At 65.8% G+C, this 53,847-nt stretch carries 61 protein-coding genes (1 of these 61 cut by a window edge); 37 read left to right on the top strand and 24 right to left on the bottom strand.

Translation table 11 applies throughout. The features are described from left to right. Window positions 1-141 precede the first annotated feature (141 nt). Window positions 142-933 carry a DUF1134 domain-containing protein gene (locus tag ACO056_RS18230; protein WP_421849618.1) on the top strand — a complete coding sequence of 264 codons (792 nt, stop codon included), beginning with the start codon at window positions 142-144 and terminating at the stop codon, window positions 931-933. Between the two features lie 61 nt (window positions 934-994). Further along, window positions 995-2,167, top strand: a complete 1,173-nt coding sequence (locus ACO056_RS18225) for an aromatic amino acid transaminase (RefSeq protein ID WP_421849615.1) — start codon at window positions 995-997, stop codon at window positions 2,165-2,167. Between the two features lie 12 nt (window positions 2,168-2,179). Here ACO056_RS18225 and ACO056_RS18220 read toward each other — a convergent pair whose 3' ends face one another. The 6 genes from ACO056_RS18220 to ACO056_RS18195 form a co-directional block, all read right to left on the bottom strand. Continuing rightward, complete coding sequence (locus ACO056_RS18220) at window positions 2,180-2,803, bottom strand: riboflavin synthase (protein ID WP_421849612.1); 624 nt, start codon at window positions 2,801-2,803, stop codon at window positions 2,180-2,182. Between the two features lie 16 nt (window positions 2,804-2,819). Further along, window positions 2,820-3,794 (bottom strand): bifunctional diaminohydroxyphosphoribosylaminopyrimidine deaminase/5-amino-6-(5-phosphoribosylamino)uracil reductase RibD, encoded by a 975-nt coding sequence (gene ribD / locus ACO056_RS18215; RefSeq protein WP_421855587.1) that lies wholly within the window; start codon window positions 3,792-3,794, stop codon window positions 2,820-2,822. After that, on the bottom strand, window positions 3,791-4,273 hold the full coding sequence (locus ACO056_RS18210; protein ID WP_421849609.1) for a hypothetical protein: 483 nt from the start codon (window positions 4,271-4,273) through the stop codon (window positions 3,791-3,793). The genes ribD and ACO056_RS18210 overlap by 4 nt, the downstream gene beginning before the upstream one ends. Before the next feature lie 97 nt (window positions 4,274-4,370). Continuing rightward, a complete protein-coding gene (locus ACO056_RS18205) occupies window positions 4,371-5,129 on the bottom strand; it encodes a M48 family metallopeptidase (protein ID WP_421849606.1) in 759 nt (252 codons plus the stop codon). Next, window positions 5,126-5,593 (bottom strand): YcgN family cysteine cluster protein, encoded by a 468-nt coding sequence (locus tag ACO056_RS18200; RefSeq protein WP_421849602.1) that lies wholly within the window; start codon window positions 5,591-5,593, stop codon window positions 5,126-5,128. Before ACO056_RS18200 ends, ACO056_RS18205 begins: the two co-directional genes overlap by 4 nt. A gap of 7 nt (window positions 5,594-5,600) precedes the next feature. After that, a complete protein-coding gene (locus ACO056_RS18195) occupies window positions 5,601-6,179 on the bottom strand; it encodes an SCO family protein (protein ID WP_421849599.1) in 579 nt (192 codons plus the stop codon). A 132-nt stretch (window positions 6,180-6,311) separates the two neighbouring features. Here ACO056_RS18195 and ACO056_RS18190 point away from each other — a divergent pair, with 132 nt between their 5' ends. The 5 genes from ACO056_RS18190 (at window position 6,312) to ssb (ending at window position 10,447) form a co-directional block, all read left to right on the top strand. Continuing rightward, window positions 6,312-6,944 (top strand): ankyrin repeat domain-containing protein, encoded by a 633-nt coding sequence (locus tag ACO056_RS18190; RefSeq protein WP_421849596.1) that lies wholly within the window; start codon window positions 6,312-6,314, stop codon window positions 6,942-6,944. 11 nt (window positions 6,945-6,955) lie between these two features. Next, window positions 6,956-7,636: a COQ9 family protein gene (locus ACO056_RS18185; RefSeq protein ID WP_421849594.1), complete on the top strand. Its 681-nt coding sequence runs from the start codon at window positions 6,956-6,958 to the stop codon at window positions 7,634-7,636. A 71-nt stretch (window positions 7,637-7,707) separates the two neighbouring features. Then, window positions 7,708-7,962, top strand: a complete 255-nt coding sequence (locus tag ACO056_RS18180) for a FeoA family protein (protein WP_421849591.1) — start codon at window positions 7,708-7,710, stop codon at window positions 7,960-7,962. Further along, the gene (gene feoB, locus ACO056_RS18175; protein WP_421849588.1) at window positions 7,959-9,815 is read left to right on the top strand and encodes a ferrous iron transporter B; all 1,857 of its coding nucleotides are present in this window, start codon (window positions 7,959-7,961) and stop codon (window positions 9,813-9,815) included. The genes ACO056_RS18180 and feoB overlap by 4 nt, the downstream gene beginning before the upstream one ends. A gap of 89 nt (window positions 9,816-9,904) precedes the next feature. Continuing rightward, window positions 9,905-10,447 carry a single-stranded DNA-binding protein gene (gene ssb / locus ACO056_RS18170; protein WP_421849585.1) on the top strand — a complete coding sequence of 181 codons (543 nt, stop codon included), beginning with the start codon at window positions 9,905-9,907 and terminating at the stop codon, window positions 10,445-10,447. 127 nt (window positions 10,448-10,574) lie between these two features. On the opposite strand, the gene ACO056_RS18165 is transcribed toward ssb, so the two are convergent. Both ACO056_RS18165 and ACO056_RS18160 read right to left on the bottom strand, forming a co-directional pair. After that, entirely contained in the window at window positions 10,575-11,321 is a 747-nt protein-coding gene (locus ACO056_RS18165; RefSeq protein ID WP_421849582.1) for a 7-carboxy-7-deazaguanine synthase QueE, read from the bottom strand. Then, window positions 11,318-14,164, bottom strand: a complete 2,847-nt coding sequence (locus ACO056_RS18160) for a valine--tRNA ligase (RefSeq protein WP_421849579.1) — start codon at window positions 14,162-14,164, stop codon at window positions 11,318-11,320. The genes ACO056_RS18165 and ACO056_RS18160 overlap by 4 nt, the downstream gene beginning before the upstream one ends. A gap of 98 nt (window positions 14,165-14,262) precedes the next feature. Here ACO056_RS18160 and ACO056_RS18155 point away from each other — a divergent pair, with 98 nt between their 5' ends. The 4 genes from ACO056_RS18155 (at window position 14,263) to ACO056_RS18140 (ending at window position 17,779) form a co-directional block, all read left to right on the top strand. Beyond that, window positions 14,263-15,378 (top strand): MlaE family ABC transporter permease, encoded by a 1,116-nt coding sequence (locus ACO056_RS18155; protein ID WP_421849576.1) that lies wholly within the window; start codon window positions 14,263-14,265, stop codon window positions 15,376-15,378. A gap of 14 nt (window positions 15,379-15,392) precedes the next feature. Beyond that, the gene (locus tag ACO056_RS18150) at window positions 15,393-16,247 is read left to right on the top strand and encodes an ABC transporter ATP-binding protein (RefSeq protein WP_421855584.1); all 855 of its coding nucleotides are present in this window, start codon (window positions 15,393-15,395) and stop codon (window positions 16,245-16,247) included. A 9-nt stretch (window positions 16,248-16,256) separates the two neighbouring features. After that, window positions 16,257-17,195: an MlaD family protein gene (locus ACO056_RS18145; RefSeq protein WP_421849573.1), complete on the top strand. Its 939-nt coding sequence runs from the start codon at window positions 16,257-16,259 to the stop codon at window positions 17,193-17,195. 62 nt (window positions 17,196-17,257) lie between these two features. Continuing rightward, a complete protein-coding gene (locus ACO056_RS18140) occupies window positions 17,258-17,779 on the top strand; it encodes an ABC-type transport auxiliary lipoprotein family protein (RefSeq protein ID WP_421849571.1) in 522 nt (173 codons plus the stop codon). On the opposite strand, the gene ACO056_RS18135 is transcribed toward ACO056_RS18140, so the two are convergent. The 6 genes from ACO056_RS18135 to ACO056_RS18110 all read right to left on the bottom strand — a co-directional run bounded on the left by ACO056_RS18135 (window position 17,776) and on the right by ACO056_RS18110 (window position 21,888). After that, on the bottom strand, window positions 17,776-18,471 hold the full coding sequence (locus ACO056_RS18135) for an ATP12 family chaperone protein (protein WP_421849568.1): 696 nt from the start codon (window positions 18,469-18,471) through the stop codon (window positions 17,776-17,778). The two genes, ACO056_RS18140 and ACO056_RS18135, sit on opposite strands and share 4 nt — an antisense overlap. Next, window positions 18,468-18,692: a hypothetical protein gene (locus ACO056_RS18130; protein ID WP_421849565.1), complete on the bottom strand. Its 225-nt coding sequence runs from the start codon at window positions 18,690-18,692 to the stop codon at window positions 18,468-18,470. Before ACO056_RS18130 ends, ACO056_RS18135 begins: the two co-directional genes overlap by 4 nt. Before the next feature lie 121 nt (window positions 18,693-18,813). Further along, a complete protein-coding gene (locus ACO056_RS18125; RefSeq protein WP_421849562.1) occupies window positions 18,814-19,476 on the bottom strand; it encodes an HAD-IA family hydrolase in 663 nt (220 codons plus the stop codon). Beyond that, window positions 19,473-20,087 (bottom strand): FMN-binding negative transcriptional regulator, encoded by a 615-nt coding sequence (locus tag ACO056_RS18120; protein ID WP_421849559.1) that lies wholly within the window; start codon window positions 20,085-20,087, stop codon window positions 19,473-19,475. Before ACO056_RS18120 ends, ACO056_RS18125 begins: the two co-directional genes overlap by 4 nt. Further along, on the bottom strand, window positions 20,087-21,460 hold the full coding sequence (locus ACO056_RS18115) for an RluA family pseudouridine synthase (protein ID WP_421849556.1): 1,374 nt from the start codon (window positions 21,458-21,460) through the stop codon (window positions 20,087-20,089). Before ACO056_RS18115 ends, ACO056_RS18120 begins: the two co-directional genes overlap by 1 nt. Next, window positions 21,457-21,888, bottom strand: coding sequence for a CrcB family protein (locus ACO056_RS18110; RefSeq protein ID WP_421849553.1), 432 nt, complete (start codon window positions 21,886-21,888; stop codon window positions 21,457-21,459). Before ACO056_RS18110 ends, ACO056_RS18115 begins: the two co-directional genes overlap by 4 nt. 185 nt (window positions 21,889-22,073) lie before the next feature. Here ACO056_RS18110 and rpsU point away from each other — a divergent pair, with 185 nt between their 5' ends. From rpsU to ACO056_RS18065, 9 genes are all read left to right on the top strand, one after another. Further along, entirely contained in the window at window positions 22,074-22,280 is a 207-nt protein-coding gene (rpsU, locus tag ACO056_RS18105; RefSeq protein ID WP_054121618.1) for a 30S ribosomal protein S21, read from the top strand. Window positions 22,281-22,449: 169 nt separating this feature from the next. Next, window positions 22,450-23,013, top strand: a complete 564-nt coding sequence (locus ACO056_RS18100) for an FKBP-type peptidyl-prolyl cis-trans isomerase (protein ID WP_421849551.1) — start codon at window positions 22,450-22,452, stop codon at window positions 23,011-23,013. Between the two features lie 63 nt (window positions 23,014-23,076). Then, window positions 23,077-23,379: an Asp-tRNA(Asn)/Glu-tRNA(Gln) amidotransferase subunit GatC gene (gene gatC, locus ACO056_RS18095; RefSeq protein ID WP_421849549.1), complete on the top strand. Its 303-nt coding sequence runs from the start codon at window positions 23,077-23,079 to the stop codon at window positions 23,377-23,379. Beyond that, the gene (gene gatA / locus ACO056_RS18090) at window positions 23,379-24,863 is read left to right on the top strand and encodes an Asp-tRNA(Asn)/Glu-tRNA(Gln) amidotransferase subunit GatA (protein ID WP_421849546.1); all 1,485 of its coding nucleotides are present in this window, start codon (window positions 23,379-23,381) and stop codon (window positions 24,861-24,863) included. The genes gatC and gatA overlap by 1 nt, the downstream gene beginning before the upstream one ends. 44 nt (window positions 24,864-24,907) lie before the next feature. After that, the gene (locus ACO056_RS18085) at window positions 24,908-25,213 is read left to right on the top strand and encodes an AbrB/MazE/SpoVT family DNA-binding domain-containing protein (RefSeq protein WP_421849543.1); all 306 of its coding nucleotides are present in this window, start codon (window positions 24,908-24,910) and stop codon (window positions 25,211-25,213) included. Further along, entirely contained in the window at window positions 25,210-25,617 is a 408-nt protein-coding gene (locus ACO056_RS18080) for a type II toxin-antitoxin system VapC family toxin (protein WP_421855581.1), read from the top strand. The genes ACO056_RS18085 and ACO056_RS18080 overlap by 4 nt, the downstream gene beginning before the upstream one ends. Before the next feature lie 7 nt (window positions 25,618-25,624). After that, window positions 25,625-27,124, top strand: coding sequence for an Asp-tRNA(Asn)/Glu-tRNA(Gln) amidotransferase subunit GatB (gatB, locus tag ACO056_RS18075; RefSeq protein ID WP_421849540.1), 1,500 nt, complete (start codon window positions 25,625-25,627; stop codon window positions 27,122-27,124). A 139-nt stretch (window positions 27,125-27,263) separates the two neighbouring features. Beyond that, a complete protein-coding gene (locus ACO056_RS18070; protein WP_421849537.1) occupies window positions 27,264-27,890 on the top strand; it encodes a hypothetical protein in 627 nt (208 codons plus the stop codon). Then, window positions 27,887-28,804, top strand: coding sequence for a hypothetical protein (locus ACO056_RS18065; protein ID WP_421849534.1), 918 nt, complete (start codon window positions 27,887-27,889; stop codon window positions 28,802-28,804). Before ACO056_RS18070 ends, ACO056_RS18065 begins: the two co-directional genes overlap by 4 nt. Before the next feature lie 36 nt (window positions 28,805-28,840). Here the strand turns inward: ACO056_RS18065 and ACO056_RS18060 are convergent, their stop codons facing one another. Continuing rightward, window positions 28,841-31,696 (bottom strand): M16 family metallopeptidase, encoded by a 2,856-nt coding sequence (locus ACO056_RS18060; protein WP_421849531.1) that lies wholly within the window; start codon window positions 31,694-31,696, stop codon window positions 28,841-28,843. A 494-nt stretch (window positions 31,697-32,190) separates the two neighbouring features. Here ACO056_RS18060 and clpB point away from each other — a divergent pair, with 494 nt between their 5' ends. Further along, the gene (gene clpB / locus ACO056_RS18055; RefSeq protein ID WP_421849528.1) at window positions 32,191-34,770 is read left to right on the top strand and encodes an ATP-dependent chaperone ClpB; all 2,580 of its coding nucleotides are present in this window, start codon (window positions 32,191-32,193) and stop codon (window positions 34,768-34,770) included. Between the two features lie 123 nt (window positions 34,771-34,893). Here the strand turns inward: clpB and ACO056_RS18050 are convergent, their stop codons facing one another. The 6 genes from ACO056_RS18050 to ACO056_RS18025 form a co-directional block, all read right to left on the bottom strand. Beyond that, entirely contained in the window at window positions 34,894-35,709 is an 816-nt protein-coding gene (locus ACO056_RS18050; protein WP_421849525.1) for a rhodanese-related sulfurtransferase, read from the bottom strand. A 63-nt stretch (window positions 35,710-35,772) separates the two neighbouring features. Then, a complete protein-coding gene (locus tag ACO056_RS18045) occupies window positions 35,773-36,312 on the bottom strand; it encodes a lipocalin-like domain-containing protein (RefSeq protein WP_421849521.1) in 540 nt (179 codons plus the stop codon). 180 nt (window positions 36,313-36,492) lie between these two features. Further along, complete coding sequence (locus ACO056_RS18040) at window positions 36,493-37,569, bottom strand: phosphotransferase family protein (RefSeq protein WP_421849518.1); 1,077 nt, start codon at window positions 37,567-37,569, stop codon at window positions 36,493-36,495. Between the two features lie 176 nt (window positions 37,570-37,745). Continuing rightward, window positions 37,746-38,837, bottom strand: coding sequence for a Zn-dependent alcohol dehydrogenase (locus tag ACO056_RS18035; protein ID WP_421849515.1), 1,092 nt, complete (start codon window positions 38,835-38,837; stop codon window positions 37,746-37,748). A 140-nt stretch (window positions 38,838-38,977) separates the two neighbouring features. Beyond that, entirely contained in the window at window positions 38,978-40,267 is a 1,290-nt protein-coding gene (locus ACO056_RS18030) for an acyl-CoA dehydrogenase family protein (RefSeq protein WP_421849512.1), read from the bottom strand. 94 nt (window positions 40,268-40,361) lie between these two features. Next, the gene (locus tag ACO056_RS18025; RefSeq protein ID WP_421849508.1) at window positions 40,362-41,213 is read right to left on the bottom strand and encodes an SDR family NAD(P)-dependent oxidoreductase; all 852 of its coding nucleotides are present in this window, start codon (window positions 41,211-41,213) and stop codon (window positions 40,362-40,364) included. A gap of 186 nt (window positions 41,214-41,399) precedes the next feature. Between ACO056_RS18025 and ACO056_RS18020 the strand changes: the two genes are divergently transcribed. The 5 genes from ACO056_RS18020 to ACO056_RS18000 all read left to right on the top strand — a co-directional run bounded on the left by ACO056_RS18020 (window position 41,400) and on the right by ACO056_RS18000 (window position 46,014). Then, entirely contained in the window at window positions 41,400-42,560 is a 1,161-nt protein-coding gene (locus tag ACO056_RS18020; protein WP_421849505.1) for an acyl-CoA dehydrogenase family protein, read from the top strand. A 139-nt stretch (window positions 42,561-42,699) separates the two neighbouring features. Beyond that, complete coding sequence (locus ACO056_RS18015; protein ID WP_421849501.1) at window positions 42,700-43,839, top strand: acyl-CoA dehydrogenase family protein; 1,140 nt, start codon at window positions 42,700-42,702, stop codon at window positions 43,837-43,839. Between the two features lie 11 nt (window positions 43,840-43,850). Continuing rightward, the gene (locus tag ACO056_RS18010) at window positions 43,851-44,651 is read left to right on the top strand and encodes an SDR family oxidoreductase (protein ID WP_421849498.1); all 801 of its coding nucleotides are present in this window, start codon (window positions 43,851-43,853) and stop codon (window positions 44,649-44,651) included. Window positions 44,652-44,656: 5 nt separating this feature from the next. Then, window positions 44,657-45,550: an SMP-30/gluconolactonase/LRE family protein gene (locus ACO056_RS18005; RefSeq protein ID WP_421849495.1), complete on the top strand. Its 894-nt coding sequence runs from the start codon at window positions 44,657-44,659 to the stop codon at window positions 45,548-45,550. Next, window positions 45,547-46,014 carry an SRPBCC domain-containing protein gene (locus ACO056_RS18000; RefSeq protein ID WP_421849492.1) on the top strand — a complete coding sequence of 156 codons (468 nt, stop codon included), beginning with the start codon at window positions 45,547-45,549 and terminating at the stop codon, window positions 46,012-46,014. Before ACO056_RS18005 ends, ACO056_RS18000 begins: the two co-directional genes overlap by 4 nt. Window positions 46,015-46,019: 5 nt before the next feature. Here ACO056_RS18000 and gmk read toward each other — a convergent pair whose 3' ends face one another. The 3 genes from gmk to ACO056_RS17985 are packed head-to-tail and all read right to left on the bottom strand — an operon-like array spanning window position 46,020 to window position 47,573. Further along, the gene (gene gmk, locus ACO056_RS17995; RefSeq protein ID WP_421849490.1) at window positions 46,020-46,673 is read right to left on the bottom strand and encodes a guanylate kinase; all 654 of its coding nucleotides are present in this window, start codon (window positions 46,671-46,673) and stop codon (window positions 46,020-46,022) included. A gap of 31 nt (window positions 46,674-46,704) precedes the next feature. Further along, window positions 46,705-47,082 (bottom strand): hypothetical protein, encoded by a 378-nt coding sequence (locus ACO056_RS17990; RefSeq protein WP_421849488.1) that lies wholly within the window; start codon window positions 47,080-47,082, stop codon window positions 46,705-46,707. Next, a complete protein-coding gene (locus ACO056_RS17985) occupies window positions 47,079-47,573 on the bottom strand; it encodes an SspB family protein (RefSeq protein WP_421849485.1) in 495 nt (164 codons plus the stop codon). The genes ACO056_RS17990 and ACO056_RS17985 overlap by 4 nt, the downstream gene beginning before the upstream one ends. A 93-nt stretch (window positions 47,574-47,666) precedes the next feature. Here ACO056_RS17985 and hisB point away from each other — a divergent pair, with 93 nt between their 5' ends. The 11 genes from hisB to ACO056_RS17930 form a co-directional block, all read left to right on the top strand. Continuing rightward, window positions 47,667-48,260 carry an imidazoleglycerol-phosphate dehydratase HisB gene (gene hisB / locus ACO056_RS17980; protein ID WP_421849482.1) on the top strand — a complete coding sequence of 198 codons (594 nt, stop codon included), beginning with the start codon at window positions 47,667-47,669 and terminating at the stop codon, window positions 48,258-48,260. A gap of 35 nt (window positions 48,261-48,295) precedes the next feature. Further along, on the top strand, window positions 48,296-48,916 hold the full coding sequence (hisH, locus tag ACO056_RS17975) for an imidazole glycerol phosphate synthase subunit HisH (protein ID WP_421849480.1): 621 nt from the start codon (window positions 48,296-48,298) through the stop codon (window positions 48,914-48,916). Beyond that, a complete protein-coding gene (gene hisA, locus ACO056_RS17970; RefSeq protein WP_421849477.1) occupies window positions 48,913-49,638 on the top strand; it encodes a 1-(5-phosphoribosyl)-5-[(5-phosphoribosylamino)methylideneamino]imidazole-4-carboxamide isomerase in 726 nt (241 codons plus the stop codon). Before hisH ends, hisA begins: the two co-directional genes overlap by 4 nt. A gap of 145 nt (window positions 49,639-49,783) precedes the next feature. After that, entirely contained in the window at window positions 49,784-50,545 is a 762-nt protein-coding gene (gene hisF / locus ACO056_RS17965; RefSeq protein ID WP_421849474.1) for an imidazole glycerol phosphate synthase subunit HisF, read from the top strand. Between the two features lie 148 nt (window positions 50,546-50,693). Continuing rightward, window positions 50,694-50,867: a PEP-CTERM sorting domain-containing protein gene (locus ACO056_RS17960; RefSeq protein ID WP_421849471.1), complete on the top strand. Its 174-nt coding sequence runs from the start codon at window positions 50,694-50,696 to the stop codon at window positions 50,865-50,867. 94 nt (window positions 50,868-50,961) lie between these two features. Next, the gene (locus ACO056_RS17955; RefSeq protein WP_421849468.1) at window positions 50,962-51,321 is read left to right on the top strand and encodes a phosphoribosyl-ATP diphosphatase; all 360 of its coding nucleotides are present in this window, start codon (window positions 50,962-50,964) and stop codon (window positions 51,319-51,321) included. A 3-nt stretch (window positions 51,322-51,324) separates the two neighbouring features. Beyond that, on the top strand, window positions 51,325-51,708 hold the full coding sequence (locus tag ACO056_RS17950; RefSeq protein WP_421849465.1) for a histidine triad nucleotide-binding protein: 384 nt from the start codon (window positions 51,325-51,327) through the stop codon (window positions 51,706-51,708). A 78-nt stretch (window positions 51,709-51,786) separates the two neighbouring features. Continuing rightward, on the top strand, window positions 51,787-52,254 hold the full coding sequence (locus tag ACO056_RS17945; protein ID WP_421849458.1) for a YbgC/FadM family acyl-CoA thioesterase: 468 nt from the start codon (window positions 51,787-51,789) through the stop codon (window positions 52,252-52,254). Next, the gene (gene tolQ / locus ACO056_RS17940; RefSeq protein ID WP_421849455.1) at window positions 52,251-52,976 is read left to right on the top strand and encodes a protein TolQ; all 726 of its coding nucleotides are present in this window, start codon (window positions 52,251-52,253) and stop codon (window positions 52,974-52,976) included. The genes ACO056_RS17945 and tolQ overlap by 4 nt, the downstream gene beginning before the upstream one ends. 4 nt (window positions 52,977-52,980) lie before the next feature. Continuing rightward, window positions 52,981-53,439, top strand: a complete 459-nt coding sequence (locus ACO056_RS17935; protein ID WP_421849452.1) for an ExbD/TolR family protein — start codon at window positions 52,981-52,983, stop codon at window positions 53,437-53,439. An 11-nt stretch (window positions 53,440-53,450) separates the two neighbouring features. Continuing rightward, on the top strand, window positions 53,451-53,847 hold the start of the coding sequence (locus ACO056_RS17930; RefSeq protein WP_421849449.1) for a hypothetical protein. It continues 503 nt past the right edge of the window; only the first 397 of its 900 coding nucleotides appear in the window; its start codon is at window positions 53,451-53,453; the stop codon falls past the right edge of the window.

Here is a 53,847-nt window from a genome sequence, read left to right as displayed (position 1 = left end):
GCCGCGGCAGATTCGCCTCGACGCGAAATCGACTCGGCTCATCGCCGGTTCATTGTGCCGGGCGAAGAGATGAGGGCCTGATAGAGTGACAAGGGTTCCGGCCGAAGAACCGGTAATGGGCCGCAAGATGGGAATTGCACAATGAAGCTGTGCCAAAGCGTCGTGATCGGGCTTGCCGCGTTCGGACTGGTGCTGGGCACCGGCGCGCAGGCGCAGGTCCAGCAGATCGACCCCAATACCGCAATCGACGCGGACCTGCAGGCCAGGCCCGGCGCGCCCGCGACTACGCCGCCACCGCCGCCGCCGCCGAGCACAGCGGCGGCACCCGCTGCGACGACGAGCACCGGCGATCCCTCGTTCTCCTCGCCCGCTGCTGCCAGCGCATCAGCTGCACCGGGCATGGCCTCGATCCCGCCTGCTGGCCCCGCACGGGGCACCGCGGCCGATGGCACGACCTACCGCGAGGATGACCTCATCGGCGCAGCCGAGGGCGTGTTCGGCAGGGGCGCCAAGGGCCTTGCCATGATGATCCAGGATATCCTCAAGAAGCAGGGCCAGCCCAATGCCTATATCACCGGGCGCGAGGCGGGCGGTGCGGTGGTCGTTGGGCTGCGTTATGGTTCGGGCACGCTCCACCACAAGATCGAGGGCGAGCGGCCGGTCTACTGGACGGGGCCTTCGCTGGGATTCGACCTTGGCGCCAATGCGGCGAACACGTTCGTGCTCGTCTATAACCTCCACGATAGCGAGGACCTGTTCAAGCGCTTCGGTGCGGGCGAAGGTCAGGCCTATTTCGTGGGCGGCTTCAACGTGAGCTATCTGCGGCGCGGCGATATCGTGGTGATCCCGGTGCGCTTCGGCGCAGGTCTGCGGCTTGGGGTCAATGCGGGTTACATGAAGTTCAGCCGCAGCCAGAAGTGGATGCCGTTCTGAGCTGGTAAAGCATGCCCGCAGCCCCTTGTGCCCGGCGCGGTTTGGGGGCAAAGGCGCGCCCATGCTCGAGACCCTGAACGCCCAGCCCGCCGATGCGCTGCTTGCGCTGATCAAGCTCCACAATGCCGATCCGCGGCCGACCAAGATCGACCTCGGTGTGGGCGTCTATCGCACTGGTGAGGGCGATACGCCGGTGTTTGGCGCAATCAAGGCGGCCGAGCGCATTCTGCTCGAAACGCAGGATTCCAAGGCCTATCTGGGGCCCGAAGGCGACATGGGCTTCGTCCATGCGCTGATCCCCTATGTGTTCGGCACCGATTTCGATCGCAGCCGGGTGGAGGGCATGCAGGCCCCCGGCGGCACCGGCGCGGTGCGCCTTGCGGTGGAAGTGGCTGCGCGCGCGGGCGCCAGGCGCATCCTCATGGGCACGCCTTCGTGGCCCAACCATGCGCAGATCGTCGCGTCCGTGGGCCTTGAGCTCAAGACCTTCAAGCACATGACCGCCGACGGTACCGCCGACCTTGAAGCGCTGCGCGCCGCGCTGGCCGATGCTGCGCCCGGCGATGTCGTGCTGCTCCACGGCTGCTGCCACAACCCCACCGGCGTGGACTACACGCCGGCGCAGTGGGACGAGATCGCGCCGATGGTGGCGGCTTCGGGCGTGCTGCCGCTGATCGACCTTGCCTATCAGGGGCTGGGCGACGGGATGGAAGCTGATGCCTATGGCCTGCGCAAGGTGCTTGCGGCAGTTCCGGAAGCGCTGGTAGCCTATAGCTGCGACAAGAACTTCGGGCTCTACCGTGACCGCGTCGGCGCGTTCTATGCGGTGACGAGCGACGCTGCGGCGCTGGCCAATGCCATGGGCAACGGCGCGACGATCGCACGCGCGAGCTGGTCGATGCCGCCCGATCACGGCGCGGCGGCGGTGCGGCTGATCCTGGGCGACAAGACGCTCACCGCGCAGTGGATCGACGAGCTGACTGCGATGCGCGCGCGCATGGCTGAAGTGCGCGAGCGGCTCGCCGCCGCGCAAGCCATCGGGCCGATCAGCATGGCCCCGCTCGGGCTCCAGAAAGGCCTGTTTTCGATGCTGCCGCTTTCGGGTGAGCAGATCATGGCGCTGCGCGAAAAGCACGGCGTCTACATGGCGGGATCGGGCCGGGTGAACATTGCCGGTCTGACCACCGGCAATATCGAGAGCTTCATTGCTGCTCTGAAAGATGTGGCCGCCTGAACCGGCAGGCGTTCAGCCTGCCGACGCCAGGCTCTGCATCCGCTTGAGATAGCGGGCCAGCACATCGATCTCGAGGTTCACCTCACGGCTCGGAGTGAGTGCACCCAGCGTCGTCACTTCGGCGGTGTGCGGGATGATGTTGAGCATGAAGTGGCAGGCGCCGTCGGGCTGGTCTGCCAGATCGTTCACGGTAAGCGAAACACCGTCAACCGTAATCGAACCCTTTGCGGCGATGTAGGGCGCAAGTTCGGCCGGTGCCGAAACGACAACGTGCCACGAGCCGCCGGTGCGATCCACCGAGACAACATGGCCGACGGCATCGACGTGGCCTGTCACGATATGGCCGCCAAGTTCGTCACCCAGCTTGAGCGCGGGTTCGAGATTGAGCGCGGCATGTTCGTGCCACTGCGCGGGAGCGGTGCGGCGGATCGTTTCGCCCGAGACATCGACTGCGAACCAGCCGTCCCCCGCGGTGCCGCCGCGATCCACCACTGTCAGGCACACGCCAGAACAGGCGATCGAGGCACCGATGGCGATCTTCGCCGGGTCCATCGCGCAGGCTATCGTCACGCGCGTATCGCCCTTGGTGGCGATGGCATGGATGCGGCCGACTTCGGTGACGATGCCTGTGAACATGGGTTTGCGGTCTCCTTCAGCGGATGCGGTCGTAGACGTCGAGCGTGTCGCTGCCAAGCCGCCGCTGGTCGCTGAGCTGCCAGCGGCCATGCGCTTCGGCGAGCGAGCTGAGGCCGATATCACCCAGGCCGGGCTGCCCGGCGCCGATCAGGATGGGCGCGCGGTAAAGCAGCAGGCGGTCGACCCGGTCAGCGGCAAGAAACGCCGCGCCTGCGCCTGCGCCGCCTTCGATCAGGAGGTATTGCGCATCGTCGAAACGCCCTTTGGCGGGATCAGCGATGGCCTGCCATCCGGCAGGCGCGGTGCCGCGTGTCAGCACCCAGCGTGCGGGGCTGCGGGCTGCGAGGCCGGGAAGGCGCACGTCGAGCCGAGGGGAATCGGCGCGCAAGGTTGCACCGCCGACGAGGATGGCATCAGAGCGGGCGCGCTGGACGTGGCCATGTGCCCGCGCTGCGGGGCCGGTGATCCACTGGCTGGTCCCATCGGCCATGGCGATGCAGCCATCGAGCGAAGTGGCGAGCTTGAGCGTGGTGTGCGGACGGCCAAGGCGCGCGCGGGTGAGATAGCCTTCAAGCGAGCGGGTGGCTGCGGGGGAAGGCAGCAGCGTGGTTTCGATTCCCGCCGCGCGCAGCAGCGCAATTCCGGCGCCTGCGGTGCGCGAATCGGGATCCTCGCAGCCGATTACCACGCGGCCGAGGCCAGCTTCACGCAAGCTGTGTGCGCAGGCCGGTCCGCGCGGGCTTTCGTGGGCGCAGGGTTCAAGCGTGACATAGGCAGTGGCACCGCGCGCTCCTGCGCCTGCCTGCGCCAGCGCTTCGGCCTCGGCATGGGGACGACCGCCTGCGCGGGTCCAGCCGCGCCCGATCACGCGGCCATCTTTGACGATCAGCGCGCCAACGGCGGGATTGGGACGGCTTAGTGGGCGCCCGCGCGCCGCAAGTGCAGCGGCGGCATCCAGCCAATCGGCATCGGAGATCGCCACCGGGTTCAGGGTGCCTTGGGGGCGCCGGGCGCGGCGTTGGCCGTGGGCTTCACCACCAGACGATCGAGCAGCGCCTTGTCGCGCGCCGCTGCGGCACGGGCTTCGGCTTCACGTTCGGCCTTGCCTTGCCGGTCCATCGCTTCGGTATCGAGCCCGGTGGCGGCACCGACCGCCTTGTACATCTTGCGCACCTCTTCGGCGCGGGCCTGTTCTTCCGCCGCTTCGGCACGGGCCTTTTTCGTCGCTTCGATATTGCCGGCGATGATTTCGGCATCGCTCCGGTCGGCACGCCAGCTTTCGAAATAGATCACTTCGGGCGGGCGAGGCAGTCCGCGCCCTCCCTGCTGCCACATGACCGAAAAGATGCCGCCCGTGACCAGTATCGCCAGCGCCAGCGAGCGCAGGCGGTACTCGCTTGGTGCGCCGAGGATCTTCCAGAGATCCTTGATCGCGCGAACCGGGGAGACGTTGCGGAAAAACTCTTTCATGGCGACCTAGATAGAACGTGGTGTGCCCGCGCGCCAGTGTTGGCGGGAGGATCGGGACGAAAGGGCCGCGCCTCCTCTCAGCCTTCGCGGCGACGAACTAGCCGAAGGCGTGGTACAAACCGCGGCCTTCAGCCTTGAGCCAGCGGTTCGCCCGCTCGATCGGTGCTTCGTAAAGCTCGGCAAGATGGGCATGGAAAGCCGGGCTGTGATCGAAGTGCGTCATGTGCGCCACTTCGTGCGCGACGACCGAACGTCGCACGAAATCCGGGCCCATGATGAGGCGCCAGTTGATGCGGATGACGCCGCGGCTGCTGCAGCTGCCCCAGCGCCTGAGCGCGCGCGAGAGGGCCAGTTTCGGCACCGGCTGGCCGGCGCGGGCGCAATAGTGCGCAAGATCTTCCCCTGCAAGGCGCATCGCCTCGCCCTCCAGCCAGCGGCGCAGACGGCTTTCGATGCCGTCCTGCGGGCCGCCGATGACGATCTCGCCGGGTTGGAGCGCGGGACGGCGGGCTGCGCCTTCGCGCCACTCGATGCGCAAGGCCTCGCCGCGATAGCGTAGCGTGGAGCCCGGCTCGATCCGCACCGGGGCGGGGATGCGCGCAAGCTGCGCCGCAAGCCAGTCACGGCGCTGTTCGGCAAAGCGCAAGGCATCAGCGGTGCGGCCCCATTCGGGCATCGAGATGCGTGCCTCGCTGCCATCGGGCGCGAGCCGCAAGGTGATCCGGCGCGCAGTGCGCAGGCGGCGGACGACGACGGGGAGTTCTCGGTCGCCAACGCACAGCACGCGGGGCGCAGGGGTGGGGGCTACCGCACCGGGCTTGCGCACCCGGGCAAGCATGCGCGGCAGCGAGATCATCGCCGCCTCCCGGCTGCGAAATCCTCCGGCACGATGTGCTCTTCGAGCGGACCCGCCAGCACTTCGCTGATCGCCTTGCCGATCACCGAATGGCCGGCGCGGCGTACTTCCTCGCGGTCTCCGCATTCGAGGTAATGCCAGGCGGGCAGGGGCTTGCCGTCGGCGCGGAGGCGATAGGCGCACGTCGCAGGCAGCCAGGGCACTTCGTGCACCAGCCGGGGGGTCAGGCGCAGGCAATCGGGCACCATGGCCTTGCGGTGGCGATAATCGGAGCAGCGCCCGGTCGAGAGATCGAGCAGGCGGCAGGCGACGTTGGTGTGGTGGACTTCGCCGGTGTCCTCATCTTCCAGCTTGTGGAGGCAGCACTTGCCGCAGCCATCACACAGCGCTTCCCATTCGTCACGGGTCAGCGCCTCGATCGGCTTTTCCCAGAAGCGGCCGGAGGAAGGCGGCGAGCCGGGCATCAGGGCTTCAATGGACCCATTTGGCAAGTTCGTCCGCCACCGCATTCGCATCCTTGTCAACCGGCAGCAGCGCGATGGGCTGGCCTTGCGGGCCCATCAGATAGGCGGCGCGGCTATGATCCATCAAGTAGTCGTTGGGGCCGGTGCCCTGACCCTTCTTGTAGTAGACCGCATAGGACTTGGCGATCTGGGCGATCTGGGCATCGCTGCCGGTGAGGCCGATAAGTTCCTTGCCGAAATGCGCGGCGAACTGGCCGACGGCTGCGGGCGTGTCGCGCGCCGGGTCGATCGTGACGAATAGCGGGACGACCTTCGCTGCAAGCTCAGGATGCGCCTTGGCGAAGCGGTGATAGCCCTGCATCAGGACCTGCAGATCGAGCGGGCAGACATCGGGGCAGAACGAATAGCCGAAATAGAGCGTCGTGTAGCGGCCCTTGAAATCCGCCGCGTGCACGGTCTTGCCGGTCTTGTCGACCAGCGTGAAATCGCCGCCAATGGCTGCCCCTTCGAGCGGCGGCGGTTCGCTGGAGGCGCTGCCGCAGGCGGACAGCACAAGCAGTGCGGTGGCGGCAAGGGCAGCACGCATGCGGATACGAATAGGTCTAATGGGGTCCATGGCGCGGCGGTTCATGCTCTGCTAACCATCGCCTTGCAAGGGGCGAGTCTGTCATCAGACGGGCAGAATGCGCGCTTTATCGAGAAGGACAAGGCAGACGTGATGAGGGACAGGACCGTGATCGCACGCGCGTTTCGCGCAGGTGCCGCCGCAGCCGCGCTGCTGGGCGCGCTGAGCGCCGTGGTGCCGGCGCACGCGCAGTTTTCCGAAAGCTACAAGTTCCTTGAAGCCGTGCGCAAGAAGGACGGCCAGAAAGTGACCGACGCGCTCAACCTGCCCGGTTCGCAGATCGTCAACACGCGCGATGTCAGCACCGGCGAGAGCGGGCTCCACATCGTGACAGCGCGGCGCGACCTGACGTGGATGCAGTTCCTCGTCGCACATGGTGCCAACGTGAACGCGCGCGATGCCAAGGGCACGACGCCGCTGGTGCTCGCTTCCAACCTCGGCTTCATCGAAGGCGTCGATTACCTGATCAGCGCGGGCGCCAAGGTGGACGAGCCCAACAACACCGGCGAAACCCCGCTGATCACCGCGGTGCATCGGCGCGATCTTGCCATGGTGCGCGCGTTTCTGAAGGCGGGCGCCAATCCCGATCGTCCGGACAATTCTGGCCGCTCTGCGCGCGATTACGCTTTGCTAGATGGCAAGGACAGCCCCGTCGCCAGCGAGATCGCCAATTCGGCCAAGGGCGGCACCGCGGGTCAGAAGAAGACCTACGGCCCCTCGTTCTGATCGGACCGCACATGATCGGCACTGCCACCGCTCACCTTACGCTCGAGGACCTGCGCCTGACGCTCGCCCCGCATATCGCCGAAGCGGCCGCCTTCGATGGCTGGACCGAGGCGGCGTTGAACGAGGCTGCGGAGATCGCCGGAATCGACCCCGGCGCGGCGCGCTTCGCCTTCCAGGGCGAGGGCGGGCAATCGGCCGCGATGGCGATGATCACCGCTTGGGCGGGCAGCATCGACCGCGCGATGGCCGAATCGCTCCCGGCTGACCATCTCGCGAAAATGAAAGTGCGCGAGCGGATCACCGCGCTCGTCACGTTCCGGCTCGACCAGATCGCCGGGCGCGAGGAAGCGCTTCGGGCCGCGCTCATCGAGATGGCCAAGCCGTGGAACGTGGCGGCTGCAACCAGGCTCGCCTGGCGCAGCGCCGATGCGATGTGGCGCCTCGCAGGCGATACCGCGACGGATTACAACCACTATACCAAGCGCGCGATCCTCGGCTCGATCTATGCCGCGACGCTCGCGGTCATGGCCGAGGACAAGAGCGAGGACCGCGAGGAAACGCGCGCCTTCCTCGCTCGCCGGATCGATGGGATCATGCGCTTCGAGAAGGCCAAGGCCCGCTTCACCAAGCCGAAGGACGAAACGTTCAGCGTGACCAGGCTGCTCGGCCGGTTGCGCTATCCGGCGCGGTGAGCTGCAACAGTTATTGCGAATGACTTGCAATTGACTTGCAAAGACTCAGGCGCTGTGGCAGCGCTCATTGGGTGACCCTCGACGAACTCCCTCTTGGCATGCCTGCACGGATCATCTCCGCTGATTGGGACGCGCTCGTGCCCGAGGAGGCGCAGCGGCTCAAGGCGCTGGGGATCGAGGAAGGCGCCGAAGTGCGGCTCGCCTATCGCGGCGTGTTTCTGGGGCGTGATCCCATTGCCATCGAGATCGGCCGGATGACGGTGGCGCTGCGGCGCGTCCATGCCCGGGCGATGCAAGTTGTGCCTGTACCGGTAGCCGCCGCATGACCCGGCAGACCATGGTCGCAGCGCTCGTCGGCAATCCCAATGCGGGCAAGAGCGCGCTTTTCAACGCCCTGACCGGCGCGCGGCAGAAGATCGCCAATTATCCGGGCGTGACGGTGGAGCGCAAATCGGGCCGCATGCTGCTGCCGAGCGGCGAGCCGGTCGAACTGGTCGACCTGCCCGGTTCCTACAGCCTCAATCCGTCGAGCCCCGACGAGGAAGTCACGCGCGACGTGATCCTGGGCCGCATGGCCGGGCAGACGCAGCCCGACGTGCTGGTGATCGTGCTCGATGCCTCGAACCTCGAACAGCATCTGGTGTTTGCGCAGGAGATCATCGAGCTTGGACGGCCGGTGGTCATCGCGCTCAACATGGTGGACCTTGCCGAACGCGACGGGCTGGTGATCGATCCCACCGCGCTGTCCTCGGCGCTTGGCGTGCCGGTCTTCCCGACCGTGGCAGTGCGGCGGCGCGGGCTGGCCGAACTGACGGCGGCAGTGGCTGCGCTGCGCGACCGGGCGCTCGACGACGAACCGGCGCACCGCCCGCACGTGACGGCGCCCGAACGGCGCATGCTGGCGCGCCAGATCGCGCGCGGGGCGATCCTTTCCGAAACCGCGCAGCACCGCATCCATGCGCAGCTTGACCGGGTGCTGCTGCACCCGTGGCTGGGCCCGCCGGTGCTGCTGGTTCTGCTCTTCGTGGTGTTCCAGGCGGTGTTCAGCTGGGCCGAGCCGGTCAAGAACGTGCTCGACGCCGGCTTCACCGCACTCGGGGACGGCGCGCGCGGCGCGCTGCCCGCCTCGCTCCTGCGCGATTTCCTGACCGACGGGGTGATTGCAGGGGTCGGTTCGGTCGTGGTGTTCCTGCCGCAGATCCTCATCCTGTTCTTCTTCATCCTGACGATGGAGGCAACAGGCTACATGGCGCGCGCCGCCTTCCTGATGGACCGGGCGATGGCAGGCGTGGGCCTTTCGGGCCGCAGTTTCATCCCGCTGCTCTCCAGCTTTGCCTGCGCGGTACCCGGCATCATGGCGACGCGCAGCATCACCGATCCCAAGGACCGGCTGACCACGATCCTGATCGCGCCGCTGATGACCTGCTCGGCGCGGCTGCCGGTTTATACGGTGATCATCGCTGCCTTCATTCCCAACAAGCAGGTGCTCCCGGGCGTCGGCCAGCAAGGCCTTGTGCTGTTCGGGCTCTATGTCTTGGGCGTGCTCGGCGCGATGGGCGCGGCGCTGTTGCTGCGGCGGACGGTGACCAAGGGCGCGGCTTCGGGCTTCATCATGGAAATGCCCAAGTACCAGTTGCCGACAGTGAAGGATCTCGCGCTCGGGCTGTGGCAGCGCGCCTACGTGTTCCTGCGCCGCGCGGGGACGATGATCTTCGGCGTGACGGTGGTGCTGTGGCTGCTGCTCAATTTCCCGCGCGCCGAGAACCCGCAGGATCAGGTCAATGCCTCGGTCGCCGGCCATATCGCCAATGGCCTTGCCGTGGTGATCGAGCCGATCGGCTTCAACCGCGATATCGCGCTGGCGCTGATCCCGGCGATGGCCGCGCGCGAAGTGGCCGTCAGCGCGCTCGCCACGACATATGCCGTGGGCCAGAGCGACGACGCCGCGCAAGGGCAGGCGCTGGGGGATCAGCTCAAGTCGCACTGGAGCCTTGCCACCGCGCTCGCCTTCCTCGCGTGGTTCGTGTTCGCGCCGCAATGCATGTCGACCATTGCAGTGACCCGGCGCGAAACCAATGGCTGGGCGTGGCCAGCCTTCATGCTCGCCTACCTGTTCGCCCTTGCCTATGCGGCAGCGGGGATCACCTACTGGATAGCGGTGGTTTTCGGGCTGGGCTGACGTTGTGGAAAAATGGGCAGCTCACAGACTCGCTCTGATCGGCGGCAGGGGCTAGGCCTTGGCCTCACACGGTACAGGATCGCGAATCAATGGCAGGCAGCGTCAACAAGGTCATTCTGATCGGCAATCTCGGGCAGGACCCCGAGGTGAAGAGCTTCCAGAACGGCGGGCGCATCGCCAACTTGCGCATCGCCACCAGCGAACAGTGGAAGGACAAGGCCACCGGTGAGCGCAAGGAGCGCACCGAGTGGCATAGCGTCGTGCTCCAATCGGATGGGCTGGTCGGCGTGGCCGAGCGCTTTCTGAAGAAGGGCAGCAAGGTCTACATCGAAGGCCAGCTGCGCACCCGCAAGTGGCAGGATCAATCGGGCAATGACCGCTACACGACCGAGATTTCGGTCGGCGTCGGCGGTTCGCTGACCATGCTTGACGGTCCGCAGGGCGGTGCAGGCGGTGGCGGCATGGGCGGCGGCGGCGGCCAGCGTTCGGGCGGCGGCTGGAACGAAGGCGGCTCCTCCAGCGGCGGTGGCCGTGCTGGTGGTGCCTCGTCCGGTGGCGGCTGGAATCAGGGTGGCGGCGGTTCGCCCGCGGGCAGCTTCGGCGACGATCTCGACGACGATATTCCGTTCTGAGCCGCGGCTCAGAAGGATTGCAGCCCAATTCCCAAACCGCTCATGCTGAGCTTGTCGAAGCATCACAGCGCTAACGTTGCGCCAGCACCCTTCGACAGGCTCAGGGTGAGCGGGGGAGGGAGGAAAATCAGGTCCCGCGCGTATCCCCGTAAAGGTGGATGTGCAGCCGGTCGGTAAAGCGCCAGCCATGCGTGAGCGCGCCGCCGGCGAGCCACTTCGAACGTTCGCGCAGCACTTCGCTTGAGGTGCCTTCGGGCATCACGAAGAGCCGCTCGGCCGGGATGCGGTAGATTGCCTGCAATTCGGCGACTTCGTTCAGATCATCCTCGCTCGCAATGACGAACTTGAACCAGGCCTTCGGACTCGCTGCCCACTCGCGCATGAGGTCTGGTACGATGGCGAGGGCCTCGGCATTGCCGGAATGCGAGAGCTTCGGGCTGACGTTGAACTGATCGACCAGCTGGGTAATCGCGTGCGGCGGCGGGACGCTGCCGTTGGTCTCGATCTCGACCTCGAGCGTGGGGATCGCCTCCTTGAGCATGGGAATGAGCCGCCCGAGCGCCGGGGCCTGCAGCAGCGGCTCGCCACCGGTAATCACCAGCCGCGTCGGCCGTAGCGCGAGAATGCGCATGGCGACTTCGCGCACTTCGAGCGTGATCTGGTTTTCGCTGCGCTCGAACGTCAGGTCATCCCGGTGCGGGCGAATGTCGCCGGTGAAGCGCCAGGTATACGCCGTGTCGCACCAGCGGCAGGCAAGATTGCAGCGAGAAAGCCGCACGAACACGCAAGGCCGCCCTGCGGAGGGGCCTTCGCCTTGCAGCGAGGGGAAGATTTCCGGTTCCCCGGGCGTGGTGGTGGCGAGCGTCAGGCTCATCCGAGGCGCGCCAGTGCAGCGGCGAGGCGGGTGGCCTCGGCGCTGTGGTGGGCGTGATCGGCACGGGCCTTCTCGACCGCTTCGGGCTTGGCCTTTTCGGCGAAGGCGGGGTTGGACAGGCGGCCTTCGAGCGACCTGGCTTCCTTCTGCGCGGCGGCGAGCGCCTTTTCGAGGCGGGCCTTTTCGGCGGCGATGTCGATCACGCCTTCGAGCGGCACGATAAGGCTCGCATCCCCTGCGCCGATCTGCATGGCAGCGCCCGCCGGGGCCGGGGCGAAGTGGATCGCGCTGAGCCGGGCAAGGCGCTCGATTGAGGCCGGGTTGTTCGCGATCACCGCGCGAGTCGCTGCACTCGGTTCAGGCAGATAGGCTTCAAGCCGCGCGCCGGGGGCAATGCCTAGCTCGTTCTTGGCACCGCGCAAGTTGGAGACCAGCGCGATCAGCCACTCAACCTCGGCCTTCGCCGCCGGATCGACGCCCGCTTGCTGGGCGGGCCACTCCGCCACGATCAGCTCCGCCGAGCGTTCCCCCAGCGCATGCCACAGTTCTTCCGTCACAAACGGCATGAACGGGTGAAGCATCACCAGAATCTGATCGAGCACCCAGCCGGCCACGGCGCGGGTCTCGTCGTCGAAGCTGCCCTTGATCAGTTCGATGTACCAGTCGCAGAACTGGTCCCACACGAAGTGGTAGATCGCATTGGCGGCGGCATCGAAGCGTAGGTCGGCCATGGCCTGATCGAGCGCGGCCACAGTCTCGACCACCTCGCCGATGATCCAGCGGTTGACTGCGCTGGTGGCGGCAGGTGCGGCAACGGTGGTGCTGCCGGTGATCCCGTTCGCCATGCAGAAGCGCGCAGCGTTCCACAGCTTGGTTGCGAAGTTGCGGTAGCCCTCGACCCGGCGCTCATCCATCTTCACGTCGCGGCCCTGGCTTTCCATGGCGCACATGAAGAAGCGCAGCGCATCGGCGCCGTACTTGTCGATCAGCAGCAGCGGATCGACCACATTGCCCTTGGACTTGGACATCTTCTGCCCGTCCGCCGCGCGCACCAGTCCATGCAGATAGAGCCGCTTCCACGGCACCTCTTTCATGAAGTGAATGCCCTGCATCGCCATGCGCGCATCCCAGAAGAACAGGATATCGAAGCCGGAAATGAGCAGGTCGTTGGGGTAGTGCTTGGCGAGCAGGGAACGATGCTTGCCCCCCACACCCGTCTGCCCTGAGCTTGTCGAAGGGTTGTCCTTGCTTTCTGCGGTTTGCGCGAGGCCCGAAGAAAAGGACGGTGCTTCGACAAGCTCAGCATGGACGGGGTTGGGGGAATCGTCCTCCGGCCAGCCGAGCGTGGCGAAAGGCCAAAGCGCGGAGGAGAACCACGTGTCGAGGACGTCCTCATCGCGGGAAAGCGTGACTCCCGCGCCTGCCTTGGACTGCGCTTCTTCCTCGCTCTCGGCGACGTAGCACTGGCCATCCGAGCCATACCAAGCCGGAATCCGATGCCCCCACCACAGCTGGCGGCTCACGCACCAGGGCTGGATGTTCTCCATCCAGTTGAAGAAGGTCTTCTCCCAGGTCTTCGGCACGATCTCGATGGCGCCCGAACGCACCGCTTCCATCGGCGCCACGGCGAGCTTTTCGGCATCGACATACCACTGGTCGGTCAGCCACGGCTCAATCACAACGCCGCCGCGGTCGCCGTAAGGCGTCTGGATCGTGCGGGGCTCGGCGTCGTGCTCGGTCTCAAGGCCTTCCTTGTCCCGCGTCACATGCGGCACAAGGCGGCCGGCTTCCTTCATCCGCTGCACGATCAGCGCGCGCGCATCGAAGCGGTCCATGCCGAGGAACTCGTCCGGCACCAGCCCGTCCGCCGTTTGCACCACGCGCGCTTCGGCATCGAACATGTTGAGCATGTCGCCCGCCTTGATCCCGGCGCGGCGGCCCACTTCGAAGTCGTTGAAATCGTGCCCCGGCGTGATCTTCACCGCGCCCGAACCGAGTTCCGGATCGGCATGTTCGTCGGCCACAATCTGCAAACGCCGCCCGGTCAGCGGCTGCACCACGAACTTCCCGATCACCGCCGTGTAGCGCGGATCATCGGCGTTCACCGCCACCAGCATATCGGCCAGCATCGTCTCGGGCCGCGTCGTCGCGACTTCGATATAGTCCAGCCCGTCCGCGCGCACCGCGCCATCGGCCAGCGGATACCGGAAGCGCCAGAACGAACCCTTGATCTCACGCGTCTCGACCTCGAGGTCCGAGATCGCGGTCTTGAGCTTGGGGTCCCAGTTCACCAGCCGCTTGTCGCGGTAGATCAGGCCCTGATTGTAGAGATCGACGAAGACCTTCACGACCGCCTTGGTGAAGTGCGGGTCCATCGTGAACTGCTCGCGGCTCCAGTCCATCGAGCAGCCGAGCCGGCGCAGCTGGCCCGTGATCGTGCCGCCGCTTTCCGCCTTCCACTCCCACACCTTCTCCACGAACTGTTCGCGCGTGTAGTTGGTGCGCTTGTCCTGCCGCGCTTCCATCTGGCGTTCGACCACCATCTGCGTGGCGATCCCGGCATGGTCGGTGCCGACCACCCACAGTGCGTCCTTGCCGCGCAGGCGTTCGTAGCGGATCACCACGTCCTGCAGCGTGTTGTCGAGAGCGTGGCCGATGTGGAGGCTGCCGGTCACGTTGGGCGGCGGGTTCACAATGGTGAAGGGCGCGGCATCGGGGCGTTCGGGGCGGAACAGGCCGTTCGCCTCCCAGTGGGCATACCACTTGGCCTCGAGCCCGGCAGGCTCGAACGTCTTGGCGAGGGTTCCGGCCTCGCTCGCTTCGGAAATGGTCGTATCGGTCATGATGCGCGGCCTTGCCATCGCTGGGACGGCGCTGCAAGTATTCGCGCTGGCGCGCCGCGCTTGCGGCTGGGGCCGATTTCCCGCATGTAGCCATTACCATGCGGGCATCAGCCGATTTTTCGACCGAGCAGGTCGCCGAAGGGGCGGCTACGCTGGTGTTTTCCGGCCCGATGACCGTTTCCTCGCTCGGCGTAATCGATCAGCGTCTGCGCGCTCTCGAGGGCCCGTTTGCGGCCATCGATCTCAGCCATGCAACGCGGATCGATACCGTGGGCGCCTGGACGGCGTGGAGCCTGTCGCAGCGCCTCGATGCGCCGATCACCGGCGCCTCGCCCGAGGCGGAGCGGCTGATCTCGGCGATCAGCGCGGTGGACGACAACACGTCTCCGGTCGAAGCGCACCGCCTGCCGCTCCTGCTGCGCGTGCCCGATCATGTCGGCCAGGTCATGACCGGGCTTGGGCACGGCATGCTGCTGGTGCTCGGCTTCCTTGGCCAGATCGTGCTGGCTAGCGGTGTGCTGCTGCGCCATCCGAGCCGGTTTCGCATGCGCGCATTGGTGCACCAGATGGAGCTGATGGGGGTCAATGCGCTTGCCATCATCGGCCTCATGAGCTTCCTTGTCGGCATCGTGATCGCGCAGCAGGGCGCTGTGCAGCTCAGGCAGTTCGGCGCCGAGATCTACACGGTGAACCTCGTCGGCCGGCTCTCCTTGCGTGAGCTTGGCATTCTGATGACGGCGATCATGGTCGCGGGCCGCTCCGGTTCGGCATTCGCTGCGCAGCTCGGCACGATGCGGCTGACCGAGGAAATCGACGCGATGCGGACCATCGGCGTCTCCCCGATCGAAGCGCTGGTGATCCCGCGCCTGCTCGCGACGATGCTGATGATGCCGCTGCTTGGCACGTATTCGGCGGTGATCGGGATCATCGGCGGTGCGGCGCTTTCGGCGCTTACGCTGGGGATTCCGTTCTTCACTTTCCTCGCGCGTATTCAGGAAGTGGTGCCGGTCCACGATGTGTGGGTAGGCCTGATCAAGGGCCCGGTGTTCGGCCTGATTGTCGCCACATCGGGCTGCTTTCAGGGGCTGCAGGTGAAGAGCGATGCCGAGGAAGTCGGCACGCGTACGACGGCGGCGGTGGTCATGGCGATCTTCATGGTGATCGTGCTCGACGCGTTTTTCGCGGTGTTCTTCTCGGAAGTGGGCTGGGGATGAGCGACGAAGGACTCATGACCGCCTGCGCGGTGCCGCCCCCGGCAGGGAGCGAGGCCGATCTCTATCCGATCCGCGTCCGCGGCCTCCGCAATGCGTTCGGCGAGCATGTGATTCACGAGAACCTCGATCTCGATGTGCGGCGGGGCGAGATCCTTGGCGTCGTGGGCGGTTCGGGTACCGGCAAATCGGTGCTCATGCGCTCGATCATCGGGCTGCAGATTCCCGAAGCGGGCGAGATCGAAGTGCTCGGCAGCCCGATCACCGATGCGCGCGATGATGATGACATCGATATCCGTTGCCGCTGGGGGATCCTGTTTCAGGGCGGCGCGTTGTTCTCCACGCTTACGGTGGCGGAGAACGTCGAGGTTCCCTTGCGCGAGTTCTATCCCGAGATCACCGACGAGCTGCGCCACGAGATCGCGCGCTACAAGGTGCTGCTCTCCGGCCTGCCCGCAGAGGCGACGAGCAAGTATCCGAGCGAGCTTTCCGGCGGCATGCGAAAGCGCGCCGGGCTCGCCCGCGCGCTGGCGCTCGATCCCGAGCTCCTGTTCCTTGACGAGCCGACCGCCGGTCTCGATCCCATCGGCGCGGCCGGGTTTGACCAGCTGATCCGCAGCCTGCAGCAGACGCTGGGCCTCACCGTGTTCCTCATCACCCACGATCTCGATACGCTTTACGAGATCTGCGACCGGGTGGCTGTGATCGCCGACAAGCGCGTGATCGCAGTGGGCACGATCGCCGAACTGATCGCGACCGACCACCCGTGGATCAAGTCCTACTTCAACGGCCCGCGCGGCCGCGCCGCGATGGCTGCGAATGAGCGTAACGAGCGTGGCGGTGCTCTTGGCACTGCGGATGTTCAGGCATAGGGATAGCCGATGGAAACGCGCGCCAATCATATCTGGGTGGGGATCGTCACCATCCTGCTCATGGCGGGGCTGGCCGCGCTGCTGATCTGGATCGCACGGTTGAGCCAGCACGAGCAGAACGACTACGATATCTTCTTCAAGCAATCGGTCGATGGTGTCGCGAAGGGCTCGGAAGTGTCTTATTCGGGCGTCCCGGTCGGGCAGGTCAAGGAAATCACGCTCTGGGAAAAGGACCCCAGCTTCGTGCGCGTGCGGATCAAGGTCGATCGCAAGGTGCCGATCCTCCAGGGCACCACCGCGAGCCTGCAAGGCAGCTTCACCGGCGTTTCGACGATCCAGCTGGCGGGCGCGGTCAAGGACGCACCACCGATTGATGAGCCGGGGCCGGCTGGTGCGCCGGTGATCCCCACCAAGCGCAGCGGGCTTGGCGAGATCCTGTCTAACGCGCCGCTGCTGCTCGAGCGCCTCGCGACCCTGTCCGAACGGCTGACCATGGTGCTTTCGGATCAGAACCAGAAGGCGTTCGCGAATATTCTCGCGCATACCGACCAGCTGACCGGCAACCTCGCGGGCGCTTCGCCCGAGGTGAAGAAGTCGCTGGCCGAATTGCAGCTGACGCTCAAGCAGGCGACTATCACGCTCGCCACGGTGGACAAGCTGGCAAATTCGACCGACGCTTCGATCAACGATCCCGCGAACGGCCTCGCCAAGCAGCTGCGGACAACGCTCAAGTCTGCGCAGGCAGCGGCTGATTCGCTGCAGGCCACGATGGATGAAGCGAAGCCCGCTGCGAAGCAGTTCAACGACCGCACCTTGCCGGCCTTCGAATCGGCGCTGCGCGATATCGAGGCCACCTCGCGATCGATCCGCACGATGACCGACCAGATCAGCGACCGCGGCATCAGCAGTGTCGTGGGAAGCCCCAAACTGCCGGACTACAAGCCATGAGCGCCCGCATAATCCGAACAATTGCCGCAACGGTTGTCTTGCTCGCTGCGCTGAGTGGCTGCGTGAGCATCGGAGCGAAGCCGCCCGGCACCTTGCTGAGCCTGACGCCGGAAACGGCACCAGCCATCGGCGCCAGCAGCAGCGGCGCACTCGGCGATGCGACCGTGGTCCTCGAACCCGCGGCGGCGGCGCCGGTTTCGGTTCTGCGCATTCCGGTGCAAATCGATGCGGCCAGCGTCGCCTATATCAAGGGGACGCAGTGGGTCGAGCGGCCGAGCCGGGCGTTCCAGCACCTGCTGGCCGAAACGCTGCGCGCGCGGGGCAAGGGACTGGTGGTTGAGGCAGACCGCGGCACCACCGGCACGCGCATCGGTGGCCGCCTGCTGGCGATGGGCTTCGATGTGCCAACCCACTCCGCGGTTGTCCGCTTCGATGCGATGAAGTGGCTACCCGATGGGCGGATCGAGACGCGCCGATTCGAGAGCACCGTGGCGGGTATCGATCCTGATCCTGACGCAATCGGCCCGGCGCTCAACCACGCCGCCAACAAGGTCGCGGCCGAAATCGCCGACTGGGTCGGCTAACCCCGCGCCAGCACGGCAAACCGCGCGGCTGCCGCAAAGGCGGCGTGGCGGCGGGCGCGGCGGACCAGGGCTTCCTCGTCCTTGCCCCAGAGCTCGGCCTGCCAGTCTTCCTCCAGATTGGCGGCTTCCCACAGCGCGTCGATGTCTGCGCCGGGTTCGACTGCCATCAGCCCCAGCACCAGCGAGGCTGCGAGGGAGGCGGTGGTCTTCACCGCAGCCAGCGTGAAGCCATCGCGTAATTCAAGCTCTTCGCGCAGGCGGGCCAGCGTTTCATCGGGCTGCGGGCGGTGCATGATCCCTGCCACGCGCACGAACCGCACGTCCCAGCGCGATTCGGCGGCGGCGAGCACCGGGTCCCACACCGTGCGCTGGCGGATGCCGAGTGCTTCGTCGGGCTCGGCGCGGTAGCACAGCGTATCGGTCTCGGCGTAAGGGATGAGCTCTTCCACCACCGCCGCCTTGCCGGGGACGACCACGTCGATTGCATAGTCGGTCAGATCGCGGAAGACGAAGCGCGCGGGATCGATTTCATCGCCTTGGCCAGACCATTCAGCGGCAAGCGCTTCGGCCAGCGGGGCGCTCGGCACGATCTGGGCGCGTCCGCCGACAGTGCGCAGGGGCCGGCCATCGAGCATGACCCGGAAGCCCGTGCCTTCCGCGGCGACGGTCACGGCCTTGTAGAACCGCTTCACGGACGGCTTTTCCAGCGCCGCGCGAGGAAGAGGGGCGCGACGAAGAAATCGAGCAGGCCCGCGCCGATCAGCACATAGCCCGCCGCTTCGGGCAGACGGTGCAGCCAGCTGATATTGCCCGAGGCGATCAGCACCCCCGCAAAGGCAAGCACTGCGCCCGAGAGCCGGACCAGTTGTAGCACCGCAAAGCGCGCGGCGGCGGGATCAGGAGAATCAGTCACTGCTCGCTCTCAAAAACCAAAACACAGCCGTTCGTGTCGAGCGAAGTCGAGACACCATACGCCGCGCCCTGTGTCTCGACTTCGCTCGACACGAACGGAGGGTTTGTGAGTGATGTGCGGCTCATTCCATGCCCTTCAGCAGCAGGCGCAGTTCGGCGATCGATCCTGCAACCGCTTCCGCCCCGGCTTCGACCAGTTCGCGTGGATGGTGGTAGCCCCAGTCGACACCAATGGCGCGGACCCCGGCGTTGACAGCCATCGCCATGTCGAAGGCCGTATCGCCGATCATTGCAGTCTCGCTCGCCGCTGCGCCGCTTTCGGCGAGGCAGGCCTCGATCATGCTGGGATGCGGCTTGGAAGGGTGACGATCCGCGGTCTGCAGCGTGATGAAGTGCCCGGTGAGGCCATGTGTCTCGAGGCAATGGACCAGGCCGCGGTCGCTCTTGCCGGTGGCGACACCGAGCAGCCAGCCCGCGCCAGCCAGTTCCTCGATCAGCCCGGCAATGCCTTCATAAAGCGGCTCGGCCACCTGGCCCGCCATGCGGCGTTCGCGGAAGGCGTCGCGGTAGAGCTGGGCCAGCATTGCGTGATCATCGCCCGTGCCATCTGGACGCAGGCGGCGCATCGCCTCGGGCAGCGAGAGCCCCACGACGCGGCGGGTGGCGTTGCGATCCGGCGGGGTCAGACCTGCGGCAGCGAAGGCGGCATCCATCGCGGCGCAGATATCGGCCTGGCTATCGACCAGCGTGCCGTCACAATCGAAGATGGCAAGGCGCAAGCTCATGATCCGAGCCTTTCCATCAGAGCCGCGAGGGCGAGCTTGCCTTCGCCTTTGAGCCCCTCGATCAGCCGCGCGCGCTCTTCGGCGGGCTTGTTTTGCGAGAGCTTCACGGTGGGCCGCCAGGCCTCGACCGTCAGTTCGAAGCCGACGATCATGTCCATCATGCGGTCGCGCTTGATCCGGGCCATCTTGTCCATGGTCCAGGGCGTGCCTTCGGCGACGCGCGCTTCGTGGTGAGCGGAGACGTCTTCGAGCAGCGCATGGAGGCCTTCGCGGTCCATGCGGCGGATCGGCCCTTCCATTTCGAGCGCGAGGTAGTTCCACGTCGGCACCTGATCGGGATCGCAGTACCAGCGTGCCGAGATATAGCCGTCCGGCCCGTTGACCACCGCGAGCGCCCGCGCACCATCGAGATGGCGGGTAAGCGCATTGCCGAGCGCGAGGTGGAAGCGCAGCGTGCTCGCCTCGGTCAGGAGCAGCGGCACATGAGCGACGCGCGGGCCATCGGGCGTGGTGAGGAACACCATGCCGAAGCCGGCTTCCGCGATCAGCGCGGAAAACAGCGCGCGCTCATCGATTTTGGCATCGGTGCGGAAAGCGGGATTCGGGTGCATCAGCCTCTCGGACTACGGCGCGGCGCCCCGCTGGTTGGACCTTTGGGCCTCCCGCCACCTGAAGTGCCGCCGCCGGTCTTGCCTGCCGCCGGCGCGCGGCGCACCGGCTTGCCGCCGTTGGCGCTGCGTTCCGCCGCATTGCGTTCGGCAGAGGCGCGGCCTGCCGATGCGCGCGCGAGCGCGGTGCCGGTGGGAGCCTTGCTTCCCGGGCCCTTCTTGACGCCTGCGCGCGGCTTGGGTGCGGTGCGGCCGCTTGGCGGGGCATCGGCGCGCTTGCGGCGCTCCCCGCGGCGTTCCTTGCGGTATTCCTTGGCATGGGCCTTGGCCGCGCGCTTCTCGATCACTTTGTCCGGCACCAGCTTGACCGGCTCCAGCGGCAATTCGCCATCAGCTTCATCGAAGCCCAGCTGCGCCATGCTGGCCGCAAAATGCTCGGGCAGCGGCGCCGTCACGTCGAGCAGATCGCCTTCGGGATGTTCGATGCGCAAACGGCGCGCATGGAGATGCATCTTGCGGCTGATCGAACCGGTCAGGAATGCGGCCTGCCCGCCATACTTGCCGTCGCCGACGATGGGATGGCCGATCGCCGCCATATGCACGCGCAGCTGGTGGGTGCGCCCCGTGAGCGGCTGCAGCTCGACCCAGCAGGCCGAATTGCCCGCGCGTCCGATCACCCGGTAGCGGGTGCGGGCGGACTGGCCTTGCTCGCTTTCGTCGACCATCATCTTCTCGCCGCCGGTGCCCGGCTGCTTGGCGAGTGGAAGCTCGATCAGGCCGTCCTTGATATCGGGCACGCCGGTGATCAGCGCCCAGTAGATCTTGCGCGCGGTGCGTCCCGAAAAGCGCTTCGAGAAGAACGCAGCGCTGCCCGGGGTGCGCGCGATCAGCAGGACGCCCGAGGTATCCTTGTCGAGCCGGTGAACTAGGCGCGGCCGCGGGCCCTTTTCCTCGGCATAAGCATCGAGCAGGCCATCGACATGTTCGTGCGTGCCGCTGCCGCCCTGTGTGGCAAGCCCGGGCGGCTTGTTGAGCACGATCGCGGCGCGGTCCTGCGTGAGGATCATGCTTTCAGCGAGAGCGATCTGTTCCTCGGTCAGTGGCTGCTTCGGCCGCGTGCCCTTGATCCCGGCCGGCGCGCTGCCACCCGGCGGCACGCGCAGGACCTGGCCCTTTTCGAGCCGCGTATCGACATCGGCGCGCTTGCCATCAACGCGCAGCTGCCCGGTGCGCGCCCAGCGCGAGACGGTGGCAAAGCCAACCGCAGGCAAATTGCGCTTGAACCAGCGGTCGAGCCGAACACCGTCGTCATCCTTGACGACAGTGAACTGGCGGACGTCGTCCGGATTGCCACCTCCGTTCGCAGCCCCGCTCATGCCGTCACCCGCATCAGCCAGAGGCCGCCGAACAGGGCGGCAAAGCCCGCAAGCAGCGATACCGCGACATAGCTGGCGGCAAGCCCCAGTGCACCGCGCTCTACGAAGAGCGCGAACTCCAGCGCGAAGGAGGAAAACGTGGTGTAGCCGCCGAGCACGCCGACACCCAGCAGCAGGCGCCAATGTTCGCCGCCCCCACCTGAACTCGCGCCATGCCGCGCCAGCCAGCCCACAAGGAGCCCCATCGCAGCGCTACCCAGCACGTTCACGGTGAGTGTGGCCCAGGGGAAGGCGCTGGCCGAAACCGGGCCGAGAGCGGCAAGAAACAGGCGGCCAGTTTGATAGCGCAGCCACGCGCCGAGCGCGCCGCCAGCGGCGACAGCAAGGCCGGGCGGAACCGTGGCAAGCAGAGGCGGGGTGGATGTCATCGGGCAAGCCCCTAACGCAGGCGGGCGCCAATTGCACGAGATTGCTTGCCTTGCGGGGGCGCTTTTGGTAGCGGGCGCCGCGTGAGAGCCGATCCGTTCGGATTCGGCGCGTTTTCTATTTCTGCCATTTTAGGTGACTCCCGCGTGGGCGGGCTCTCGCCATCAGCATTGAGGTGTAGCGGTTTATGCAGATTCTCGTTCGCGACAACAATGTCGACCAGGCCCTTCGCGCGCTCAAGAAGAAGCTGCAGCGTGAGGGCGTGTATCGCGAGATGAAGCTGCGCCGTCACTTTGAAAAGCCCTCGGAAAAGCGCGCCCGTGAAAAGGCTGCTGCTGTCCGCCGCGCCCGCAAGATGGAGCGCAAGCGGCTTGAGCGCGACGGCGGCAAGTAAGCTGCTTCAAGGGCCGGGTGATCCCGGTCCTTAGCCTCTTGCGAACAGGGTCCGGCTGGGCCAAGAGGGCGCCGTAATCGCGGCGCCCTTTCGCTTGTCCGGCATGTGCTGTTCCGGCGTTCGGGCTTGAGATGGGAGCCGTCCCGCCGGCTCCGCAAAAGGGGAAGACATGTCGGAAATCACCCGCGTTCCGCTCCAGCCGGTCGGCAAGGGATCGCTCACCCGCATCTGGATCGGCGTGATTCTCGCGCTGCTGATCGGCGCGACCGCCGCCTGGGCCGTGCGCTATCAGGGACTCGTCGTCGAAACCGTCACGGCGGGCTCCGGTCCGTCGCCGAAGCCGGGTGATGTCGTGCTCGTCAACTATGTCGGCCACCTCACCAGCGGCAAGGAATTCGACAAGGGCTCGCAAGTGGCGATGCCGGTCGAAGGCGTGATCCCGGGGTTCAGCCAGGGACTGCAGAAGATGCAGCGCAAGGGCAAGTACAAGCTGATCATTCCCGCCGCGCTCGCCTATGGCGCGCAGGAGCAGAAGAACCCCACCACGGGTGAGGTTGCCATTCCGGCGAACAGCGATCTCACGTTCGATGTCGAGCTGCTTGATTTCAAGAGCGCGGCCGAGATCGAGCAACTCCGCCAGATGCGCCAGCAGATGCAGCAGCAACTGGGCGGCGCGCCCGGCGGCGGCCCCGTTGGCAATGGCGGCGCTGAAAGCCTGCCGCAGCAGCCCTGATATCCGTTCCCGGCTGATTGGCGCCCGCGCGCCAGTCGGCCCCAGTCCTAGCGAAAGAACGTCATGTCCGTAGACACCGCCACGGTGGCCAGGATCGCCTCGCTGGCCCGCATCAAGGTGACCGATGAAGAGATCGCGGCGATGGTGCCCGAACTCAATGGCATCCTCGCCTGGGTTGAACAGCTCGGCGAAGTGAACGTGGAAGGGATCGCGCCGATGACTGCGGTGATCCCGAACCAGCAGCGCCTGCGGGATGACGTGGTGAACGCCGATCCGCTGACCGGCGGCGACGTGCAGGACAAGGTGCTGTCCAACGCGCCCGCTGGCGAACATGGCTTCTTCGGCGTGCCCAAGGTGATCGAATAATGACCAGTCTCACCGACCTTGGCGTTGCCGCAATCCGCGACGGCGTGGCGAAGGGCGATTTCACCGCGACGGAAGTCGCAGGTGCCTTCAACACCGTCGTTGCCGAAGCGCAGGACGCGCTCAACGCCTTCATCACGCTGACGCCCGAGAAGGCGCTCGAAGCCGCCGCCGTCGTCGATGCGGACCGCGCTGCGGGGAAGCCGCTCGGCAAGATGGCCGGTGTGCCGATCGGCATGAAGGACCTCTTCGCGACCACGGGCACCAAGACGACCGCCGCTTCGAACATCCTCGGCAATTTCGTGCCGCCTTACGAATCGACCGTCAGCCAGAAGCTGTGGGATGCCGGCGCGGGCATGCTCGGCAAGCTCAACCTCGATCAGTTCGCGATGGGCTCCTCGAACGAGACGAGCGCGTTCGGCAATGTGGTCTCGCCGTGGCGGCGCGAAGGCAGCGACGCGCAGCTGGCTCCCGGCGGCTCCTCGGGCGGGTCCTCCGCCGCCGTCTCCGCGCGCATCGCCCCTGCCGCGACAGGCACCGACACCGGCGGCTCGATCCGCCAGCCCGCCTCGTTCACCGGCATTTCGGGCATCAAGCCGACCTATGGCCGCTGCTCGCGCTGGGGGATCGTGGCGTTTGCATCCAGTCTAGATCAGGCCGGCCCGATGGCGCGCGATGTGCGCGATTGCGCGATCATGCTGGAAGCGATGGCCGGCTTCGATCCCAAGGATTCGACCAGTCTCGATATGCCGGTGCCGGACTGGGAAGCCAATCTGAACGCCGACCTGCGCGGCAAGAAAGTCGGCATCCCGCGCGAATACCGCATGGACGGGATGGACGCCGATGTTTCCCGCGTCTGGGACGAAGGCATCGCCTGGCTCAAGGACGCAGGCGCCGAGATCGTCGACATCAACCTCGCGCACACCAAGTACGCGCTGCCCGCCTACTACATCATCGCCCCTGCTGAAGCTTCTTCCAACCTCGCGCGGTATGACGGCGTGCGCTACGGCCTGCGCGATCTGCCGCAGGGCGCCGGGCTGCAGGACATGTATGCCGCCACCCGCGCTGCCGGGTTCGGCGCGGAAGTGAAGCGCCGCATCCTGATCGGCACCTACGTGCTCTCGGCGGGCTTCTACGACGCCTACTACACGCAGGCGCAGAAGGTCCGTACCTTGATCAGCCGCGATTTCATGGACGCGTTCCAGAGCGTCGACGTGATCCTCGCCCCCACCGCGCCGACCGCCGCGTTCGGCCTCGGCGAGATGGTGAGCGATCCGCTGGCGATGTACCTCAACGACGTGTTCGCCGTGCCCGCCTCGCTGGCCGGCCTGCCCGCGATGTCTGTGCCTGCGGGCCTCGACCGGCAGGGCCTGCCGCTGGGGCTCCAGCTGATCGGCCGTCCGTTCGACGAGCAGGGCGTGCTCGATGCGGGCCTCGCGATCGAAGCCCGTGCGGAGTTCACCGCGCGTCCGACTAAATGGTGGTAGGAAGAGGGAGGTGGTGTTACCTAAGGTAACACAGGAGAGCCACGATGAACGCGCATAGCAGGATCGAGCAGGAAACGCTGGTCAACATGACCAGCAAGGGTCAGGTTCTGATCCCGAAAGCTTTGCGTGATCGAGCCGGATTGAAGGCGGGCCAACCCGTGCGCGTGGGCACCAATGACCGGGGTGAGACAGTGATCCTGCCGGTGGAAGGTGCTACGCCAGAAACGCCTGAGCAGCGCCAGGACCGCGTGCTTGCGGCGATCGATGCGCTGGCTGGAAAATACCCCAATCCTGATGGCATGACGACGGATGAGTACATGCGGGAAATACGGGGCGATTGGCAGCCGTGATTCTTGTGGATTCGAATGTGCTCATCGATTTGTTTGATCGTGATCCTGATTGGTTCGAGTGGTCGAAGTCTCAAATTGCCCGCAGTGCGCTGGGTGCGAATCTAGCCGTAAACCCGGTCGTTATCAGTGAGGTGGCAACGGGCTTTGAAAGCCTTGAGCGCTTCAATGCTGTTCTGGCTGCTTTACTGATAGGTTTCGAGCCGCTTGATGCAGCATCGGGGTATCTGGCAGGCCGCGCCTTTCAAGCCTATCGCGCTCGTAGAGGTTCCGACACGCCCAAGCTGCCGCTGCCCGATTTCCTTATTGGTGGCCATGCACAAGCGCTTGGTGCAGCCATTCTCACCCGTGATGCCCGTTTCTATCGCAGCTATTTTCCAAGCGTGCCGTTGATAACGCCGGAGTAATCTGATCGTGACCGAATCCACTTATCGTATCCAGGGCGCAACCGGGGAATGGGAGGTCGTCATCGGCCTCGAAGTTCATGCGCAGATCAGCACGCAGGCGAAGCTCTTTTCGGGCGCCGCCACCGCGTTCGGCGCGGAGCCCAACACGCAGGTCAGCCTTGTTGACGCTGCAATGCCGGGCATGCTGCCTGTGCCCAACCGCGAATGCATCCGTCAGGCGGTGCGCACCGGCCTTGCTGTGGGCGCGCAGATCAACAAGTGGTCGCGCTTTGATCGCAAGAACTACTTCTACGCGGATCTGCCGCAGGGCTACCAGATCAGCCAGCTTTACCACCCCATCGTGGGCGAGGGCGCGATCGAGGTGCAGCTCGATGACAAGAACCCCGAGAGCACCAAGACCATCGGGATCGAGCGCATCCATGTGGAGCAGGATGCGGGCAAGCTGATGCACGATCAGCACCCGACGATGTCCTACGTCGATCTCAACCGTTCGGGCGTCGCGCTGATGGAAATCGTCAGCCGGCCGGACATGCGCTCGCCGGCCGAAGCGGGGGCCTATCTCGCCAAGCTGCGCACGATCCTGCGCTATGTCGGCTCGTGCGATGGCAACATGGACCAGGGCTCGATGCGCGCGGACGTGAATGTCTCGGTGCGCAAGCCCGGCGAACCGTTCGGCACGCGGACCGAGACGAAGAACGTCAATTCGGTGCGCTTCGTGATGGCGGTGGTCGAGCAGGAGGCCAAGCGTCAGGTCGGTGTGCTTGAGGATGGTGGCAAGATTGTGCAGGAAACCCGGCTCTACGATCCGGACCGCAACGAGACGCGCTCGATGCGCAGCAAGGAAGATGCGCACGATTACCGCTACTTCCCCGATCCCGATCTGCTGCCGATCGAGCTTGACGACGCGTTCCTCGAGGAATGCCGCGCGAGCCTGCCCGAACTGCCCGATGCCAAGCGCCACCGCTACGAGACGGTGCTGGGCCTTTCCGCCTACAACGCCGGCGTGCTGACCGCCGAGGTTGAAACCTCGCGCTGGTTCGAGGCGCTGCTTGCCGCGAGCGCGGAAAAGCAAGGCAAGCCGGAGAGCGAGGTTGCCAAGCAGGCGGCCAACTGGCTGACCTCCGAACTGTTCGGCGCGCTGGGCAAGGTGGGCAAGAGCCTGCTCGAGAGCCCCGTCAGCCCCGAAGCGGGCGGCGAACTGCTGGCACTTGTCGGCAAGGGCACGATCTCGGGCAGCGCCGCCAAGCAGGTGCTCGAACTCATGCTCGAAACCGGCGACGCCCCCGCTGTGATCGTCGAGCGCGAAGGCCTGACGCAGACATCGGACACCGGCGCGATCGAGGCCGCGGTCGATGCCGTGCTCGCCGCGAATGCCGACAAGGTCTCCCAGTACAAGGGCGGCAAGGAAGCGCTGTTCGGCTTCTTCGTCGGCCAGACGATGAAGGCAATGCAGGGCAAGGGCAATCCGGGGCTGGTGAACGAGGTACTGAAGGCGAAGCTGGGCTGAGCGGGGGGCCTGGCAAGCCGGGCCCGGCGTTCTCCCCGGCAAGATGCGAATTCGTCTTCCAAACGGGCGAACGATGTGCTGCTATTCCCTCAATCAATGGGGGCTAGCCTTGTTTCGAAATCATGCTTTGACGGCCGTGTTGGCCGCCATCTTTGTGTCTGCGCCGGTTTCGGTGCAGCAGGCAGCGGCGCAGGAAGCCGCACCGGTACAGCTTGCGAATCCGGCTGTGGCCGCCGCTCCAGCAGCGCCGACGGCAGCCACTTCGGAGGCCACCATCCCTTCGCCTGAGGGGCTGGTGATGCCCAAGCTCGATTTCACCCCGACGCCGGAAATCGAGCAGGATTACGACAAGTACTTCTATTTCCACCGGGCCAACACAACGTTCGCCGAAGCCTATGTCGACATCCATGAATGCGATGCGCTGGCGAGCGGAAGCAGCATTTACTACGATAGCACGGCCGGAAATGCTGCCGCCTTTGCCAACTACGGCGTGTTGACCGGCGCGATCGGCAGCGCCATCGGCAGTGTTGTCGCCGATGCGATCTTCGGCTCTGCCGCGCGGCGGGCGCAGCGACGGGTGAACCTGCGCAACTGCATGCATTTCAAGGAGTACCAGCGCTACGGCCTGAGCCGCGACTTGTGGACCGAGTTCAACTTCGAGGAAGGTATGGGCCGCAAGAAGGAAGACCGGCGCAACGATGCGCTGGCGCTGCAGGCGCTGGTCGCCTCCGGCCCGACCCCGACGACGAAGGAGCTGGGGCTGTGAGGATCGTGCGTAATCTGATCGCGGTGGCGCTTGCCGCAACCTGCCTCACCGCAACCGCGCTGCGCGCCGAGCCGGTCGAGGAGAAGAACGTCGTTTCCGGCAAGGTGAAGTTCGATCCCGCCAGGGGCTATATCTTTGTCAGCGGGCCCAGTCGCTGGTGGGGCACGTTCCTGCGTGTGCCCGATGACACGACCCGTGCGGACTGGGAGAAGGACCGGCAGAAGGCATTCCAGAAAGCGCTCAAGTCCTATCGTTCCGAATATGCGCAATGGCTGGCAAACAAGGCGCAACTGGAAGAGCACAAGATGAAAGTGCCCGATGCGCCGGTTGAGCCAAAGCTGGAAGCCTTCCAGTTCGATCCGATCGAGCTGCGCGATTCTGTCGGGTTCGGTCCGCAGTTCGTCTACGCCAAGGGCGAAACCGTGAGCTACATGACGGCGGTCAAGCCCGGGACCTACATCTGGTATGGCGCAGTCCTTGGCGGCGGCGGTGTTCCGGCTGGGGGCACGTGCCTGTGCATGGGGACGGTGCATTTCGAAGTGAAGGCCGGTGCGATCACCGACCTTGGCAATTGGCTGCTCACCGCTCCGCGTATCGATCAGGACATGGACTACGAACGGCTCATGCAGAAGGAAGCCAACGAGAAGCGCGTGGCCGCAGGCAAGGAAGCACGCCTGCCGCTTGTGCTCGGTGAGACCAAGTACGGCCTGCCTGCCACTCTGAAGGACTGGCCGCACGAGCAGGCCGAGTTCCACGCGCACGGCAAGCTCAACAACCTCTACGGTATCTTCATCTCGCGGCTATCGCCGGTTCCCGGCGTGCTGGGGTATCACCGCGATACCGTCGTGGACTTGCGCACCGGGCAGGAGATCGAAAGCCCAACGCTGGTGAGCCGGGCCAAGATCAAGCAGTGAGCGGTGAGGGGCCTTTGGCGGGCTCTCACCCAACCCTCACTCCGCCTTCATCACCTCCACCGGCAAGCCCAGTCCATCGAGCTGCGGTTTGACCTTGGCGGCATCGCCGACAACCACCCAGACCACCTTGGACGGGTCGATTGCCTTGCGCGCTGCAGCGTCCAGATCGGCCGGGGTCATCGTGCGGTAGCGCGCGGGGAGCGTGGCGTAGTAGTTGTCCGGCCGCTTGTAAGTCTCGATCTTGGCGACGCCGTCGAGCACCGCGCCCGAGGTTTCGAACGCGCCCGGAAGTTCGCGTGCGCTGCCCTGGGTTGCGAGGGCGGCTTCTTCGGAGGTGGTGCCCTTGGGGCCGAGGTAACGCGTCATCTCGCCGCGCAGTTCGGTGATCGAGGGGCCGGTCTGGTCGGTCTGGACGGGCGCGTAGATCATGAACAGCAGCCGGTCGGCACGGTCGTTGACCAGGCTGGCGACGCCGTAGGACCAGCCCTTGGTTTCGCGCAGGTTGGTGTTCATGCGGCTGAGGAAATCACCGCCGAGCACATCGTTGGCGGTGCGCAAGGTGACGGTATCGTCGGTGCCCTTGGCGGGGATCACTTCGCCGCCGAGGATCATCGATTGCGGTGAACCCGGCCGGTCGATCAGGACGATGCGCGGGGCGGGCGCGGGGATCGGGGCGGAGAAGTCCTTGACCGGCGGGGCCATGCGGTTCGAGGGCCAGTTGCCGAAGCTCTTCTCGAGCAGCGGAACGACAGCGGCGAGCGTGGTATCGCCCACGACATAGATCGTCGCGCGGTCCGGCCGCAGCCAGCGGGCGTGGAACGCGGCGAGGTCAGCGCGTGTCAGCTTACTGACCACGTCCGGCTCGCCCGTGCCGCTGGGGGCATAGCCATAGGGATGCGCCGGGCCGTAGATCGCGGGATAGAGCACCCGGCTGGCCAGCGCATAGGGATCGGTGCGCTCGGACTGGATCGTACTGAGCTGCTGGTTGCGCACGCGTTCGAGCTCCGCCGGGTCGAGCGCCGGGTGGCGCACGTAATCAGCAAGGAGATCGAGCGAGGGGGCCAGATTGGGCACCAGCGCGTTGAGTTCGAAAGCGGTCGAATCCGGCATCCCCATGCCGTTGATCGAGGCGCCCAGCGTTTCCTTGGCGCGGGCAAGCGCGGAGGAATCGAGGCTGGTCGTGCCCTCGTTCATCAGGCGCACCAGCAGTGCGGTCGTGCCGCGCGCATCTCTCGGATCGGCGGCGTAGCCCGCATCGAACGAGACGCGCACCGAAACCACCGGCACCGCGCTGCGGCGGGCGAACACGACCTTGATGCCGTTCTTGAGGCTGGTCCGTTCGATGGCGGGGAAATCGAGCGTGGGGACATTGCCGGCGGGCGGGATCTTGCTGCGATCGGCATCGGTGCTGCTTGCGGTGAGGCCGACAGGGGCCGCCGGAGCCGCAACAGCAGGCGGCAAGGCCGGATCGCCGCCGCGCGCTTCGCCGCCGCCAGTGCGGTCCCCGGGGGTGACGGTGAGCGCAAAGACCGGGCGCTTCAGCCACCGCGCCAGCGCATCGCGCACGGCAGCCGGGGTCAGCTTTGCCGCTGCTTCGAGTTCCGTGCGGTAGTGGGCCGGATCGCCCGAGAAGATCAACCCTTCGGCGAGCGTCGAGGCCTTGCCGCCGCCGCCCACGGATTCGAGCGAGCGGATCTCGCTGGCGGCGAATGTGGTCGCGGCGCGGGCGAGTTCGTCAGCGGTGGGGCCTTCGGTCATCAGACGCGTGAGCTGTGCATCGAGCGCGGCGCCGACCTTGGCCGGGTCGGTACCCGGCTTGACGTCGGCCTCCATCACGAACTGGCCGCCCTGCGCGAACACGTCGGCGTGCGCGGAGGCTGAAACGGCGGTCTGCGCGCCGCGCACCAGCGCATCATCGAGCCGCGAACTGGCAAGTCCGCCGAGGATCAGGCCGCCGACCTGAAGCGGAAGGTAGTCCGGGTTGTCGAGCCCGGGGATGGCCCACATGCGGTAGACTCGGGTGGTGGCGACGCGGTCCTGCACAGTGCGGGCGACAGGCGCGGGCAAGGTCGGCACCGGGACGCTGACCGGCTGGACGACGGGACCGGCGGGAATGGCGCCGAACCACTTCTCCACTTTCGCCTTCGCAGTGGCGAGATCGATATCGCCCGCCAGCACCAGCACCGCGTTGTTCGGGCCGTAGTGATCGCGGAACCAGCCCTTCACATCGGCCAGGCTGGCGCTGTCGAGATCGGCCATCGAGCCGATGGTGGTGTGGTGGTAGGGGTTCCCGGCGGGGTAAAGCGTTTCGTACTCTTCGTATTCGATGAGGCCGAAGGGGGCATTATCGCCCTGGCGCTTCTCGTTCTGGACGACGGCCCGCTGGTTATCGAGCTTCTCCTGTGTGACCGCGCCGAGCAGGTGGCCCATGCGGTCGCTTTCGAGCATCAGTGCGCGGTCCAGCGCGGCGGTCGGGATCGTCTCGTAGTAGTTGGTCCGGTCGAACCAGGTCGTGCCGTTGGCGTCGGTCGCGCCGACTTCCTTGAGCGGGGTGAAGAAGTCGTTCGGCGCGTTTTCCGAGCCGTTGAACATCAGGTGTTCGAAGAGGTGGGCAAAGCCGGTTTTGCCGCGCGGTTCGTTCTTGGAGCCGACTTTGTACCAGACCGACACCGCGACGACCGGAGCCTTGCGATCGGTATGGACGAGGACGGTGAGGCCGTTGGGGAGCGTGAAGCGCTCGTAGGGAATGTCCACCGCCTTGACGAGATCGGCCACCGGCGCCGCCGTGATCTGCGGAGCGGCAGGATCGGCGGCGAGTGCGGGCACGGCGGCCAGCAGGACCGGGAGCGCGAGAAGAGAAGCCATCAGCGAACGGGACAGCGAACGGGGCATGGTGATCCTGCGGCTGGCGCGGCGTGCCGGACGGCAGCTGCGCTGAGGGGAGTGGTCGCTCTGTTTCAGAGCATGGGACGGCTGAACAGAAGCTAAATCGATTCGGGCGGCCGCTTGCCCTGATGGGCGTGGCTGCGGCGACCAAGTTGACACAGTTGACACTGTCCTGAGGAATAATTGCAATCGATCAGTAGAAGGCTTTTGATCGGCCAGGTCGATCAAGGGCCAGGGCAGGGCTGTGCAGACTGACGTCATACGTTCGAGCATAGCGGCAAAGCCGCGTGTAGGACAATCAGTGCCCGACGAACGCCATCTGGTCATCGACAGGTGTGCGCTGGTTGGCGCGGGCTGATACCCATCAGGACAGCGTCATTTCCGGGTCTTTACGTCACGTTGCGGGCCGACCTGGCCGGGCGTGGACGGAATTTTGATCCATGTCCTTGTGTGGCCGAAATGACACACTACCTTTGGGTCATCAGGAGGAAATCCAACCCATGAACCTCGAGAAATTCACCGATCGCGCCAAGGGCTTTCTGCAGGCGGCGCAAACCGTTGCCATCCGCAACAGCCATCAGCGGATCGCGCCCGAACATGTGCTGAAAGCCTTGCTGGAAGACAGCGAGGGCATGGCATCGGGGCTGATCCAGCGCGCCGGGGGCACGGCTTCCGTTGCGCTGGCCGAAGTGGACAAGGCGCTGGCCAGGATCCCGGCCGTTTCGGGCGGCGGGGCGCAAGCGACCCCCGGGCTCGACAACGATGCCGTGCGCGTGCTCGACGCGGCCGAGCAGATCGCGGCGAAGAGCGGCGATGCCTATGTGACCGTCGAGCGCATGCTGGTGGCGCTCACGCTGGCGACCACGACTGCAGCAGGGCAGGCGCTCAAGACCGCGAACGTGACGGCGCAGTCGCTGGAAGCAGCGATTACCGCGCTGCGCGGCGGCCGCACGGCAGACAGTGCCGGGGCGGAGAATGCCTATGAGGCGATGAAGAAGTATGCCCGCGACCTCACCGAAGCGGCGCGCGAAGGCAAGCTCGACCCCGTGATCGGGCGCGACGAGGAAATCCGGCGTACGATCCAGATCCTCGCGCGGCGGACCAAGAACAATCCGGCGCTGATCGGCGAACCCGGCGTGGGCAAGACCGCGATTGCGGAAGGGCTCGCCATCCGCATCGCCAATGGCGACGTGCCCGACAGCCTGAAAGACCGGAGGCTGATGTCGCTCGACATGGGCAGCCTGATTGCGGGCGCGAAGTATCGCGGCGAGTTCGAGGAGCGGCTGAAGGCCGTGCTCGACGAAGTGAAGGGCGCCGAGGGCGAGATCATCCTGTTCATCGACGAGATGCACACGCTGATCGGCGCCGGCAAATCGGAAGGCGCGATGGATGCGGGCAACCTGCTGAAGCCGGCGCTGGCGCGCGGCGAGCTGCATTGCATCGGCGCGACGACGCTCGACGAGTACCAGAAGTATGTCGAGAAGGACCCCGCGTTGCAGCGGCGGTTCCAGCCGGTGTTCGTGGGTGAGCCGACCGTGGAGGACACGATCTCGATCCTCCGGGGCCTCAAGGAGAAGTACGAGCTGCACCACGGCGTGCGGATCACCGATGGCGCGATTGTCGCGGCGGCGACGCTTTCCAACCGCTACATCGCGGACCGCTTCCTGCCCGACAAGGCGATCGACCTGATGGACGAAGCCGCCAGCCGGCTGCGCATGGAAGTGGAGAGCAAACCGGAGGAAATCGAGAACCTCGACCGGCGGATCATCCAGCTGAAGATCGAGGAAATGGCGCTCGCCAAGGAGAGCGACTCTGCCTCGAAGGACCGGCTGGCCGCGCTGCGCGAGGAGCTTGCCAATCTGGAGCAGCAATCGAGCGAGCTCACCACGCGCTGGCAGAACGAGCGCGACAAGATCGCCGCCGAGGGGAAGCTCAAGGAAGCGCTCGATGCGGCGCGGATCGAGCTGGAGCAGGCGCAGCGGCAGGGCGATCTCGGCAAGGCGGGTGAGCTGGCCTATGGCCGGATTCCCGAGCTCGAGAAGCAGCTGGCCGAGGCGCAGGGCATGGCGGAAAACGCGCTTCTGCGCGAGGAAGTGACTGCGGACGATATTGCCGGGGTGGTCAGCCGCTGGACCGGGGTGCCGGTCGAGCGGATGCTGCAGGGCGAGCGCGAGAAGCTGCTGAAGATGGAAGAGACCATCGGCAAGCGGGTGATCGGACAGCGCGATGCGGTGGTCGCTGTGTCCAAGGCGGTGCGGCGTGCGCGGGCAGGGCTGCAGGACCCGAACCGGCCGCTGGGCTCGTTCCTGTTCCTTGGCCCCACGGGCGTCGGCAAGACCGAACTGACCAAGGCGCTCGCGGGCTTCCTGTTCGACGACGACAACGCGATGGTGCGCATCGACATGTCCGAGTTCATGGAGAAGCATTCCGTGAGCCGGCTGATCGGCGCGCCTCCGGGCTATGTCGGGTATGATGAAGGCGGCGTGCTGACCGAGGCGGTGCGGCGGCGGCCCTATCAGGTCGTGCTGTTCGACGAGGTGGAGAAGGCGCACCAGGACGTGTTCAACGTGCTGCTGCAAGTGCTCGACGATGGCCGCCTGACCGATGGGCAGGGCCGCGTGGTGGACTTCACCAACACGCTGATCGTGCTGACGTCGAACCTCGGCAGCCAGTACCTCGCGAACCTTGAGGAAGGGCAGGACGTATCGGTTGTCGAGCCGCAGGTGATGGACGTGGTGCGCGCGCACTTCCGGCCGGAGTTCCTCAACCGGCTGGACGAGATCATCCTGTTCCACCGCCTGGGCCACGAGCACATGGCACCGATCGTCGATCTGCAGGTAGCGCGGGTGCAGGCGCTGCTGAAGGACCGCAAGATCGTGATCGACCTGACCGATGCCGCAAAGCGCTGGCTGGGCCGGGTGGGCTACGATCCGGTCTATGGCGCAAGGCCGCTGAAGCGCGCGGTGCAGCGCTACGTGCAGGATCCGCTGGCCGAGCGGCTGCTGGGGGGCGAAGTGCCCGATGGCAGCACGGTGCGGATTGATGAGGGTGACGGCGCGCTGACGTTTGTGGTGGAGTGAAGCGAGGTAGATTGGATCGCGCAGAGGCGCGGAGGCGCTGAGAAGAAGGAAGGATTGAAGGCGGCTGCGCCGCAGGCTTCGACCTTTCTCTGCGTCTCTGCGCCTCTGCGCCTCTGCGCGAAATCATTCTTCGCTAGTGCACGCCTCGCAGCTTTCGCCTGACGGCACCGCGCGGCCGCAGGTGCGGCAGAGCGTATGCTCGCCCTCGGCGAGGCCGTGGCCCAGCGCGACGCGTTCGTCGAACACGAAGCATTCGCCATGCCACAGGCTTTGCTCGGCGGGCACGTCTTCGAGGTAGCGCAGGATGCCGCCCTGGAGGTGGTAGACCTCCTCGATGCCTTCGGCCTTGAGGAAGGCGGTCGATTTCTCGCAGCGGATGCCGCCGGTGCAGAACATCGCGACTTTGCGGGGTTTGCCTTTGCCGAGTAGCCATTCACGCTCGCGCCGGAACCAGCCGGGGAACTCGCTGAAGCTGCGCGTTTCTGGATTGATGGCGCCCGGGAAGGTGCCGATGGCGACTTCGTAGGCATTGCGCGTGTCGATCACGATGGTTTCGGGATCGGTGATCAGCGCGTTCCAATCGTGCGCAGCGACGTAAGTGCCGACACTGGCGAGGGGATCGATGTCCGGCTCGCCCATGGTGACGATCTCGCGCTTGATCCGCACTTTCATGCGGCCGAAGGGCATGGCGGGGGCGGCGGAATACTTCACATCGAGATCGGCGCAGCCGGGGAGTTGGCGGATATGATTGAGGACGCTGGCGATGCCATCCTCGCTGCCAGCGATGGTGCCGTTGATGCCTTCGCGGGCGAGCAGGAGCGTGCCCTTGATGGCTTGCGCTGCGCAGAGCGCGAGAAGCGGCGCGCGCAGAGACGCCGGGTCATCGAAGCGGGCGAAGCGATAGAGCGCGGCGACGGTGAGGGGGGCGGGCTGGGGCATGGCGCGTTGCGGTAGTGGATTGCTTGCCGTGGGCAAGGCCCATTACGCGTGCAGCCCCCTCAATCAGATGCGAACGCGCTTCCAATGCAGGCGGTTGTAGTGCCCATCCGCAGACACGTTTTTGTCGGCTGTCGTGCGGATCGTGAGGATATCGCCCGAGATTGAAAAGCGGCGCTCATAGACGAGCCCGGGACCTGTCGGATCCAGCGAGGCCTCACAATGATGGCGCACGATTCCGGCAGCTTCGTCGACATCATAGGTCCCGAAATAAGCCTCGTAGGTGTCGAGGAACGGCAAGCGCTGTGCGTCTGGTACCCGGTCGAAGGGTGTGGCGGGATCAAGCGTTGCGCGGGCGCTGGCAATCTGCACGGCAACGATGCGCTCGGGCGTATAGATGATCGTGCCCTTGTAGGGGCCTTTGCGCCCGTCCAGATCTAATTCCCGGCCGTCGGCCAGCACCGTTGCGGCATCGAGCAGCCGCCATACACCAACCAGCGGAAGGCCGGGTGCAGACGCCGCAGTAGGTGCTGCAAGCCCCGGCGTGGCCAGCAGGCCAGCCATACCGCCAAACATCGCTGATCCGAAAACACGCCGATCCATCATTGCGGCTGCCCTTTTTTCACGCCTGCGAACAGGATGAGTATGGGCAGCACTTCAACGGATCAATGTGGTTGCACCAGATCGGATGGATGGCGCGCAAAGGGGCGATGTGGTGGAGGCATTCGCGGCGGTCTTACCCCTCCGTCAGCCCTTCGGGCTGAACTAGCTCGGGGAGGAATTGGCTCACGCCCCCGCCTTCACCGCGTATTCCCACGCTTTATCCGCCAGTGGGCCGACGCGGTCGGACATGGTCTTGGCGTGGGCGCTGCTGGCGGTGCCGTCGAGGTAGCGCTTCTTGATGCCCTGGATGATGCCGGCGAGGCGGAAGTAGTTGTAGGCGAGGTACCAGTCCATGCCGGCGATGACGTCGCTGCTCGTCTTTTCGCAGTAGCGGGCGACGACTTCGTCAAGCTCGGGGATGCCGAGGGCTGCGCGGTCGAGGTCCATGACACCCGAGCGGCCGCCGTTTTCGGTCGACCACGCCATCGCGAAGTAGGTGAAATCGGCGAGGGGATCGCCGAGGGTGGAGAGTTCCCAATCGAGCACCGCGAGCGGCTTGGGCGCACCGTGGGCGAAGATCATGTTGTCGATGCGGTAATCGCCGTGGACGACGCTGGTGCGGGTCTGTTCGGGGAGCGTGCGCGGGAGCCATTCGATGAGGCGTTCCATCGTCTCCATGTGCTCGGTTTCCGATAGGCGGTACTGCTTGGTCCAGCGATCGACCTGGCGGCCGAAGTAATTGCCGGGCTTGCCGAAATCGCTGAGGCCGACAGCATCGACATCGACGCTGTGGAGCTGGGCGAGCGTATCGACCATGGCGAAGTAGGTGGCGCGGCGGTCTTCGGGGGTCGCGCCGGGCATCGCGCCGTCCCAGATGGTGCGGCCATCGACGCAGCCCATGACATAGAACCAGCTGCCGGCGACTTCGTCATCGGTGCACAGGCCATATTGCGGGGCGACCGGGAAGCCGGTGGGGGCCAGCGCTGCCTGCACCTTGTATTCTCGGTCCACCGCATGGGCGCTGGGGAGCAGCTTGCCATAGGGCTTGCGGCGCAGCACGTAGGGGCCTGAGGGCGCGTCGATCCGGTAGGTGGGGTTGGACTGGCCGCCCTTGAACTTCGAGACCGTGAGCGGGCCTTGAAAGCCCGCCACGTTGGCTTCGAACCATGGGGTGAGCTTGCCTTCGTCAAGCTTGTCCGCGCCTTCGGGGGCGACGGTGCCGGTGAAGGCGGCCTGGGCGTCGATGGCAGGTTCAGTCATTGGCGCTTTCCCGTTTGAGACATCTGCACTTCGGCCGCCCCACACCCGTCTGCCCTGAGCTTGTCGAAGGGGTGTTCTTTCCTTTGAGCGATGCGCTTGGCCGCAAAAGAAGGACAGTCCTTCGACAAGCTCAGGATGGGCGGGGTTTGGGGGGGGGGCTAATTTCGTTGGTCAGATCACTGGCCGAACACGATGACCGAGCGGGCGGCGTGGCCACCCTTCATCTTCTCGAAGCCTTCGTTGATGCTTTCGAGGGGAATGCGCTCGGCGATGATCGTGTCGAGATCGAGCAGACCGCGCATGTAGAAATCAACGAGGCGGGGGAGATCGACCGGGAAGTGGTTGCCGCCCATGATCGCGCCCTGCAGCTTCTTGCCCGAGAGCAAGTCGATCGCGGAGAGGCCGACTTTGTGGTTCAGCGGCATCATGCCGAGGATCGTGGCGGTGCCGCCGCGGCGCAGCGAAGCGACGGCGAGATCGCCCGAGGCGGGGCGACCAACGGCTTCGATGGCGTGGTGAACGCCGCCCTTGGTCATTTCCTGGATCTGTTTGGCGGCATCGGGATCAAGCGCATCGACGACGTCCGTCGCGCCGAGCTTGATCGCGAGTTCGCGCTTTTCGGGCATCGGATCGGCGGCGATGATGCGGCCTGCACCGGCGATCTTGGCCGCGTTGATCGTGGCGAGGCCGACGCCGCCGCAGCCGATCACCGCGACAGTCTCGCCCGGAGTGACCTTGCAGGCGTTGAAGATCGTGCCCGCGCCAGTGGTAACGGCGCAGCCGATGACGGCGGCGCGGTCCAGTGGCATTTCGGGATTGATCGCGACGCAGGCGTGTTCGTGGATGAGCATCATTTCGGCAAAGGCCGAGAGATTGAGCATCTGGTTGACCATGCTGCCATCGCTCGAACGGGTGAGGCGCGGGGCCTCGCCGGGACGGCGGCGGGTATCGCCGCCGAGGCAGAGCGACATGCGACCCGTGACGCAGAATTCGCAGTGGCCGCAGAAGGCCGAAAGACAGGTGACGACAGCATCGCCCTTCTTGACCGTGCGGACCTCGCTGCCGACTTCCTCGACGATGCCGGCGGCTTCGTGCCCGCCGACGCAGGGCATCGGATGCGGGTAGGTTCCCTCAATGAAGTGCAGGTCCGAATGGCACAGGCCGCAGGCGACGGTGCGGATCAGGACTTCGTGCGGGCCGGGCTTCGACACGGTGAGCTGGTCGATGACGAGCGGGCTGCCGGCTTTTTCGAGGATGGCGGCTTTCATTGTCATATTCTCCGACTGTGCGGCTCCTCCCCCGTGAGGGGGAGGCTGGGTGGGGGCGTACTGCCTTGCCGAGACGCCGAACGCCCCTCCCCGGCCCTCCCCTCACGGGGAGGGGGAAGGCCGGAGCGGGTCTGATCGCTTCAGCGCGAGATTGCCATGTCGCCCGAGGTGAAGCCCGGGTCGCTCGGCAGATCGGTGTGGCGGGCATATTCGATGCGCGCGACGGCGCGGGCGTGGACTTCGTCCGGACCGTCCGCCAGGCGCAGCGTGCGCTGGTGGGCGTAGGCTTCGGCGAGGCCGAAATCTTCCGAAACGCCGCCGCCGCCGTGGGCCTGAATCGCATCATCGATGATGCGCAGCGCCATGTTGGGGGCCTGCACCTTGATCATCGCGATTTCGAGCGCGGCGGCCTTGTTGCCGACCTTGTCCATCATGTCTGCGGCCTTGAGGCAGAGCAGGCGAGTCATCTCGATATCGATGCGGGCGCGGGCGATGCGCTCTTCCCACACCGACTGCTCGGAAATCCGCTTGCCGAAGGCGACGCGCGACTGGAGGCGGCGGGCCATCTTGGCGAGCGCTTCCTCGGCAACGCCGATCGTGCGCATGCAGTGGTGGATGCGGCCCGGCCCGAGGCGGCCTTGCGCGATCTCGAACCCGCGGCCTTCGCCGAGCACGACGTTGGAGACGGGGACGCGGACGTTTTCGAGCAGGACTTCCATGTGGCCGTGCGGCGCATCATCATAGCCGAACACGGGGAGGTGGCGCAGGATGTTAACGCCCGGCGCGTCCATCGGAACGAGCACCTGCGACTGCTGCGCGTGGCGCTTGGCCGAGGTATCGGTCTTGCCCATGACGATAGCGATCTTGCAGCGCGGATCGCCGAGGCCTGAGGACCACCACTTGCGGCCGTTGATGACGTATTCATCGCCTTCACGCACCATCCGGGTTTCGATGTTGGTCGCGTCCGACGAGGCGACGAGCGGCTCGGTCATCAGGAAGGCGGAGCGAATCTCGCCGTTCATCAGCGGGCGCAGCCACTGCTCCTTCTGTTCGGCCGTGCCGTAGCGGTGGAACACTTCCATGTTGCCGGTATCGGGGGCGGAGCAATTGAACACTTCGCTGGCCCAGCCGATGCGGCCCATTTCCTCGGCGCAGAGCGCGTATTCGAGGTTGGTGAGGCCGGGGCCTTCGAATTCGAACGTTTCATCGACATGGTGGTGGCCGCCGTTGCGCGGAGGCATGAACAGGTTCCAGATGCCGGCGGCCTTGGCCCTGGCCTTCTCTTCCTCGACCACCTGCAGCACTTTCCAGCGTCCACCGCTGGCCTGCTCGGCCTTGTAGTCCCTGTGGCGCGGGCGGACATTGGTCTCGATGAAATCGCGGACGCGATTGCGCCAGTAGACCTGCCGCTCGGTGGGTTCGAAATCCATGTTTGCTCTCCTGCGGTGCGGGTGTGTGGCACCGCTCTTGTTTGTTGATTTAATCTGTCGGTTAAACCTTGCGCCAGATCAAGCGCCAGTTTCGTCAGGCAGCTGCTTCGGCCGCCGCTTTCATCTGGCGCAGCGCTTCGAACAGATCAGGCACTTCGGGATCCCACGAATGGCGCGGGCCGATGGTGAGGCCGCCATCGACGATGATCGAGGTGCCGTTCACGAAGCTCGCCGCTTCGCTGCACAGGTAGAGCACGGCTTCGGCGATGTCGCTCGGCTGGCCGCCGCGTGCGACGGGCTGGGCGGCCTGGCTCATCATCGCGATCGCGCCCTTGGCCTGCGCCTCGAGTTCGGCAGGGACTTCGAGCGAGGTGGTGAAGATGTTGGTGTTGATGAAGCCGGGCTGGACGGCGTTCACGCGGATCTGGTGGCGGGCAAGATCGGCGGCGCTGGTCTTGGTCAGGTGGAGCACGCCCGCCTTGGCGACAGCGTAGGCGTTTGGCGAGTAGCCGGGTCCGACCGCAGCGACCGAGGACGTGTTGACGATGGCAGCGCCCTTGCGCCCGATCATGTGCGGGACGGCATAGCGTATGCCGAACGCGACCGAGCGCAGCAGGAGGTGCATCGTGCGGTCCCAGCCTTCGGGCTCGATCTCGTCGATCCTGGCCATGTCTCCGCCTGCCCCGGCGTTGTTGAACACGGCGTCGATCCCGCCGGTTTCGGCAGCGGCGCGGTCCATCAGGGCCTTGATGTCCTCGCAGTTGCAGACGTCGCAGCGCACGGTGTGGACTTCGCCGTTGGATTCGGCGGCGGTGGCGGCAAGGCCGGCTTCATCGATATCGGCGGCATAGACTTTCGCGCCTTCGGCGGCGAACTGGATCGCGGTGGCGCGACCGATGCCCGATGCCGCGCCGGTGACGACGACGGTCTTGTTGTGGAATCGCATGGGAACCTCTCCGTGGTTTTGATTTTGGCGCGAGCTTAGGCCCAAGCGTCCCTTCGTCAATGCCGATCGGCTTTACGCTACGGCATGCGCCAATGGCGCGGATTGGCGGAAAACCGTGCTGAAATCGGTGCTTGCCAGCGTGCTGCGAGTCGCCTTAACCTCTCGATTAAGAGAGGAGCATAAGCGATGGCTGACCTGGAGACCTTCCGCGCGGAAATCCGCGCGTGGATCGAGGCGAACTGCCCGGAAGAGATGCGCCGGCCCGTGCAGGGCGAGGACGACATCTGCTGGGGCGGGCGCAATTTCGTGTTCAAAAGCGCGGCGCAGAAGGCCTGGATGGAGGTCTGCGCGGCCAAGGGCTACACGGTGCCGGACTGGCCCAAGGCTTATGGCGGCGCGGGGATGAGCCCGGCGGAAGCGAAGGTGTGGCGCGAGGAACTGACCCGCGCCGGGGCGCGGCCGCCGCTTTCGAGCTTCGGCATCTGGATGCTGGGCCCCGCGCTTTTGAAGTTTGGCACCGAAGAGCAGAAAGTGCTCTATCTGAACCAGATCGCGCGCGGCGAGATCCGCTGGTGCCAGGGCTATTCGGAGCCGGGTTCGGGGTCCGATCTCGTCAGCTTGCAGACTTACGGCGAGGACAAGGGCGACCATTGGGTCGTCAACGGCCAGAAGATCTGGACCTCCTATGCCGACAAGGCCGACTGGATTTTCTGCCTCGTCCGCACCGACAAGACCAATGTCTACCAGGGGATTTCGTTCCTGCTGTTCGACATGACGACGCCGGGCGTGACGACCAAGCCGATCAAGCTGATCAGCGGCAGTTCCCCCTTCTGTGAGACGTTCTTCGACAACGTGGTGGCGCCCAAGCACCAGATTGTCGGCCAGCTTAATCGGGGCTGGGACGTGGCCAAGTACCTCCTGGGCCATGAGCGCGAGATGATCTCGGGCGCGGGCGGCGGCGAGCAGACGAGCACGATCGGCAAAGTGCTGGCGCGGGGCGGGCTCGATGAGCCGATGCTGCGCGCGGAGCTGGCACAGTTCGATATCGATGCGCTGTCCTTCGCCGCAATGGGCGAGAAGTTCCTCGACGAGATCAAGGTCGGCAAGGCGCATCCGGCGCAGCCCAACATGATGAAATACGCCGGGACCGAGCTCAACAAGCGGCGGCACGAACTGCTGATGGCAGCTGGCGGAAGCACCGCGCTCGAGTGGGATAGCGAGGAAACGCGCGGCGGCGCGCCGGCGCGTTCGTGGCTGCGCACCAAGGCCAATTCGATCGAGGGCGGGACGAGCGAGGTCATGCTCAACGTTGTCGCCAAGCGCATTCTCGAACTGCCGGGGGCCTGACACGCAATCCTCCCGCCAACCGCTCATGCCGAGCTTGTCGAAGCATCTGGCCCGGCCGTGGTGCCGGCACCCTTCGACAGGCTCAGGGTGAGCGGAGGGGGGAGATATTCTCGAATTTCTATGGCTCAGGAGCAAATCCATGCCGCTGTATTATAATGAAGATCAGGCCATGCTGGCCGATTCTGTCACCGGCTTCATGGCCGATGAGGGCGGGATCAAGAAGCAGCTGCGCCACTGGCGCGACATCAATTGCAAGGACGGCTTCGGCCACGGCCTGTGGAAGCAGTTTGCCGAGATGGGCCTTACCGGCATGCTCGCGGCGGAAGCCGATGGTGGGCTTGCGATGGGGCATGTCGAGGCGGGGATCGTGCTCGCCGAGATCGGGCGGAACCTGACGCCTTCGCCGTTCCTCACCACCGCGGTGATGGGCGTGACGGCGCTGTCCGAGGCATCGGACGAGCTGCGCGGGCGCTGGCTGCCCGGGGTGATTGCGGGCGAGACGGTGCTTGCCATGGCGATCGACGAGGGCGCGAAGCACAAGCCCGAGAAGATTGCCTGCCGCGCGGAGCGCGCAGGGAATGGTTTCCGGCTGACGGGTGCCAAGGACTTCGTGGTCCAAGGCACTTCGGCCGATGCGCTGATCGTTGCGGCGCGCACATCGGGGAGCGACAGCGATGCGGACGGCGTGACGCTGTTTGCGGTGCCCAAGGACGCGGCGGGCATCGGGCACACTGCGGTGCGGCTGGTTGACAGTTCGATGGCGAGCCATGTCCGCTTCGACGGGGTGGAGCTCGATGGTTCGACCGTGATCGGCGAAGTCGATGGCGGGCGCGGGCTATTGAACAAGGTGCTGAGCGCGGGGCGCATCGGCGCGGCGGCGGAGCAGACGGGCGTAGGCAGCGGGGCCTTCGCGATGACCACGACGTATCTCAAGACGCGCAAGCAGTTCGGCAAGCTGATCGGCGAATTCCAGGCGCTGCAGCACCGGGCGGCGCACCTCTATTCCGAGCTCGAGATTGCCGAGGCCGTGGTGCTGAAGGCGCAGCAGCTGCTCGATGGCGGGTCTGAGCGGGCGGAGCTGATGGTTTCGGTGGCCAAGGCCAAGGCGGCGCGCGTGTGCAATCTGGCGGTGCGCGAGGGCGTGCAGATGCACGGCGGCGTGGGCATGACCGACGAATACGACATCGGGCTCTACATGAAGCGCGAGCGCGCGCTGACCGAGTTCATGGGCGATGCGAATTATCATGCCGAGCGCGTTGCGCAGCTCAGCGGCTATTGAGGAACAGACAGATGGATTTTGCCAAGCTTTTCAGCCTTGAGGGCCGCGTTGCGGTGGTGACGGGCGGTTCGCGCGGTATCGGGCGGATGATTGCCGAGGGCTTCATCGCGGCGGGCTGCGAGCGGGTCTACATCACGGCGCGCAAGGCCGCAGTGGTTGAGGAAACCGCCGCCGAACTGGGCCCCAAGTGCATCGCTCTCCCGGGCGATATCTCGTCGTTCGCGGGGATCGAGGCGCTGGCCGAGGACCTTGCCCAGCGCGAGAGCCATATCGACATTCTGGTGAACAACGCCGGCGTGGCCTGGGGTGCGGAGTTCGATGATTTCCCGGAGATGGGCTGGGACAAGGTGATGAACCTCAACGTCAAGACGCCCTTCTTCCTCACGCAGAAGTTGCACGGCCTGCTGAAGGCGGGAGCGGTCCATCAGGCGGCCAAGGTGATCAACATCGCCTCGATCGATGGCCTGCGCGTCAACCCCTGGGAAACCTACAGCTATCAGGCTTCGAAGGCGGCGCTGGTGCACCTGACGCGGCGCATGGCGGCGCGGCTGGTCAAGGACAACATCATCGTCAACGCGATCTGCCCGGGTGCGTTTGCCTCGGAAATGAACAAGGCGGCGGCGAAGAACCCCGAAGCTTCGGCGCGCGGCATTCCGCTCAAGCGTATCGGCAACCTGGAGGATATGGCAGGCGGCGCGATCTTCCTTGCGAGCCGGGCGGGTGACTATGTGATCGGCACGCCGCTGCCGATCGATGGCGGCATCGTGAATGCCTATATCCCGGAAAATCACATCAACCCGCTGGGGGAGTAAGGCCGATGGCTCGCGCGGTTCACCAGCTCGCCGATGGGTTCCACTTCGGCGAGGGGCCGCGCTGGCATGCCGATGACTCTGGTGGCCGGCTGTGGTTCAGCGACTTCTACAGCAAGACCATCCGCTCGGTCGATCTGGCGGGCGATCACCGGATCGAGCTGGAGCTCGATGACCAGCCATCCGGGCTGGGCTGGATGCCGGATGGTTCGCTGCTGTTTGTCTCGATGCGCAAGCGGCAGGTCTGGCGGCGCTGGCCGGACGGGCGGCTGGCGCTGCACGCTGATCTGGCGGAGCTGACCGCGCATCTGTGCAACGACATGGTGGTGGATGGCGAGGGCCGCGCCTACGTCGGCAATTTCGGCTTCGATCTCGACCATGAACTGCGCGCGCGGGGCGTCGGTGCGGTGCTGGCAGATCACCCCAAGGCCAATCTGGTGCTGGTGCAGGCGGATGGTTCGGTATCGGTCGCCGCGCCGGATCTGAGCTTTCCCAACGGCACGGTAATCACGCCCGATGGCGGGACGCTGATCGTGGGCGAGACGCTGGGCGCGCGGTTGACGGCGTTCGATGTGGGCGTGGACGGGGCGCTTTCGGGGCGGCGGGTCTGGGCCGATACGAGCCCGCGCGTGCCCGATGGCATTGCGCTCGATGCCGAAGGCGCGGTGTGGATTGCCAATCCGCTGGCACCCGAATGCGTGCGGATTGCTGAGGGCGGGGCGGTGCTGGAGGTCGTCTCGACCGGCGAGATGCCGTGCTATGCCTGCATGCTGGGCGGGCCGGAAGGGCGGCACTTGTTCATGCTCTGCGCACCCAGCAGCGATGCCGAAGTGGCAAGAAGCGCGGCAAAGGGTGTGGTCCTGGTGGCCGAGGTGGATTCCGCCCGGGCGGGGCGGCCATGAGCGGGCGTGACGTAGAGGCGGCGCAGGGCATCGGCGAGTGCGAGCTTGCGATGACGCGCTGGTTTGGAGCGCCACGGCCGCAAGTGTTCAAGGCGTGGTCGGAAGCGGCGCTGTTTCGCCAGTGGTGGGCGCCGGAGGGCTTCGGCATCACTTTGCTCGAGTGCGATCTCGATATGCGTACCGGTGGCTCGTACCGGCTGGTCTTTGCCTTTGGCGAGACGCAGACGATGGCGTTCCATGGCACTTATCCCGATGTCGTCCCCGATACGCGGATCGTGTGGACCAATGCCGAAGACCCTGATGGGGCGATCACGACGGTGACCTTCGCCGACCAGGATGGCGGTACCCTGGTGAAGTTCCATGAGCGCTATCCTTCGCGGGAGGCGCGAGATGAGGCCCTGGTGGGTTCGGCGGCGGCGCTGCCGCGGCAATTGGATCAGCTGGCGCAGTTGCTGGAAATCTAAGCGCCTCAGGGCCGCATCAGTTCGCGTACGAAGCCGATCAGGCCGGTCTGGCGCGCGCGCTTCATGCGTTCGGCGTGGAGGATTTCGCGGACCTTGTCGAAGCACGCGTCGATATCGTCATTGACCACCACGTAGTCATAACCGTCCCAGTGGCTGATTTCGGCGCGGGCGCGTTCCATGCGGGCGGAAATGACTTCGGGGCTGTCGGTCCCGCGTCCGGTCAGACGGCGGCGCAGTTCCTCGATGCTGGGGGGCAGCAGGAACACGCGAACCACGTCGGTCTCGAGCTTCTGGTAGAGTTGCTGCGTGCCCTGCCAATCGATGTCGAAAAGGAAATCCCGGCCTTCGCGCAGGCCGGCCTTCACTTGCGCCTTGGGCGTGCCGTAGCTGTGGCCGAAAACGTGCGCCCATTCGAGGAACTGTTCTTCCTCGACCATGCGGTCGAATTCGGCCTGCGTGACGAAGTGGTAGTCCTTCCCGTCAACCTCGCCCGGGCGCATCGGGCGCGTGGTGGCGGAGACCGAGAGGCGGATCGCGGGATCGGCTTCCAGCAGCATGCGCGAGATCGTCGTTTTGCCCGCGCCCGAGGGCGAGGACATGATGAACATCAGGCCGCGGCGGTGGAGCGCGTCGGACGATTGGGGAGTCGGCTGGACCATGCGCGCTGTTGGCGCATGGGGGCCCGGAAGGTCAAGTCTTGCGCTGCTTCCGGCGCTCATGCAGCGTCTTGGCGAGCAGCGCGCCGCCGACGATGATCGCGCCGGGGACCGAGCGGGTCGCGATGCGGGTGGCAGCGGCCGTCAGCAGCCGGGCGCCGAGGCCGACGCGCTTGTTTGTCTTTGTGGCCTTTGCAGCCTTTGCGCCGGCAGCTTTCGCGGCGGCTTTGAGCGCTTCGGGTGCGGCGCCGAGGATGCCGCGATCGACGCTGCGCTTCAGCAGGGTCGAACCGGTGCGCATGGCGACGCCGGCGAGGATCGCGCGCGCCACCGGGCCTACGGGATCGGATGCCGAATCAGTGACGGGTTCGGGTGCTGGAAGTTCGGGGGCCTTGTGGGCGGGCCCGGTCATTTCTTCCGGCCGAAATCCACGGTGACGACATTGGAGCCATCATCCGCGCCTGTCGGTTCGCTGCCTTCGGGCGAATCGTTTTCCGCATCATGCGGCGGTTCGTCCTCGTCCTCGTGCTCGCCCGCTGTCTGGAACTGGAGGCCGAAATCGACTGCCGGATCGACGAAGGCGGTGATTGCGCTGAACGGGATCACCAGCGTGGAGGGGATCTGGTTGAACGAAAGGCCGACGCTGAAGCCTTCGGGCGTGACCTTGAGGTCCCAGAACTTGTTCTGGAGGACGATGGTCATTTCGTCCGGAAAACGTTCCTTGAGCCGTGTCGGGATGGCGACACCGGGCGCGCCGGTCTTGAAAGTGATGTAGAAATGATGCGCGCCGGGGAGCGTGCCGCCTTCGCTTTCAACCTGGCCGAGCACGCGGCCAACCACTGCGCGCAGGGCTTCCTGCACGATCTCATCGTAGGGTATCAGGCTGTCTGGTCCATCGCTCATCCTTCTTAGGGTGGCTTGGAGCCGCGCGCGGGTCAAGGGGGTGCGAGGTGCAGGCGATTGATTCTGCCCGGAAGTGGCCTATAGGCCCGAGACATGCGCACCGGATCGATCGCCCGCACCACGCACGAGACCGCCATCAAGGTTTCCGTGAACCTCGATGGCACCGGCACTTTCGACGTCAGTACCGGGATCGGCTTCCTCGATCACATGATCGAACAGTTCAGCCGCCACTCGCTGATTGACGTGACGTGCCACGTGAAGGGCGACCTGCACGTCGACCAGCACCACACCACAGAAGACAGCGCGATTGCGCTGGGCCAGGCAATCGCGCAGGCGCTCGGCGACAAGAAGGGCATCACGCGTTACGGCACGGCCTATTCGCCGATGGACGAAGCCCTTGCGAGAGTTGCGCTCGACATATCGGGCCGGCCGGTGCTGATCTGGAAGGCGGAATTCACCCAGCCGCGCCTTGGCGAGATGGATACCGAGCTGTTCGAGCACTGGTTCCAGTCGATCAGCCAGGCCGCCGGGATCACGCTGCACATCGAATGCCTCTACGGCCAGAACAACCATCACATCATCGAGGGTATCTACAAGGGCTTTGCCCGCGCGATGCGCAGCGCGGTGGAGATCGACCCGCGCAAGGGCGATGCGGTGCCGAGCACCAAGGGCATCCTCGGTGGCTGAAGTGCTCCTTCGACAAGCTCAGGACGAGCGGTACAATGACTGAAGTCATTGCCTTGGTGGACTATGGCGCGGGGAACTTGCGCTCGGTCGCCAATGCGCTGAAGGCGGCGGGGGCGGAAGGCGTTGCGGTGACGGCGGACCCCAATGTGGTACGCGCGGCGGATCGGATCGTGCTGCCGGGTGTCGGCGCGTTCAAGGCCTGCATCGAGGCGCTGCGCGGTGTGCCGGGGCTGGTCGAGGCGATGAGCGAGCGCGTGCTGGTGGGCGGCGCGCCGTTCCTCGGCATTTGCGTGGGGATGCAACTGCTGGCGGACCGGGGCATCGAGTTCGGCGTGACCGAAGGGCTCGGCTGGATCAGCGGCGAAGTGCGGGCGATCGAGCCGAGCGATGCGAGCATCAAAGTGCCGCACATGGGCTGGAACGATGTTGCGCCGATGCACCACAACGAATTGATCGTGCCGGGCGAGGCCTATTTCCTGCATTCCTACCACTTCGTACCCGAAGAGGGCGCGAGCGTGGCGGCGATGACCGATCATGGCGGCGGGATCGTCGCGGCGGTGGGGCGCGACAATGTGCTTGGCGTGCAGTTTCACCCGGAGAAGAGCCAGGACTATGGGCTGGCGCTCTTGGGGCGTTTTCTGGAGTGGAAGCCGTGATCGTATTTCCCGCGATTGACCTCAAGGGCGGGCAGGTTGTGCGGCTGGCCGAGGGCGATATGGCGCGCGCGACGGTCTATGGCGATGATCCGGCGGCGCAGGCCACGCTGTTTGCCGAGGCGGGCTCGCAGTATCTGCATGTGGTCGATCTCGATGGGGCCTTTGCCGGTGAGGCGGTGAACCGCGCGGCGGTCGAGGGCATCCTCAAGGTGTTTCCGGGGCATGTGCAGCTGGGCGGGGGCATTCGCAATCCGATTGCGGTCGATGGCTGGTTCGATCTGGGCGTGAGCCGCGTGGTGATCGGCACGGCGGCTTTGAAAGACCCCGAGTTCGTGAAGGATATGGCACGCGCCTATCCGGGCGGGATCGTGGTGGCGGTCGATGCGCGCGACGGAATGGTGGCGACCGAGGGCTGGGCGGAAGTTTCGGACGTTTCGATTGTCGATATGGCGCGGCGGTTCGAGGATGCGGGGGTGGCCTCGATCCTGTTTACCGACGTGGGGCGCGATGGGCTGCTGAAAGGCTGCAATATCGACGCAACGCTCGATCTGGCGCGCGCGACGCGGCTGCCGGTGATCGCCAGCGGCGGGGTGAAGGGCATCGACGATATCCGCATGCTCAAGATCCATGAGGCGGACGGGATCGAGGGCGTGATTACCGGGCGGGCGCTGTTCGAGGGGCGGCTGGATTTGGCTGCTGCGATTGCGATGGCTGAGGCGTGATGCGCTTGCTCTCTCCCCTGCAGGGGAGAGATACGGAGGCTTGCGAGCTTGCTCGCTAGCCGTAGTTGAGAGGGGCTTGGAGCCGCGCCATTGCCCCTCTCCCAACCCTCTCCCCTGAAGGGGAGAGGGCTAAGGAAGGAAGTCCATGACCGTCCGCGTCCGTGTCATTCCCTGCCTTGATGTGCGCGATGGGCGCGTGGTGAAGGGCGTGAACTTCGTCGATCTGCGCGATGCGGGCGATCCGGTCGAGCAGGCGCGGGCCTATGACAAGGCAGGCGCGGACGAGTTGTGTTTTCTCGATATCTCGGCGACGCATGAGGGGCGCGGGACGCTGCTCGATGTCGTCGCGCGCACGGCTGAGGTGTGCTTCATGCCGCTGACCGTGGGCGGCGGGGTGCGCACACCCGAGGATGCGCGCGCGCTGCTGCTGGCAGGGGCGGACAAGGTCGCGGTCAATTCGGCGGCGGTCGCGCGGCCCGAGCTGGTCCGCGATATTGCCGAGCGGTTTGGCGCGCAGTGCGTGGTCGGCTCGGTCGATGCGCGGCGGGTGGCGCCGGGCAAGTGGGAGATTTTCACCCACGGCGGGCGCAAGCCGACCGGCATCAATGCGCTGGCCCATGCGGAGAATCTGGCCAAGCTGGGGGCTGGCGAACTGCTCGTCACCTCGATGGATGGGGATGGGACGCAGGCGGGTTATGACCTCGAGCTGACGCGGCGGATTGCCGATGCGGTGCCGGTACCGGTGATCGCGAGCGGGGGTGTCGGCAATCTGGAGCACCTTGTCGCGGGCGTGCGCGAAGGCCACGCGAGCGCGGTGCTGGCGGCTTCGATCTTCCATTTCGGCACGCACTCGATTGCCGAGGCGCATGCCGCCTTGCGCGCGGCGGGTATTCCGGCGCGGGGGTAGAACGAACAGACTGTCGGATTTATTGACAAATGCCGTCGTGGCGCTGCGGGCATTAACTAAGTAACTACCCTTATATCCTTGATTTCCAGCGCATTGGCACAGGGTTTGCATTAACTTTCTGGCAAGGTCTTGTATTGGAAATCCCCGCGTGTTCCGCCTTATTCCCGTTGCCCTTGTCGTGTTTGTTTCCACCGCCACGGCTGCGTTCGCGCAGGCAAGCGGCGGTACAGCCATTCCCGAACCCACCGACGGCGCACTGTTCGCCATCGGGCTTGCCGGACTGATCATCGGCCGCCGGGTGGCGAGACGCAAAGAGGACTGAAGCAGCGGCCCGGCGTTTGGCGCCGGGTGTCTCGACTTCGCTCGACACGAACGGGGATGCGTTGCCCCGCTTGACCTTCACCGGGCAGCGCGCCATGCCCGTTGGGATGTCTTCCTTACCCGATCCGACCACGCTGCTCTCCCGCCTCGAGGCCACTATCGCTGCGCGCCGCGCGGGCGGTTCGGCTTCTGGCCCTGACGCCAGTTACGTCGCCCGGCTCCATGCCAAGGGGCGCGGCAAGATGGCGCAGAAGGTGGGCGAGGAAGCGACCGAAGTGGTGATCGCCGCGCTCACGGGCGCGCCTGAGGCATTGGTGGGGGAAGCGGCGGACCTCCTCTTCCACCTCCTCGTGCTGATGGGTGATTGCGGGGTTTCGCTGGCCCAGGTGACCGCGGAGCTTGAGCGGCGCGAGGGCGTTTCAGGGATTGCCGAGAAAGCCAGCAGGAGCTCTTGAACCATGGCGGTCGATGCCACCCAGCCTTACGACGACCAGAACGTTTTCGCGAAAATCCTGCGCGGGGAGATCCCGTGCCGGAAGGTCCATGAGGACGAGTGGACGCTCGCCTTCCACGACATCAATCCGCAATCGCCCACGCATGTGCTGGTGATCCCCAAGGGCGCCTATGTGAGCTGGGACGATTTTTCGGCCAAGGCTTCGGATGCCGAGATTACCGGCTTCGTGCGCGCGGTGGGGCATGTCGCGCGCGAGGCGGGGCTGGTCGCGCCGGGGTACCGCCTGCTGGCGAACACGGGCACGAACAGCCATCAGGAAGTGCCGCATCTGCATGTGCACGTGTTTGCAGGCCGTCAGCTTGGCCCGCTGCTGGCGCGGGTGGACTGAAAGCGCTGGCAAAAGGTTAACAAATCGCCTCGTTTGATCTTGCCTCGCGAGTCGCGGCAAGGCTAGGACAAGCCGCTCATGCCTGTCCCGCTTCCCCCTTCCGGCTGCTTCGACGGCACGCGCCACCTTTATGCCGTGCGCGTCTACTTTGAGGACACCGATCTTTCGGGTGTGGTCTATCACGCCAATTACCTGCGCTGGTTCGAGCGGGCGCGGTCGGACATGCTGCGGCTGCTGGGTATCGATCAACGCGCGGCGCAGGAAGCGGACGAGGGCGCTTTTGCCGTCACCGATCTTGCGCTCAAGTATCAGCGGCCCGCACGGCTCGACGATGATGTGGTGATCGAGAGCACGGTTGCCGAAGTTTCGCGCGTCACGTGCAGTCTGGTGCAGAAAGCGCGGCGCGGCGATGAATGGCTGGCCGAGGGGCAGGTCCGCGTTGCGTTCGTTTCACCAAATGGCCGCGCGCGGCGGCTGCCTGCGCATTTCCACTCCGCTTTCACGGCGCTCCTTGCGTCTCCCCCTGAAGGGTCTGTTCGTCCATGATGCTTTCCGTTCTTGCTGCTGCCGCTGAGCCAATCGCTGCAGGCGTCACCGCCGGCATGCCGACCCGGCTCAATCCGGTCGCGCTGTTCCTCCACGCCGATATCGTGGTGCAGGTGGTGATGGGCGCGCTGGTGCTCGCCTCGGTGTGGGTCTGGACGATCATCGTCTCGTTCTCGTTGCGGATGGGCAGCGCCGAGCGCAAGTGCTCCAGGTATGAAGCCGCGTTCTGGGAAGCGCGCGATGTCGATGCCTTTCACAAGGAAAGCGGCGGCAAGGACGTGCCCAGCGCACGGATCGTGACGGCGGCGCTGGCGGAATGGCGGCGCTCGACCTCGGGCAAGTCGATCGACCGCGAGGGCACGCGCCAGCGGCTCAATTCGGCGATGGAAAGCGTGGTGACGGCAGAAACGGACCGGCTGGCAGGGCGGCTCAATTTCCTCGCGACGGTGGGCTCGGTAGCGCCGTTCGTCGGGCTGTTCGGCACGGTGTGGGGCATCATGGACAGCTTCTTCAACATCGGCGCGCAGCAGAATTCCTCGCTCGCGGTGGTGGCACCAGGCATTTCGGAAGCGCTGTTCGCGACAGCGATCGGCCTGTTTGCGGCGATCCCGGCGGTAATTGCCTACAACCGCTTTTCGCACCGGGTGAACCGCTTCGAGACGCGGCTGTTCCGCTTTGCCGACCGGTTTCATGCGACTCTGAGCCGCGAGTTGGAGCAGTAACGCCATGGCGATGAACACGGCATCCGGCGGCGGCCGGCGCGGGCGGCGGGGGCGCGGGCGCGGCGCGGCGATGAGCGAGATCAACGTGACGCCGCTGGTCGACGTGATGCTGGTGCTGCTGATCATCTTCATGGTGACCGCGCCGATGTTGACCGCAGGCGTGCCGATCGACCTGCCCGACAGCCGCGCCGAAGCGCTCAAGACGGAGCAGAAGACGATCACCGTCAGCATGGACGGCGAGGGGCGCATTTTCCTCGACGATCAGGAACTGGCGCCGGGCGAACTGTCCGACCGGCTGGCGGGGCTGGCGACGGCGGGCCCCGGCGGCAAACCGCCGCTGGTGACGTTGCGCGCGGACCGCAGACTCGATTATGGCCGCGTCGTGGGGGTGATGGGCGCGCTCAATGCGGCGGGGTTCAAGTCGATCTCGCTGGTCACCAACGGTTCAGTCACGGCACCCTAAGCGGCATGGCAATGAGTGCCTCGTCCTCCCCTTCCGGCCTCACGCGCGAGGAAGCGCTGGCGCTTGTCATCGCGCTGGCCGCGCATGTGGGACTGATCGCGGCGCTGACACTTGCGCCGCCGGGCAAGTCGATCATGTCGCCGCCCGAGCGGATGACGGTGACGTTTGCCGACAATATCGCGGATCAATCGACTTCGCCGCAGCCCGATGCCGAGGCCGCGCCCGATGTTGCGCCAGTGCTCGGCGAACCTGCGCCGGAGCCTGCGCCGCCGCAACCCGCACCGCAGATCGCGCCGCCCCAGCCCAAGCCCGCGCCCGCGCCGCTGCCCCCGCCGCAAGCCAAGCCCGCGCCGCAGCCCAAACCTGTTGCGAGGCCGCAGCCGCGCGCGGTGCCAGCGCCTTTGCCAA

The sequence above is a fragment of the Novosphingobium sp. genome (genome assembly GCF_965228995.1).
In the GTDB taxonomy this organism is placed as follows: Bacteria; Pseudomonadota; Alphaproteobacteria; order Sphingomonadales; family Sphingomonadaceae; genus Novosphingobium.
This window is presented reverse-complemented; position numbering and strand designations above follow the sequence as displayed.

Excerpts from the sequence above, each read along its gene's own strand:
- tolQ (WP_421849455.1), top strand. The coding sequence starts at position 52,251 with ATGATGCTTTCCGTTCTTGCTGCTGCCGCTGAGCCAATCGCTGCAGGC.
- ACO056_RS18110 (WP_421849553.1), bottom strand. The coding sequence starts at position 21,888 with ATGACATCCACCCCGCCTCTGCTTGCCACGGTTCCGCCCGGCCTTGCT.
- gatA (WP_421849546.1), top strand. The coding sequence starts at position 23,379 with ATGACCAGTCTCACCGACCTTGGCGTTGCCGCAATCCGCGACGGCGTG.
- ACO056_RS18160 (WP_421849579.1), bottom strand. The coding sequence starts at position 14,164 with ATGACCGATACGACCATTTCCGAAGCGAGCGAGGCCGGAACCCTCGCC.
- hisH (WP_421849480.1), top strand. The coding sequence starts at position 48,296 with ATGACTGAAGTCATTGCCTTGGTGGACTATGGCGCGGGGAACTTGCGC.
- ACO056_RS18000 (WP_421849492.1), top strand. The coding sequence starts at position 45,547 with ATGAGCGGGCGTGACGTAGAGGCGGCGCAGGGCATCGGCGAGTGCGAG.
- ACO056_RS18100 (WP_421849551.1), top strand. The coding sequence starts at position 22,450 with ATGTCGGAAATCACCCGCGTTCCGCTCCAGCCGGTCGGCAAGGGATCG.
- ACO056_RS18040 (WP_421849518.1), bottom strand. The coding sequence starts at position 37,569 with ATGACTGAACCTGCCATCGACGCCCAGGCCGCCTTCACCGGCACCGTC.
- ACO056_RS17990 (WP_421849488.1), bottom strand. The coding sequence starts at position 47,082 with ATGACCGGGCCCGCCCACAAGGCCCCCGAACTTCCAGCACCCGAACCC.
- ACO056_RS18060 (WP_421849531.1), bottom strand. The coding sequence starts at position 31,696 with ATGCCCCGTTCGCTGTCCCGTTCGCTGATGGCTTCTCTTCTCGCGCTC.
- feoB (WP_421849588.1), top strand. The coding sequence starts at position 7,959 with ATGACCCGGCAGACCATGGTCGCAGCGCTCGTCGGCAATCCCAATGCG.
- ACO056_RS18190 (WP_421849596.1), top strand. The coding sequence starts at position 6,312 with ATGAGGGACAGGACCGTGATCGCACGCGCGTTTCGCGCAGGTGCCGCC.
- ACO056_RS18165 (WP_421849582.1), bottom strand. The coding sequence starts at position 11,321 with ATGAGCCTGACGCTCGCCACCACCACGCCCGGGGAACCGGAAATCTTC.
- ACO056_RS18050 (WP_421849525.1), bottom strand. The coding sequence starts at position 35,709 with ATGCCCCAGCCCGCCCCCCTCACCGTCGCCGCGCTCTATCGCTTCGCC.
- hisF (WP_421849474.1), top strand. The coding sequence starts at position 49,784 with ATGACCGTCCGCGTCCGTGTCATTCCCTGCCTTGATGTGCGCGATGGG.
- ACO056_RS18205 (WP_421849606.1), bottom strand. The coding sequence starts at position 5,129 with ATGATCTCGCTGCCGCGCATGCTTGCCCGGGTGCGCAAGCCCGGTGCG.
- ACO056_RS18145 (WP_421849573.1), top strand. The coding sequence starts at position 16,257 with ATGGAAACGCGCGCCAATCATATCTGGGTGGGGATCGTCACCATCCTG.
- ACO056_RS18025 (WP_421849508.1), bottom strand. The coding sequence starts at position 41,213 with ATGCGATTCCACAACAAGACCGTCGTCGTCACCGGCGCGGCATCGGGC.
- ACO056_RS18225 (WP_421849615.1), top strand. The coding sequence starts at position 995 with ATGCTCGAGACCCTGAACGCCCAGCCCGCCGATGCGCTGCTTGCGCTG.
- ACO056_RS18115 (WP_421849556.1), bottom strand. The coding sequence starts at position 21,460 with ATGAGCGGGGCTGCGAACGGAGGTGGCAATCCGGACGACGTCCGCCAG.
- ACO056_RS18220 (WP_421849612.1), bottom strand. The coding sequence starts at position 2,803 with ATGTTCACAGGCATCGTCACCGAAGTCGGCCGCATCCATGCCATCGCC.
- ACO056_RS18230 (WP_421849618.1), top strand. The coding sequence starts at position 142 with ATGAAGCTGTGCCAAAGCGTCGTGATCGGGCTTGCCGCGTTCGGACTG.
- ACO056_RS18200 (WP_421849602.1), bottom strand. The coding sequence starts at position 5,593 with ATGCCCGGCTCGCCGCCTTCCTCCGGCCGCTTCTGGGAAAAGCCGATC.
- ACO056_RS18035 (WP_421849515.1), bottom strand. The coding sequence starts at position 38,837 with ATGAAAGCCGCCATCCTCGAAAAAGCCGGCAGCCCGCTCGTCATCGAC.
- hisB (WP_421849482.1), top strand. The coding sequence starts at position 47,667 with ATGCGCACCGGATCGATCGCCCGCACCACGCACGAGACCGCCATCAAG.
- ACO056_RS18010 (WP_421849498.1), top strand. The coding sequence starts at position 43,851 with ATGGATTTTGCCAAGCTTTTCAGCCTTGAGGGCCGCGTTGCGGTGGTG.
- ACO056_RS18125 (WP_421849562.1), bottom strand. The coding sequence starts at position 19,476 with ATGAGCTTGCGCCTTGCCATCTTCGATTGTGACGGCACGCTGGTCGAT.
- gmk (WP_421849490.1), bottom strand. The coding sequence starts at position 46,673 with ATGGTCCAGCCGACTCCCCAATCGTCCGACGCGCTCCACCGCCGCGGC.
- ACO056_RS18155 (WP_421849576.1), top strand. The coding sequence starts at position 14,263 with ATGCGGGCATCAGCCGATTTTTCGACCGAGCAGGTCGCCGAAGGGGCG.
- ACO056_RS18015 (WP_421849501.1), top strand. The coding sequence starts at position 42,700 with ATGCCGCTGTATTATAATGAAGATCAGGCCATGCTGGCCGATTCTGTC.
- ACO056_RS18085 (WP_421849543.1), top strand. The coding sequence starts at position 24,908 with ATGAACGCGCATAGCAGGATCGAGCAGGAAACGCTGGTCAACATGACC.
- ACO056_RS17945 (WP_421849458.1), top strand. The coding sequence starts at position 51,787 with ATGCCTGTCCCGCTTCCCCCTTCCGGCTGCTTCGACGGCACGCGCCAC.
- ACO056_RS17950 (WP_421849465.1), top strand. The coding sequence starts at position 51,325 with ATGGCGGTCGATGCCACCCAGCCTTACGACGACCAGAACGTTTTCGCG.
- ACO056_RS18195 (WP_421849599.1), bottom strand. The coding sequence starts at position 6,179 with ATGCGTGCTGCCCTTGCCGCCACCGCACTGCTTGTGCTGTCCGCCTGC.
- ACO056_RS18020 (WP_421849505.1), top strand. The coding sequence starts at position 41,400 with ATGGCTGACCTGGAGACCTTCCGCGCGGAAATCCGCGCGTGGATCGAG.
- gatC (WP_421849549.1), top strand. The coding sequence starts at position 23,077 with ATGTCCGTAGACACCGCCACGGTGGCCAGGATCGCCTCGCTGGCCCGC.
- rpsU (WP_054121618.1), top strand. The coding sequence starts at position 22,074 with ATGCAGATTCTCGTTCGCGACAACAATGTCGACCAGGCCCTTCGCGCG.
- ACO056_RS18120 (WP_421849559.1), bottom strand. The coding sequence starts at position 20,087 with ATGCACCCGAATCCCGCTTTCCGCACCGATGCCAAAATCGATGAGCGC.
- ACO056_RS17935 (WP_421849452.1), top strand. The coding sequence starts at position 52,981 with ATGGCGATGAACACGGCATCCGGCGGCGGCCGGCGCGGGCGGCGGGGG.
- ACO056_RS18045 (WP_421849521.1), bottom strand. The coding sequence starts at position 36,312 with ATGATGGATCGGCGTGTTTTCGGATCAGCGATGTTTGGCGGTATGGCT.
- ACO056_RS18150 (WP_421855584.1), top strand. The coding sequence starts at position 15,393 with ATGACCGCCTGCGCGGTGCCGCCCCCGGCAGGGAGCGAGGCCGATCTC.
- ACO056_RS18185 (WP_421849594.1), top strand. The coding sequence starts at position 6,956 with ATGATCGGCACTGCCACCGCTCACCTTACGCTCGAGGACCTGCGCCTG.
- ACO056_RS18030 (WP_421849512.1), bottom strand. The coding sequence starts at position 40,267 with ATGGATTTCGAACCCACCGAGCGGCAGGTCTACTGGCGCAATCGCGTC.
- ACO056_RS17955 (WP_421849468.1), top strand. The coding sequence starts at position 50,962 with ATGCCCGTTGGGATGTCTTCCTTACCCGATCCGACCACGCTGCTCTCC.
- ACO056_RS17985 (WP_421849485.1), bottom strand. The coding sequence starts at position 47,573 with ATGAGCGATGGACCAGACAGCCTGATACCCTACGATGAGATCGTGCAG.
- clpB (WP_421849528.1), top strand. The coding sequence starts at position 32,191 with ATGAACCTCGAGAAATTCACCGATCGCGCCAAGGGCTTTCTGCAGGCG.
- ACO056_RS18005 (WP_421849495.1), top strand. The coding sequence starts at position 44,657 with ATGGCTCGCGCGGTTCACCAGCTCGCCGATGGGTTCCACTTCGGCGAG.
- ACO056_RS18210 (WP_421849609.1), bottom strand. The coding sequence starts at position 4,273 with ATGAAAGAGTTTTTCCGCAACGTCTCCCCGGTTCGCGCGATCAAGGAT.
- ssb (WP_421849585.1), top strand. The coding sequence starts at position 9,905 with ATGGCAGGCAGCGTCAACAAGGTCATTCTGATCGGCAATCTCGGGCAG.